We start from the raw sequence: 55037 nt of genomic DNA, 5'->3' as shown, positions 1-55037 counted from the left end.
TAAACCCTTGTTTTTCAACAAGTTTTAATCAACATCACCGCCGATGGATGTGCATTCTACAGCATTCCTCCCCCAATGCAACCTCTTTTTTCAATATTTTAGAATTTTTTTAAATTGTGTGTATTGAGTGGATATTTAATAATCAAATTCACATCATTCAGTATGATATTGATAAAAAATCGAACACTTTAACTTTATTAAAATTAGATTAGAATAGTCACTATTATTTAACTGACTAGAACTATGTTACTAAATGGCTATATTTAAAATCAAAAAAGCCGTATTGATCTCCCTACTGCTTTTGATGTGCAGCTTTAGCCATGCCAATTCCAACCAGAACATTTATCAAATGACTCTATCTATTTTGAGCTATGCCAAAATTTCATCTCCACAACCAGATTTATGTCTAATTGATAACACTGTGGCATTAGCAGAGTTTAATCAAACCATTCAAAAGCAAAATTCAAATATCAAAGCACAAAATATTCATGATTATGAATTAAACAAGACCAATTGCGATGTTATATTTTTCTCTAAATCTTCTCCAACAGTCGAACAAAAGCTCATCCGAGAATCACTAAATAAGTCAATTCTCTCATTTTCAACAAATAATGAAGATTGTGAAGTGGGCAGTGTGTTCTGTCTTTATAGCAAGAAAACAGGTATTACAAAATTCAAAGTTAATTTAGACAGTCTTGCAAAAACCAAAATCCACGTTGATCCTCGTGTATTACTTCTTGCACAGAATATGGAGTAATTCAGATGATTGATAAATTTTTTGGATTAACTTCACTCCAATCACTATTTAGAAGATCACAATTTTTAATTTTTGCGATTACTTTTTTGATCTGCACTTTAATTTTTGCAACGATTTCAATTTTTACGGTGAAATCATACGCCAATCAAAACTTAACCTTAGTGAGTCGCACTATTGCGGAACGCATTCAACCTGCTCTTGTTTTCCAAGATAAATACACTTTAGACAATATTTTACACGAGTACACACAACAACACTCAATTCGCCTTATCCAAGTATTGGATAGCAATAAAGTTAAAATCACTGAAAGCAGCAAACTGATAGATCGCCATTCAGAACTTCAAACTTGGTTTGATGGATTATTTTTTTCTAAGCCGATTCAAATTGAAGTTACCCACAATGGACAATTGGTCGGTGAGCTTCATCTATTCGGCAGTTCTCAAGATATCATTTTATTCATTATCAAGATTTGCTTAGCCTTGATTTTAGGTATGCTTTTTATGATTTTCGCCTTATGGTGGTCGGTTAATGCAACCTATCGTCATATTATGAATTCTATATCACCAATTATTCATACAGCACAATTAGTGAGTCAACAAAAAGCATATAATCTCCGCTTTCCAAAAAATGATATTCAAGAATTTCATCATCTAAACTCAGTATTTAATCAACTATTAGAAGAAATTCAATCTTGGCACAATCAGTTACAGTCTGAAAATACTCAGCTTAATTATCAAGTACAACATGATGAATTAACACAATTACCAAACCGACATTACTTTTATAAAGTTTTGTGTAGCCTTTTCGATCAGCCTGATAAACGTGAAAATACTGTTTTGATTTTTATAGATAACAATAAATTTAAGTCTATTAACGATCAATATGGTCATTTAGTAGGGGATGAAGTGTTGAAAGAGATGGCTAAACGATTAAAACAAAACACTCGTCAAAATGATTTTGTCGCAAGATTAAGCGGTGATGAATTTGCAATTATCCTAAGTCCTGTCAGTCAGGTGGATCACTTAATTTCGATCGCCGAAAATCTTATAAAATGTTCTGATGAGCCCTTAAAATATAACGGACAATCAATTCATTTTAGTTTTAGTCTTGGTATTGCTTTGGCTAAAGAAGCTCATACCCCTGAGGACTTAATTTCTCAAGCAGACCAAGCGATGTACAAAGCGAAGAATCTAAAACATCATTGGCACATATTTCAACAATAGAGTTTTTACTGAGGATTAATACCTATGCTCAATCGTAGTTTCAAACTTTTTATCATGAGCATTCTTTGTATAGGATTAAGTGCATGCTTGGGTATGGGATCTTTAAGCTATAAACAAGTAAAAATGTTAAAACAACAAGGTTTCGTCCTCACAGAGGAAGGTTGGAGTTTGGGACTCCCCGAACGACTTCTTTTCGATTTCGATCAGGCTGAAATCTCTAAAAAAAATCGTGAACAGATTCAACATCTCGCAGCACAACTACAAAAGTACAATTTAAAGAAAGTCCGTATCGTCGGTCATACCGATCTTATTGGCAATCCAGATTATAATTTTAAACTTTCTGAAAGCCGTGCCCGAAGCGTAAGCACTATTTTTATTGAGGAGGGTTTTAACCCAGCTCATATCCAAACCATTGGTCGCGGTTCAACCCAACCTATTAATACTGCAAATACTGACGCTGCCCATGCAGAAAATAGACGCGTTGCTGTTATTATCGTACCTTAAACACTCAACAAAAAAAGATCCTGATAGGATCTTTTTTTAACAGCAAAAATCAGACATAAAAAAACCGCTTAACGCGGTATCTTTTATCTGACCATTTATAATGAAATAAATGGTCGGAGCAGTAGGATTCGAACCTACGACCCCCTGGTCCCAAACCAGGTGCACTACCAGGCTGTGCTATACTCCGATTACATCGGTTTGTGTTGGGGTGAATGACGGGATTCGAACCCGCGACAACCGGAATCACAATCCGGGGCTCTACCAACTGAGCTACATCCACCATCACAAAATTTGGTTCTATAAAATCAAGCGACCAATGGCGCGCCTGACAGGATTCGAACCTGTGACCATCCGCTTAGAAGGCGGATGCTCTATCCAACTGAGCTACAGGCGCATTACCCATGATTGCGAGATCATTGGAAAACCTTTGCCTTGAAGAATTGGTCGGAGCAGTAGGATTCGAACCTACGACCCCCTGGTCCCAAACCAGGTGCACTACCAGGCTGTGCTATACTCCGATTCATCTCAGCTTTTGTACCGTTCAACTTATCGTTTGATGTATCGTTCGGTACGGTGTGCATTCTAGGCGTGACGCTGGATAACGTCAACACCTATCTTCAAAAAAATTCAAAAAAACACTTCAAATGTATATTTATCAAGCATTTTGACTAATATTAACGCTTTAATGACGCACTAAAGTTTAACATTCGATCTAATGGTAATTTAGCGCGCTCTGCTAAAGCGGGATCAACATGCACTTCCTGATCACCATGTCGTAAAACATGCAAAATGCCATCCAATTCATTCATTGCCATCCATGGACAGTGTGCACAAGAACGACAAGTCGCTCCCTCACCTGCCGTAGGAGCCTCTATCAAAGTCTTATTCGGCACCATTTGTTGCATCTTATAAAAAATACCGCGATCGGTCGCGACAATCATTGTTTCATGCGGTAGTTCTTTTGCAGCCTTAATCAATTGTGAGGTACTTCCTACTGCGTCAGCAATATCAATAACTGATTCTGGTGATTCAGGATGTACTAAAACTGCAGCATCAGGATAAATGGCTTTCATCTGAGCGATGCCACGTGCTCTAAATTCCTCATGTACGATACAAGAACCATCCCAGAGCAACATATCCGCTCCAGTTTTCTTTTGAATGTAACGCCCTAAATGCTGATCAGGTGCCCAAATAATTTTTTCACCTAAACTATCTAAATGCTCAACAATTTCGACAGCACAACTTGATGTCACTACCCAATCTGCACGTGCTTTTACCGCAGCTGAGGTATTTGCATAAACCACAACAGTATGATCAGGATGAGCATCACAGAACTTGGTAAACTCATCTACAGGACAACCTAGATCTAGCGAACAAGTTGCCTCTAAGGTAGGCATTAAAATGGTTTTGTTAGGTGATAAAATTTTAGAAGTTTCACCCATAAACTTCACACCAGCCACAACGAGTGTTGTCGCATCATGGTCACGCCCAAAACGTGCCATTTCAAGTGAATCTGAAACACAACCACCAGTCAGCTCCGCAAGCTCCTGTACGACTGGATCACAATAATAATGAGCAACCAATACCGCATTACGCTTTTCCAATTCGGCTTGGATCTCAGCAAATTTTTGCTGCTTTAACTCTGGTGTTAAATCTTGATTGTTAGATTCACCAATCAGGTCTAAATGAGCTTGAACAATTGCTTTCGCATCATTTGCAATTAAATTGGTTGCATCATTCATTATTTGCATCTCTATCCATAGCGCTTATCGATATAAGCAATTACACACCGATTGGATTTGACCAATCATTAAAATTTGATAAATAAAAAGCCTCAACAGGAGGCTTAATTTATTTAAGAACGATAATCTGCGTTGATCTTGACATAATCATATGACAAATCACAGGTGTAAACCGTATCTTTGGCAGAACCACGGCCCAAATCAACGCGGATAGTAATTTCTGATTGATTCATTACTTTAGCACCAGCCTCTTCTGTGTAATCTGCCGCTGCACCACCATCTTTACAGATCTGGACATCATCTAACCATACTTGGATTTTGTCGACATTTAAATCTGGGACACCAGCATAACCAATTGCAGCCAAGATACGTCCCCAGTTAGGGTCAGAAGCAAAGAACGCTGTTTTTACCAAAGGTGAATGTGCAATGCTGTAAGCGATGTCACAACACTCTTGCGTATTTGCACCACCTTCAACTGAAACAGTTATAAATTTGGTAGCACCTTCACCATCTCGAACGATCAACTGAGCCAAGCGCTTCATGACACGTGTAAGTACATCTAAAACAACAGAGTAACGAGCATCTTCTTCAGATGTAATTTCAGCACCACCTGCTTGACCAGTTGCTGCAAAAATACAAGAGTCATTAGTAGATGTATCACCATCAATCGTGATGCGATTAAATGATTGTTCAACCGTGGTTTTTAATAGTTTTTGAACCAATTCACGAGCAATAGGCGCGTCTGTCGCTACGAAGGACAACATTGTTGCCATATTAGGACGTATCATTCCTGCACCTTTTGAAATCCCCGTCATTGTATAAACAACCCCGTCAATTTCAAATTGTTCAGAAGCGCCCTTAGGCAAAGTATCGGTCGTCATAATACCTGATGCTGCCTGAGGCCATACATCATCTTCTAGACTCTCAAATGCTGGTTTTAACCCAGCAATCAAACGCTCCATTGGTAATTGTTCACCAATTACGCCTGTTGAGAATGGCAAAACCTCGTTCTCATTTACACCAGCAATTTTGGCAAATTCAGCACAAGTGTCCTTTGCATTTTTCATACCTGTAGGACCAGTACCTGCATTCGCATTGCCTGTATTAATTACAAGGTAACGTGGATTTGTTTGAGACAAATGCAGTTTTGAAATATGTACTGGCGCTGCGCAAAAAGCATTTTGGGTAAATACACCTGCAACTTGAGTGCCTTGTGCGAATTCAAATACAACCAAGTCACGTCGATTTGGGTAACGTACATACGCTTCTGCTGAGCCAATTTTCACACCCTTTACCACATGCATTTGTGGCATTGATACGTCACCCACCGCCATTTTTGATTGTCCGAATTAAAAAAAATGATGGCTAAGCTTATTAGAAATTAGAAAAAAAATCGAGTGAATAAGGCATTAGGGTTGATTGAAATGAATGATTTGAAATAAATATCGATCCCTAAAAACAATAAAGCCAGTCAAAGACTGGCTTGTGTACGAAATTCTAAAATTAATTAGAGACAGTTTGTTCCAATAAGGCTTGTTTTGCTTTTTCTTGACTTGAACTTGAAAGAGCTGGATTTGATGCAACAATACGATTTGCTGTAGCTGGAGTTGCTGGTGCTATTGCAGCTGTTTGAAGAATGATTGGTCGACCAGCTGTATTACCAAGTGTGTAACGAATACCAGTGCGAGGACTTATCACCGTTGTGGAGTCATTTTTAACTTCAGTTTGTGCTTGAGTAACACCCGCAGCTGCTTGAACTTTCGCTAGAGGTACAGTTTTTGTATCAGTATTGGCAAATGCAAAAGCTGGTAAAGCAAAAACTGCAAATAGAGCCGGTTTTAGTATTTTTTTCATTGTCGCTTCCATATATTCAATCATGCAAAATTAAATAGCATTAACTGAGAAAATTGGCAATGCTTATTCACATGAACTGACCAAGCACTATAATATAATAAAAAAAGCAGAACCTAAGTTCTGCTTCATGAAATTTAGATTTTACCGTGACACTGCTTGTATTTTAAACCAGAACCACATGGACAAGGTGCATTACGGCTTTGAGGTGGCGTAATCTCAACTTCATTCTGATCCAATTCTTGAGTATTAACTGTTTGCTCACCTGTTAAACCATCAACTTCAGCATGAGAAAGTGAAAGTTGCATCGCTTCAGCTTGAGCTTGCTGCTGTGCTTCCATTTCTGCCAGCTCTTCAGGCGTTGGTAAACGTACTAATGAAAGATCTGTCACAACATCAGACTTAATGACTGCTAACATATTTACAAACAGATTGTATGCTTCTTTCTTATATTCCTGCTCAGGATTCTTTTGCGCATAACCGCGTAAATGAATACCTTGACGTAAATAATCCATCGCTGCTAAATGATCTTTCCAGTGGCGATCTAAAGAACTTAACATAAAGTTTCGTTCTAACACTGCTGCAGATTCAGCACCCATTTGTTCACGACGCGCACGATAGCGTTGTAAAACCTCATCAGTAATACGACGTGCTAATGCTTCTTCATCTAATCGACGATCTTGATCCAACCATTGCTGCACAGGAAGATCAATATTAAAGTCTGAGCGTAATGCAGATTCAAGACCTGGGACATCCCACTGATCATGAATTGATTCAGGTGGGATATACGTTTCAATCACCCCTTTCATCACTTCTTCATGCATTGACTCGATGTATTCTTGCAATGTACTTTCTGCCAGAATTTCATCACGCTGTGAGTATATAATTTTACGTTGTTCGTTATTTACATCATCATACTTCAACAGGTTCTTACGAATATCGAAGTTACGTGCTTCAACCTTACGTTGGGCGTTTTCAATCGAACGAGATACCATTTTATGTTCAATGGCTTCATTTTCTTGCAGACCCATTGCACGCATCATTGCGACGACACGATCACCCGCAAAGATACGCATCAAATCATCTTCTAACGATAAGAAGAAACGCGAAACACCTGGATCACCTTGACGACCTGAACGACCACGTAATTGATTATCAATACGACGAGATTCATGACGTTCAGAACCAATAATATGTAAACCACCAGAATTCAGCACCAGTTGGTTATTTTGTTCCCATTCTGCTTTTAAACGTGCTTCATCTTCAGGAGTTGGATTTTCAATTTTCGCCAGTTTCGCTTTCCAGTTACCACCGAGCAAGATATCCGTACCACGCCCTGCCATGTTGGTTGCAATAGTCACAGCACGTGGAGAGCCGGCTTGTGCAATAATATCCGCTTCACGCTCATGCTGTTTGGCATTCAGTACTTCGTGTGCGATACCCGCTTCTTTCAGTTTATCCGATAAGATTTCAGAAGCTTCAATTGTTGCCGTACCAATCAAAATCGGTGCAACACCAGCTTCATGAATTTTCTTAATTTCTTCAATAATCGCATTGTATTTACCATTACGATTCAAATAAATTAAGTCATTCAGATCTTTACGAATCATTGGACGATGGGTTGGAATCAACACCACATCTAAGCCATAAATTTCTTTCATTTCAGCAGCTTCAGTATCTGCTGTACCTGTCATACCTGAAAGTTTACGGTATAAACGGAAATAGTTTTGGAATGTGGTCGTTGCAAGCGTTTGGTTTTCAGGTTGAATCTCTAAACCTTCTTTTGCTTCTACCGCTTGATGCAAACCTTCAGACCAACGACGACCAGGCATCGTACGACCTGTATTTTCATCGACAATAATCACTTCACCGTCATGGACGATATAATGCACGTTACGATGATACAAGTAATGTGCACGAATAGAAGCTGTGACATGATGAACAAGATTTAAGTTGGCTGCAGAATATAGACTTTCACCCTCTGCCAATAAACCCATCGCAATAAGTTCACTTTCAATGGCTTCAAAACCAGCTTCTGTAATTTCGACTGAACGTTGTTTTTCATCGATCCAGAAGTGTCCACCATCTGCAACTTTTTCTTCTTTTTGAGCATGTAACTTTGGCGGAATCGCATTCATTGCCGCGTAAAGTTGTGAGGAATCTTCGCTTTGACCCGAAATAATAAGTGGAGTACGTGCTTCGTCAATTAAGATTGAGTCAACTTCATCGATAATCGCATAGGCAAGACCACGTTGTTTTTTCTCGGCTAACGAGAACACCATATTGTCACGAAGATAGTCGAAACCAAATTCGTTGTTTGTACCGTAGGTAATGTCTGCTCGATAAGCTTCTGCTTTTTCGACAGGATTCTGCATGGAGTAAATCACCCCAACAGATAATCCCAAAAATTCATAAAGTGGACGGTTTAACTCAGCATCACGTTGCGCCAGATAATCATTGACAGTAATAACGTGAACACCTTGTTCACTAATTGCATTTAAATATACAGCCAAAGTACCCATTAGGGTTTTACCTTCACCTGTACGCATTTCTGCAATTTTACCTTCATGTAGGGTAATACCACCAATCAACTGTACGTCATAATGACGCATACCCATAATACGCTTACCAGCTTCACGACATACTGCGAAAGCTTCTGGTAACAAGCGATCAAGACTTTCGCCGTTTTTATAACGTTGTTTGAATTCTTCTGTTTTTGCAGATAAGTCTGCATCACTTAACACAGATATCGTCGGCTCGAGCGCATTGATCTTCTCGACAATTTTACGCATACGCTTCAATTCGCGCTCGTTTTTAGTACCGAAGATTCCTCCGATCAGACTTGCCAACATATAGACTCTCTAAAACTTACTTATCAAAATGATTTTTCTCAAACGTTATTATGGTGCTAGAAATTTGAAGTACAAGGGTTTTAAACAAATGCAATCAAAAAATTTCTGGATTATTTTCCATGACGCATGAGCAACGGCGAGTTAATGTAGCAAATTTGATCAGAAATATATATCGTTCAAATTCAAATTTATGAACGTTTATTTGCCTTCAGACATTCAAATAAATCTGTTTTTTTCATAACTAAATAAAAAAACACTATTTTTAATTATAAAGAGTTTCCGCCATATTAATTTCAGCACATTAAGGTTTTGATAAGAATAGAGGTATATATGGCATTACGTTTAGGTGACACCGCTCCAGACTTTGAACAGCAATCAAGTGAAGGAGTAATTAATTTTTATGATTTTCTAGGAGATAATTGGGGAGTTTTATTTTCACACCCTGCCGACTACACTCCCGTATGTACGACGGAATTAGGTTTTACAGCAAAACTAAAAGACGAGTTTGAAAAACGTAATGTTAAAGCGATTGCTCTCTCTGTAGATGATGTTGAATCACATCATGGTTGGATTAAAGATATCAATGAAACTCAGTCTACCACGGTAAATTTCCCAATCATTGCTGATCAGGATCGTAAAGTTTCGACTTTATATGATTTCATCCATCCCAATGCCAGCGAGACCCTAACCGTCCGATCTCTTGTTATCATTGATCCAAATAAAAAAGTACGCTTGATTATTACGTATCCAGCGTCAACTGGTCGCAATTTCCATGAAATTTTACGTGTTATAGATTCATTACAGTTAACAGATAACTATAAAGTGGCAACCCCTGCAAACTGGCAACATGGTGAAGATGTTGTGATTGTTCCCTCTATTAAAGACGAAAATGAAATTCAACAACACTTCCCTAAAGGGTACAAGGCAGTGACACCTTATCTACGTTTAACACCTCAACCTGATCTTGATTAATTTTGACGAGCCATCAAGTTTCAGCGTTCAGCCTATCCTCAGATAGGCTTTTTTTGATTATGGCTTATAATCTTTAACGCATTGATTTAAAAAGGATTTAAATTATGGTTTGAATCCTTTTTTCTAAAACAAAGTAAGAAACTATTGACGCTTATCCAGTGGTACCCAATCAATCACCCATGCTGATTTCATATTTAAACTTGCATCACTGTTAATTTTCTTACGTAACGCATCTGCCGAATCACGATCTTTAGATGGACCAACCATAATTCGAATACCTTTCGACGTTGGACTCTTCGTTACCTTATATCCTTTGGCACGAAGCTTAGCCGCAAGCGCATCTGCATTCGCCTCATTCGCAGCCAATGCCACTTGAACCATCCATTGACGATCTCCATTTTCCAGCAGATCACGAGCTTTTTCTGCCTCAGCTTTTTTCTTCGCTTCTTCAGCAGCTTTGCGTTTTTTCTCTTCTGCAGCTTTTTTATCAGCTTCAGCTTTCTTCTTCGCTTCTTCTGCTTTACGTTTTTCCTCAGCAGCTTTTTGCTCTGCTGCTTTCTTTTCAGCTGCACGTTTTTCTGCTTCGGCTTTACGCTTTTGTTCTTCTGAGGATTTCGCCTGTTGTTCTTTTTGCTCAGCTAAACGCTTCTGTTCAGCTATGCGATTTTCTTCAGCCAAACGCTTTTTCTTTTCAGCTTCATCCTCAACCAATTCAGGAGGAATATTGTCTGAACTTTGCTGAGCAGCGTTTCGACGAGCATTCATTGCAGCATATTCTTCAGCAGCGCGACGTGCAGCTTCAGCTTCGGCCTCTTGTTGCATTCTTAAATATTCAGCAGCACGAGCCTCTTGCTCTGCCACAGCTTTCTCACGAGCACGTCGTTGCTCTTCAAGTAAACGCTTTTCAGTTTCCACATCAACTGTGAGAGGTTGAAGTTGTACTGCTTCAGGTTCATTATTTTTTTGTTGAACAGCTTCAACCGGTTGTTCAACATTATTTTGGTGGATCTCTTCTTTGCCTTTTAGAAGTAATGCTGCCAATAAAACACCACCACCCAATAAAACAACACCACCCATCCAGCGTTGTTTGTTATTCATTGACATTCTCTAAATACTCCCAGACCGCTTCTAAGGTATGAAACGAACCACACACCAAAATCAGCTGATTATTTTTTGTTTCTTCAAGTGCTGATTTAAATGCGACCTGTACATTTGAATACTGTTGTACTGTCTCACCTTGAAGCGCTGACTCTAATTGTTTTAATGGTGCTGCACGAGGCACATCCATCGGCGCAATTTTCCACATAAATACCGTGTTTTTCAATAAATTAACGACTGAATCTATATCTTTATCCGCTAACATCGAAAACACAGCGATAACTTCTGTGTACTGTTTATTGTATTCTAAATAATTTCGCAATTGCTTTAACAAAAATTCTACACCATGCGGATTATGTCCCGCATCGAAAATCACTGTTTTTCCTGCGATTTCCCTTATTTCAAATCGACCTGGTAAATGTGCTTGAATAATGCCTTGCTCTAGTGCAGTTTGAGAAATTTTCAATCCACTGACCAATAATGCAGCCACGGCAGTAGAAACATTATCTAGGGCCAACTGACCACATGGTAATTTTAAGGTCAGTGCTGAACTTGAAAATGTCCAAGTTTTACCATCACCATTTGCTTGATAAAAATAATCCTGATTTAGACATGACAGCGTCGCATTACATGCAATGACTTTATCCTGAATTGATGTTGGAAGTATTTGTTGCCCACCAAAAATGACTGGAATATCTGGACGAATAATACCCGCTTTCTCAAAAGCAATTTTTTCAATGGTGTCACCCAGCCAATCTGTGTGATCCAATCCAATATTGGTAATGACAGCAACATTTGGATTAACGACATTCACAACATCCAAACGTCCCCCAAGTCCAACTTCCAACACCCAAACATCACATTTCTGTTGTTTGAAGATGACAAAAGCTGCGAGGGTTGTTGCTTCAAAAAAAGATAAACTTAAATCACATTCACGTCGTGCTTGATCAACTTGAACAAATGCTTCGATCAGAAGCTCATCTGAAACTTCCTGACCTGCGAGTTTTACACGCTCATTGAAACGATAGATATGCGGAGATTGATACAAACCGACTTGATATCCTTGAGCATTCAGAATAGAAGCTAAGGTTGTGGTTGTTGAACCCTTACCATTCGTACCAGCGACAGTAATGACTTTCGCTTGCGGGTGTGTAACGCCCAATTTTTCAGCCACAGGAATGACGCGTTCAAGCCCTAAATCAATTCCTGTAACGTGAACATGGCTCCAATAATCGAGCCATGTTTGTAAATTATCTGTACTGAGTGGAGCAGTGAGGTTCAAGGCAAATTCATCAATTTCGCTACGATACGATAAACTGTATCACGTAATGCGTGACGATGAACAATTTGATCGACTACACCATGATCAAGCAAGAATTCAGCACGTTGAAACGGCTCTTCTAACTTTTCGCGTACAGTCTGTTCAATGACACGTTTACCAGCGAAACCAATCATTGCTTTAGGCTCAGCGATATGCACATCACCCAACATGGCTAAAGATGCGGTCACACCACCATATACTGGATGAGTTAATACAACAATGTACGGAATACGAGCATCTTTCATTTTTTGAATCGCAGCTGACGTACGTGCCATTTGCATTAAAGATAACATTCCTTCTTGCATACGAGCACCACCAGAGGCAGCAAAACAAATCATTGGCTGTTTGGTTTCAATCGCACGCTCTGCTGCTTGTACAAATCGATCACCAACTACAGTTCCCATCGAACCGCCCATGAAATCAAATTCAAATGCACAAGCGATTAATGATAAACCTTTGATTTGTCCTTCCATCACCACGAGTGCTTCAGTTTCGCCAGTTTTCTCTTGTGCTTCTTTCATACGCACAGGATAAGCTTTACTATCCACAAACTTGAGTGGGTCTTTTGCAACAAACTCTTGACCTAATTCTTTTGCGGTTTGATCAAAGAACCAATTTAAGCGGTCACGTGCTTTCATTTTTAAATGCTCATCACATTGAGGACAAACATAAGCATTGAAAGACATCGCCGTACGAGTCACCAGAGCATGACATTCTGGACATTCAATCGTAGGCTCAGTAAACGTCGCTTTTAACGATTGCTGTTGATCAGGGATTTGAATACCTGGTACTGAACGATCTGTCCAAGGTGTTGCAGGTGCTAAAGTTTTCCCTGATTTAACTTCTTGATTCATACTAACTCATCGAGCGCTGCTCGAAGCTCCTTGACTTTATTGACCGCCTGTTCAACTGCTTGATCAGGAGTTGTCTGTGCAAATGGTTTAACAAAAGCACTACCAACAATGACCGCATCCGCTGCGCTTCCGATTGCTTTTGCAGAGGCTGCATCACTAATACCAAAACCTACACCAACAGGTACATCCGTCATCGACTTAATTTTTTCGATGCGTTGAGCAGCTTCATTCACATCTAAAGTCGCTGCACCTGTTACACCCTTCAAAGACACGTAATAAATAAAACCACTCGCTTGATTAGCGACATGTTGAATACGTTGATCTGTAGATGTTGGCGCCAACAAGAAGATCTGATCCATATCAAACTTTTTCAAGACAACATCGAGCGCTTGTGCTTCTTCAGGTGGTAAGTCCACCAACAGAATACCGTCCACACCACAGTCATGAGCAGTTGATACAAATTTTTCATATCCAATGACTTCTACAGGATTCAAATAACCCATCAACACCACTGGTGTATCTGTGTCTTTTTCACGGAATTGCTTGACCATTTCCAATGCATCCAATGTATTTGTACCGGCTGCCAATGCACGCTCAGCCGCAAGTGCAATCACTGGACCATCGGCCATTGGATCTGAAAATGGTAAGCCAAGTTCAATTACATCCACACCTGCTTCCACCATTTGATGTAACAAAGGAACCGTTACGTGTGGATGAGGGTCACCTGCCATGACATAAGAAACTAGAGCCTTACGCTGTTGAGATTTAAGCTGTGCAAATCGTGTGGCTAAACGTGACATAGGGATGTACTTTCCTTGAATTGTATAGAATTGAGGAGTTGGTTTTGTAAAATACAAGACGGCCCATTGTAACGCTATTTTTTACTCATTGAACAGAGTGTGATGAAAAGCACCAAACACTCTTTTCAGTTAAGTATTCCAAGTGCATATTTATCAATGTTTTGATTTTTTTAACAATGATCAAAAAGCTCGATTTTTTCTGTTTTTTCTAAATCATGAATATTTATATGAACTTATGTTTATTGATTAAAAATGTTTAAAAACAAATAGCTTAGCACTTACATTTTAACTTTTCTGAATTAGCCAAAGCTGTTCTATACTATACATGCTTACTCTTTTATTTCTTATGTTATGACCACAATCTCCCCAGGCAAAGCTTCTTCGCGAGCGCTTGCCCTTCTACCGCTTATTGTGTTTTTAGCCATTTTTTTGGGCAGCGGTATTTATCACACTCTGATTGGCACTGAGTTTGCCTTCTACCAAATTAAAGCACCCATTGCTGCTATCCCTGCCCTCATTCTTGCGGTATTACTTTATCGTGGCAAATTAAATACAGGTATAGATGAGTTTCTCCGTGGGGCAAGCCATCCTAATCTTATTTTAATGTTTATGGTATTTATGCTGGCAGGTGCTTTTGCCAGTATTAGTAGTGCCATTGGTAGTGTTGGTGCAACAGTACAATTAGGTTTATCTCTCATTCCTTCGGCTTTTGTCCTGCCAATGCTCTTTGTTATTTCAGCGTTTATTGCTACTGCGATGGGCACCTCGATGGGTACTATCGCTGCTTGTGCGCCGATCGCATTTGGCTTCACTCAAGTCACTGATATAAATCCTGTTGTTGCGATTGGCGCTGTGGTTGGAGGAGCCATGTTTGGTGATAACTTGTCGATGATTTCAGATACCACTATCGCCGCAACTCGTAGCCAACGTGTAGAACTAAAAGATAAATTTAAAGTCAATGTATGGATTGCAGTACCAGCAGCACTTTTCACGATTTTGATTTATTTTGTGATGAGTCGTGATACGCAACAAATTTCTTTCAATGACTATAATTTTTGGCTGATTTTGCCTTATTTAGCTGTATTTGCTTTGGCTTTTACCCGATTACATGTGTTGGCTGTACTTATGCTGGGCATTGTTATGTCTGGACTCGTCGGTCTGATTCAAGCCCCCGACTTTAACCTACTTAAATTAAATATTGCGATTTACGATGGCTTTTTGGGCATGTTTGAAGTCGCATTGCTTTCAATGTTACTCGGTGGTATTTCTGCCCTTATGCGAAAAGAAGGTGGCTTAGAGTGGCTAATACAACGCATTTATCAACTTACGCGTTTATTCAAAGTGGGAACGCAAAGAGCTGGTGAAATCGGAATCTGCCTTCTGGTAATCTTGTCTAATTTCTTTGTGGCAAATAATACGGTTGCCATTATTCTATCTGGCGATATGGCACGTGAAGTTGCTAAAGAATATGGTGTTGACCCAAAACGCTCGGCTGCTTTGTTGGATATTTTTTCTTGTGTTGTTCAAGGCTTAATTCCGTTTGGCGCACAATTATTATTGGCGTGTTCAATTGCAAAATTATCGCCAATGGAAATGATCCAAAACGTTTTTTACTGCTGGATCTTAGCGGTGATTGCTATACTCTCCATTGCTTTTAGATATCCCAAAATACAGATGAATCAATTTTAGACTGGCATAAAAATTAAGTCTTTAAAGGTAAGCTACATGCTTACCTTTTTTATTTCCATAATCTAACTTAGATTATGGTGGTGAGTTGGTCGTTGTTTAAGTTGTTTTTTAAACTGCAACAGCGTTATTCCATTATACATTTTAAATGCTCTAGCAAGCGCAGACTGATCTGAGTAACCGAGTTGCACTGCGATATCCGTTAACTCTAGCCCCTGATTTAATAGGCGCTCACATTGTGACATCCGCTCTTGCTCAAGTATGCGTTTAAATGATGTTCCACGATCTTTTAATTGTCGTTGCAAAGTCCTCACCGACAAACATAATTCTGTCGCAATATCTTCAATCTTTGGCGCTTCGTGACGAATACGCAAATACTCAGCAATAATTAAGTGGAGTTGCCGATCAAGACTCGATTGCACGGGTTTTGATGCAATCGCCTCTTCCGCTTGTTGAACCAACAATTGCATAAGTGAAGGATCTGCTTGTTGGGGTTTTAGCTGCAACCCCTGCGTGCGAATTTGAAACTGATATTCAACTTGGCTGAACTCTACCTGACAACCATAGAACTTTTGATATTCATACAATGGTGCGATAGCTTCATGCGCCATGATCACTTTATACAGTGGAAAGGTATCATGCACTAATATTTGCTTTGCCAATGAAACCATCATGGCATTCGTCAACTCATTGATAAAATTATAGTCATCACAAATAAACGGCCAGCTTAAAATCAGTATTTCACCGTTCTGGTGAATCTGCATGGGAGTAATCTCTTCACCATCAATCACCAAGCGGCTAAATCTTAAAATATAGTTCAGTGCTTCCGCCACCGTCTCACTTCGTGTCGCCATATATCCAAGCACACCAAAATGCTCAGGTTTCACATATTGAGCCATTTCAAAAATATAATTGGCGCGATTCAAATAAACCTGTGTGAGAGAGTTAAGTTTTAAGAAAAAAGAATAAGATGATTGCATGGCAATCGGTGCTGCCAAAATCTTATTCAGCGTATCAACATCCTGATTTAACGCAGTCTTTATCTCTTTATCGAGCTGTTTCACTTGAATAAATGTTTGCCATAAATGGAAATATCCATTGGGTATTTGAATATCTTTCACGATGCACTATTCCTTTAGGCAAATTTGACTTTATTCATTTTCATTTGTCGTAAAATGTATAAAAAATGGCAAGTACTGTCAAAACAATCAGACCAATGCCATACATACTTAAACGATCTAAAGCGGATGAATGAAAATAAGATGAACGCATTGGTAAAATATCAGGTCGATCCTGTCGTACGCATGAATCTCAATTTCAAGCTCTCAGAAATTCCTCGTTTTTGGTTTGGTGGAGATCCATTCAAAACCCGTATGTTTGATGCATTGAGTCTAACTTTCCCAGACGGAGAGCGCTACTTCATTGAATCAGTTCGATTATTTAGAGATAAAATCAAAGACCCTGAATTACAAAAACGCGTCGCAGATTTTATTCGACAAGAAGCACAGCATGGAATTGCGCATGACAAGATGAATAAGGTCATGAAAGATCAAGGTATGCCTGTCGATCAATTTATTAAGGTTCTTAACAAAATTTTTAAATTCGAACTGACACGTCGTTCACCTCAATACAATATTGCCATGACTGCTGCAGCCGAACACTTAACTGCATTAATGGCTGATACTTTTTATAGTCAAAAAGCAACCCTTGAAGATGCTCACCCCTATGTGCGCGCGCTTTTAGCATGGCATGCTATCGAAGAGATGGAGCATCGTGATGTGGCTTTTGATGTCATGAAACAAGTCGGTGATGTTCCAGAACTTACTCGACAATTTGCTTTGGCATTTACAACTTTTATGATGCTTGGATTTACAACTTATCGTGCCAATATCATGTTGAAGTATGACGGATTTAGTCGTTTAGACCGTTTCAAAATGACCGTCAAAGGACTTCCATGGTTTATCGGTCGAAATGGCATGTTAACGAGAATGAAAGGTCCATACTTAGATTGGTTTAAAAAAGACTTTCATCCAAGCCAACATCCTGTGATTGCCCAATATGATGTCTGGGTAAAAACATTAGCCGAGACCAATGATCCAATTCAAGCTGGTGAAGCATTCTGGCAAGCAGCTCGATAATATTCCTATCGCCGGCTAAATCATTTTTATTCGGATGATTTAGCCGACATTACTTACAGTTTTAATCTCCTTCTCTCTTCTTTTGTCCTGTAGAGATAATGACCTCAATGTGATTTTTTTACATACTTGTTCTTTCTGCATAAGTGATAAAAATAAAATGAATGCAATTACCACATACCATCCAGTGATTCGTAAGCACCTTGATTTCCGACTTAACGAAGTACCACGATTTTGGTTTAACAACGATCCTTTTAAAACACGTGTATTTGATGCTTTGAGTTTGACATTTCCAGATGGAGAACGATATTTCATACAGTGTGTCCGACTATTTCAACCGCATATTCAAGATCCTGTCTTAGCCAAACGTGCGAAAGACTTTATTCAACAAGAAGCGCAACACGGTATTGCCCATGACAAAATGAATAAAATTTTAATTGAGCAAGGTATGCCAATTGAAAAATATATTCATCAAGTCAATCAACGTTTCAAACATGCGTTAAAAAGGTATCCTGATCGTTTTAATATTGCGATCACCGCTTCATGCGAACACTTAACCGCTTTAATGGCAACGACCTTTTTCAGTCATAAAAGTACGATGGCCCATGCACATCCTTTTGTCCGTGGTTTATTTGCATGGCATAGTATTGAAGAAATGGAACATCGCGATGTAGCTTATGATGTCATGATCGAGGTAGCGCAGACTTCAAACCTTACACGTTATACCGCCTTGGTTTTAGTTACGCTTATGATGTTTGGATTTACCATGCAAAGAACACATGGACTTCTCAAACAAGATGGCTTTACTCGAATTGAAAGGTTAAAAATGTTTGCTCAAGGCTTGAAATGGTTGCTTGGAAAAGATGGCATTTTAACGGCAAAAAAACGAGAATATTTAGACTGGTTTAAACCTGATTTCCACCCAAACCAACACCCTATTATTCATCAATACCAAGTTTGGGTTGATACGCTCGCTGAAACTCAAGATCCAATTCAAGCAGGTGAAGCTTTTTGGCAAGCTGCGATATAAAAAAGAATGTAAAAAAAAGTCCGATCAATCGGACTTTTTTGTTGTTATGACGCCATTACCATTTAGCGTAATGTTGCTCTAATAGTCCATACTCTTGATTAAGCTCAATATGCTGACCATCATCTGAAATAATAAAACCCGTAATTTTAGATTGCCACTGACTGAACTGGCTGCCTACCATTCTAAGATTAAGATTTTCATAACGGCGCCAACCTGTTTCAATGGTCAATTGTAATTTGTCATCCATAGATCGTATGGTCCACATCTGATCATTTTGCATTTCAAAAAGAACATCCGTCAACGCATAAAGGCGCCCATTAATCCACAAACAATTTTCATTCCCAAAACTTTCATTCACACCAGAGGCAAGATTCAAACCCACACGGTTTCCTTGCGCATCCCAAAAATTTGAAGATAGCCAAAACCAAGCCGTTTCAGGTCTTAGAAAACCGCAAGTATCATCAAGCGAAGCAAAAGTTCGTGAGTTAAATTCGATTCTTTCTTTTTGTTTATTAATGAAATACCCCTCAACGGCCAATGTAGTTAGTTTCTGAGTATAGGTCCAACCATTAATCCCAGTAGGACTGCACATCGACAAAGGATCTGTTCCAGCACAAAAGATTCGTGCAGACAGTTTTTCTTCACCATGTTTGATCACTTTGATATAACGAACACCATTGGCGTGTTGAATATCGAGTTGGATTTTTCCATGTTGAAAATGGCTATGATTAAATAGTGGCTGTTCATCTAGAACCGTACTGTGTGCCAATACATTAATCGCATTCCACTCGACGACTTGTCCGGTGTTATGGTCATAAATATAGATGAAACCATGTCCCGCCCAAGCGATATCGACGATAGCCATCCCAATGCTGTAATGCTCATGTTGGATACTACAAAACTTAAATTTCTTATATTTAAGTTTTTTTCTCCACCCTTTGAGCACTTTGCCATATGGCGTTTTATAAATATATTTTGAAACAGAAATTGCACTTGGCAATTCTGTAAAACGCCCATAGCGCGGTTGACCATTTACTTGAATTAAATCCATTGGGACTCAGCCTAATTTCATTCCATGACAATTATAGACTTTAGTCTAAAGTATTTCATTTACTGTGTGACAGCATAAATTAAAGAACCGATAAAGATCGGTTCTTTTTTCTCATATATTCAATACTTTGACTACCAGTTCCCTTCACCCAGTGTTTGGCCGATATAATGATACTGTGCCTTGGATCTTGAAAATTTAATTGGACAAGCCAACTGTTTTTCTACCTCATTTGCATCTTTCCTTAGAGGTACATCTACTGTCCAAGCACGTTGTTGAGCCAAATCTGACGTCAGAGCTTCATCTAGATTTAACACAGGTTCTACACATACGTCTAATTCAGAAAATGTTTTACGCCATACATCAAAACTTTTTTCCTTGATTTTATCAGCGATCGCAGCCTTGACTGCTTTTCGATCTTCAACATCAAATGAAGTTCCTTTTTCCAATAAGATAGGCAGTTCTAATATAGTTGCCAGACCTGTCATAAATTGAGGCTCTAGACTCCCAATTGAGATATAGCGCCCGTCTTGCGTTTGATAGTAGTCATAAAATGTCCCCCCGTTCAGATGTTCATTTTCAGGGTACTGATTCTGTCCACCTGCAAGTACAGCTGCCGCAGCCATATTGTTTAAGGTCACCGCACAATCCGTCATAGAGATATCAATATATTGACCTAAACCACTCCGTTGCCTTTCAATCACGGCTGTTAAAATGCCAATCACTGCGTGTAAAGAACCTCCTGCGACATCAGCAATTTGAATCCCCATCGGTGGTGGTCCACTTTTCTGCCGACCTGAATGCCCAGCAATCCCTGAGAGCGATACATAATTAATGTCATGTCCCGCTTTATCTTTATAAGGACCTGTTTGCCCATATCCTGTTATTGAACAATAAATCAGACGTGGGTTTATTTCAGATAAAGTTTGATAGTCGAGTCCTAAACGTCGCATCACTTCAGGACGGAACTGCTCAATGACGATATCGTATTCTGAAATTTTTGATTTAATGAGTTCAATACTCTGACTATCTTTTAAATCTAGGGCAATCGACTGCTTGTTGCGATTCAAATAACTGTGCGCTGTGGCTTGACCATTTGCATAAGGTGGCAACAATCTGACAAGGTCTGGTCGATTTGGTGACTCTATATGGACTACCTCTGCCCCTAGATCTGCTAAGTACAAAGTCGCAAAAGGTCCGGGTAATAATGTGGAAAAATCTAAAACTTTCAATCCCTTTAATGCAGCTGTCATTGTTATTTTCACCAAGAATATGTTGATTTTTCACCCATAATAGAAATATAAAACAAGATTAACAATGTCATGTTCAGCCATTTACCTTGATCATTTCGGCAATTTATGATGTAAAAGAGCAATTACTCTAGTGATAATTGCCAATTAAATTATTTTTTGTGTCATTTAGGTCAAGTAGCAGTGAACATCAAAGAGACTGAAGGATTTAACATGAGTCGCGATACGATAAGTATCCATTTTGTGAATGCAGCCCTGACTGGGGTAAAACGTCTAGGGATGGATGTTGACACTTTACTTTCACATGTCGGCATTGAAGCTGAACTACTCCGCCAACCTAAAGCACGTATTTCTCCTGAGCAGTACACACGCTTTGTTAAAATGCTGTGGATGGTCACCCAAGATGAACACGTTGGTTTTGATATCCAGCCACGTCGCTTAGGGACCTTTGCGATCATGTGTCAATTGATCATACATGCCAAAACTTTAGGTGATGCGCTTGAGTTATCATCACAGTTCTACAAGTTATTTGGTGATGAGTGGTCTGTGACTTTAGAGCGCGATAAGCATGAAGCACGCTTAGTTCCACTCATTCCAAAAACAATGGATCCTGACCATTTCATTACTGAAAGTATGCTCATGATCTGGCATGGTTTGGCATCGTGGCTCATTGAGCGTCGCATCCCCTTAGAGCGTGTACATTTTTCATATCCACGCCCACAACATGCAGATGAATATGATGCGTTATTTTTTGCGCCAGTAATCCAATTTGATTCAGCTCGTACTGAAATCACATTTGCTGCAGACTACTTAGATCTTCCAATTCGCCAAGATGAAAACACCTTGGAAGAATTTCTAAAAGGTGCTCCAGCGAAACTGTTGGTGAAATTCAAAAATACCAATTCGCTCACATCACGTATTCGTGAAGTATTGAAGAGCCAAATTGGTGAAGAAATGCCAACATTAAATGATGTTGCAGCCATGCTTTATTTATCACCACAGACGCTTCGCCGTCGCTTAGCTGCTGAAGGTAAGAGCTATCAAGGTGTGAAAGATGCTTTGCGTCGAGACGCCGCAATTCACTTACTGTTAAACCCATCTTTAACTTTAGAAGATGTGGCACAACAAGTCGGCTTTAGTGAAACCAGTACCTTCCACCGAGCATTTAAAAAGTGGACAGGTGTCACACCAGGCTTATACCGTCAATTACATGGTTATCATTAATTTAGTCAAACATAAAAAAGTCTGACATTGTTCAGGCTTTTTTTTACATATGGATTTAAGTGCTTATTGATTTTGCAAAAATATTCAAGTTGAAATTAAACTATTCGGAATATTTAAAGGAATAATAAGATGACACTTACTGCAATCCTGAAATCAATTTTGATTGGAATAACAATTTATTTTTAAAGTGTAAAATCACACAGTTATGGACCTAAAGTTGATATACGGTACACTTATAATATTGTCGGAGAAAATGCATATCAATAAAACTTACTCAAAATAGCTGGTCAAAAAAAAGCTGTATCTAAATTTCATGAATGTACTGCTCATGTTCTGTCAGAACCATTTAACCAATACGATTCAAATGCGATCAAAGTTGAAATCAACGGATTAACAGTTGCCTATTTAAGAAAATTAGAAGCTGAAAAACTGAAAGGGCAGATTATCAATAAAAAAGTGCCCGCTGTAATTAACGGTGGTTGGTATGTTGATGAAGATGATGAAGGTTCTTATGGTGTAAAGCTTGCCATATCAAACGCCAAAGATTTGATATAGCAAAATTATAATCAAAGCATTCGCAATACAAATTTGTTTTTTAATTCGTCAAAAACTTTCATTTCACAATCTAAAACATTTAATTTTTCAGTGACCAAAAATATCAAACGACTCATCCGTTCTCGTCATTGCACAATCACATAGATCATCTACACTCAAAACACCATAACAATTTCAACCTATAAAAAAGGAACTATTATGAGCGAGGCTTACATCATCGATGCCATTCGCACACCACGCGGAAAAGGAAAAAAAGATGGTTCTTTACATGAAGTAAAACCAATCACATTACTCACAACGCTGTTAAATGAACTTCAAACTCGCCATCAACTCGATACTTCTAAAGTCGATGACATCGTACTGGGTTGTGTAACTCCAATTGGTGATCAAGGCGGTGATATCGCTAAAACTGCTGCAATTGCAGCAGGCTGGAATGATGATGTAGCAGGCGTTCAAATCAACCGTTTTTGTGCTTCAGGACTAGAAGCTGTCAATCTTGCTGCACAGAAAGTTCGTTCAGGCTGGGAAGATGTTGTCGTTGCAGGTGGTGTAGAGTCAATGTCGCGTATTCCAATGGGCTCCGATGGTGGGCCATGGGCACTCGATCCAGAAACAAACCTGAAATCTACCTTTGTTCCACAAGGGATTGGTGCTGATTTAATCGCAACTTTAGATGGATACTCTCGTGCTGATGTAGATGCTTTTGCTGCAGATTCACAAAAGAAAGCAGCAGCGGCTCAAGCGAATGGTTACTTCAATAAATCAGTTGTACCAGTAAAAGATAAAGCTGGTGTTGTCGTTTTAGATAAAGATGAATTCATCAAACCAACGACTACCGTTGAAGGCTTAGCCAAATTAAATCCAAGCTTTGAAATGATGGGCGGTATGGGATTTGATGCAGTCGCATTACAAAAATATCCAGAAGCTCAGAAGATTAATCACGTTCACCATGCAGGAAACTCTTCAGGCATTGTAGACGGCGCTGCTGTTGTTCTACTTGCATCTGAAAAAGCGGTTCAAGAACAAGGCTTAAAACCACGTGCCAAAGTATTAGCAACTGCGCTTGTCGGAACTGATCCAACAATCATGTTAACTGGTCCAGCACCTGCGGCACGCAAAGCTTTGGAAAAAGCTGGCTTAACCATTGATGATATCGATTTATTTGAAGTGAACGAGGCGTTTGCGGCTGTAGTAATGCGCTTTATTAATGAACTGAATGTCGATCCTGCAAAAGTCAATGTAAATGGTGGTGCAATTGCAATGGGTCATCCACTCGGTGCGACAGGTGCCATGATTTTAGGTACGTTGCTCGATGAACTTGAGCGTCAAGGTAAAAAACGTGGCTTGGCTACACTGTGTGTAGGTGGTGGTATGGGTATCGCAACGATCATTGAATTGGTATAAGGAGAAGAATAATGAGTGCAATTCAATTTGAAAAAAATGCTGATGGCATTGTTATTCTCACCTTAGACTCACCTAATCAGTCTGCCAATACCATGAATGCAGATTTCCGAGTTGCTTTGGAAGAGACTGTAGCAAAACTGAAAGCCGAATCTGGCATTACAGGTATCATTTTTAAATCTGCAAAGAAAACCTTTTTTGCAGGCGGTGATTTGGATGAGTTGATTCAAGCTCAGCCAGAACACGCCACTGAATTCTTTGGCATGATCCAAAAAATGAAAGCGGAATTCCGCTATATTGAAACCTTGGGTGTACCTGTTGTCGCTGCATTAAATGGAACAGCTCTCGGTGGCGGTTGGGAAATCGCATTAGGCTGTCATGCTCGTATTGCATTGAATGATCCTAAAGCGAAATTTGGTCTGCCTGAAGTTACCTTAGGTTTGTTACCAGGTGGCGGTGGTATCGTGCGTATGGTACGACTGCTCGGCTTACAGAATGCTTTTCCTTTCCTGATGGAAGGTAAACAATTTGGTGTAGAAAAAGCAAAATCTCTAGGCTTAATTCAAGATACGGCTGATTCTGAACAAGAGCTCATGGATAAAGCGATTGCTTGGATTAAAGCAAATCCAAAATCTCAACAACCATTTGATGTTAAAGGATACAAAATTCCAGGTGGTACGCCATCATCACCTCAAGTGGCTCAAGTCCTTGCAATTGCACCAGCGATGCTGCGTGATAAAACAAAAGGTTGCTATCCAGCCCCTGAAGCCATTATGGCTGCTGCCGTTGAAGGTGCTCAGGTAGATGTTGATACTGCATTAACTATTGAGTCTCGCTATTTTACGTATCTGGCAACTGGTCAAGTTGCGAAAAACATGATTGGAACTTTCTGGCATGGACTGAATGCAATCAAATCAGGTGAAAGCCGCCCTAAAGAGCCTACAAAGTGGCAAGCGACCAAAGTAGGCGTTTTAGGCGCTGGAATGATGGGGGCTGGCATTGCCTACTCGACAGCGATTAAGGGGATTCAAGTCGTCCTTAAAGATGTATCGATTGAAAATGCGGAAAAAGGTAAGGCATATAGTCAAAAACTGTTAGATAAACGTGTTTCACAAGGTCGAATGACTGCTGAAAAGCGCGAACAAATTTTATCTCTCATTACCCCTACAGCGAATGCAGCCGATTTACAAGGCTGTGATTTAATCATTGAAGCTGTATTCGAAAATCAAGAACTCAAAGCCAAAGTAACTCAAGAAGCTGAGCAATATTTGGTTGACGGCGGTGTGATGGCTTCTAATACGTCAACCTTACCGATCACAGGTCTTGCAACAGCAAGTAAAGATGCGAAAAACTTTATTGGACTGCATTTCTTTAGCCCTGTTGATAAAATGCAGTTGGTTGAAATTATTAAAGGTAAAGAGACTTCAGCTGAGACACTAGCTAAAGCCTATGATTATGTTCAACAAATTGGAAAAACACCTATCGTTGTGAATGATAGTCGTGGTTTCTTCACCAGCCGCGTATTTGGTACTTTTGTCAACGAAGGTTTGCGTTTACTGGCTGAGGGAGTACATCCAGCCAAAATTGAAATGGCTGCTTTAAAAGCAGGTATGCCAGTCGGTCCATTAGCAATCCAAGATGAAGTCGCATTAACCTTGTCTGAGCATGTGACCAACGAAACGCGTAAAGCGCTTCAGGCTGAAGGCAAAGATTTACCACACTCCCCTGCTGAAGATGTTTTAAAGCAAATGATCCATGAATTTGGGCGTAAAGGGAAAGCTGCTGGTGCTGGTTTTTATGAATATCCAGAAAGTGGTAAAAAATACCTTTGGGATGGTTTAAACCATTGGACGAAAGAAACAGATATTTCTGAACAAGAAATGATTGATCGCTTCCTATTTGTTCAATCCTTGGATACGCTGCGCTGTTTGGAGGAGGGAGTTTTAGAGTCTGTCATTGATGGAAATATCGGTTCTATTTTTGGCATAGGATTCGCCCCTTGGACTGGCGGCGCTTTACAGTTCCTCAATCAATATGGACTCGCACAAGCGCTTGAGCGCGCGAATCAGCTTGAAGCGAAGTATGGTGAGCGTTTTAAAGCACCTCAACTCCTCAAGGACAAAGTTCAGTCTGGTCAATCAATCTGATTGATATAAATTAAAAACCTCTCTTCGGAGAGGTTTTTTTCGGTCTTGTCGATAAATATGTGTTATAAAGTAACATATTTTCTCAGATTCATTTTACCCAACTTGGTATAGCATTATGACTGATCATTCTTCACCAGAAAAATCTCCTTGGGGTTGGAAAGCGCTAATTATCGCGATCATTTTAAGTATTATATTTATGGTGATTTTCTATGTAGCCATTGAAAATGAACCTGACTATATGCCAAGTAAACAACGAACAGAAACCAGTGAACATCATGCATTCAAAGCATCACCTGTGATGTCTGAAGAAGCAGCAGCAAAAATCGAAGCCAACAAAGCTGCTCAAGCTAGTGCAACTGAACACAATATGACTGAAGAAGAACACGCAGCAATGGGCGAACACAGTCATACACATGATGATCAATCAGGTTCACATAGTCATTGATATTTGTGATGAAAAAACGGAGCATTGGCTCCGTTTTTTTATTCAAGTTGCATCGTCATATAAACATGAGGAATACCACAATCTAAGTATTCCTTACCTTGGGGCTCAAACCCTAAACGTTCATAAAATGGTAATGCATGAACTTGAGCAGAAAGATTCAAGGTTGGTCGCTTTTCCCTTTGAGCAAACTGAATTATAAATTTCATGAGCTCAACCCCAAAACCTTTTCCTCGATAAGCCTTTATGACTGCTACCCTTCCAATACTATGATTTTGAAGTAGTCGAGCCGTGGCGATTGCCTCACCTTCATGGAAAACAACGAAATGAATCGATGTCTCATCTTCCATATCCCATTCGTCTTCAGGTGAAATTTGTTGTTCCAGAATAAATACTTGCTCTCGTATCTGCATCGCGTAGCACTTTAATTGCGACCATGAACCTACTTGAACATCGAAGACATTACTCATGTGTTAATTCCCAAAGGTGTGTTAGCACTTTTCACCAATATTTTGTTGCTCCCACTCTCCTTTTAGAAGCAACTCTAATGAGTGCTTTTGAATACCATACATATTTTTTAATGCAATTATTTGATCTAACACTTGCTGATCTGGTGCGTTAAAGTCTTTGCGCTTGGTGGCTAAAATCATTTTATTTTTACTGGTATGCTCCAAAGCCACAAATTCAAAAACTTTTGTCTCGTAACCATAGGCTTTTAACAATAGCGCTCGAATTGTATCTGTCAGCATTTCAGCTTGTTGCCCCTCATGAATACCAAACTGCAACATTGGTTTTAGTACAGAGGGACTTTGTATTTGAGGTCTCAACTCTTTGTGGCAGCACGGCGCGCACATAATCATTTGCGCATTCAATCGAATACCGGTATGAATCGCAAAATCAGTTGCTACATCACAGGCATGCAACGCAATCATGACATCGAGTTTTTCAGGCGAGTAAGTTCGTACATCTCCTTGGAAAAAATCTAAATGCTTAAAATCTGATTTACGGGCAACATCTTGACAGAATTGAACCATTTTCTCGTTCAGTTCCACACCTGTAACATAAGGATTGTAATCATTTTTTTGTAAGTAATCATACAGTGCAAAGGTGAGATAACCTTTACCTGAGCCAAAATCGACAACGTTGAGCTGCTGATCAACTTGAATTTGGTTTAATGCGCCTGAGCAAATCTCAACAAATTTATTAATCTGTTTCCACTTACGCGCCATGCTTGGAATAATTTGTTCTTTTTGATCCGTAATACCCAACGGTTGAAGAAAATAACTTTCTTGCTCAACAAAACGGTGTTTTTGACGGTCGTGTGATTTTTCAATGATCTTGGAGACTGAAGCCTTTTTACTTTGAGTTAAGATGGCTTTTTTCTTATTTTTCTTGAGCTGTAACTCGCTGTCCAATGTAAAAAGATTGGCTTGTTTGCATTCACTGACTAATTTACTCACCAACGAATCAGCTTCATCAATTGGAAAATTTTTGGTCACATCTTGAGTTTTAAAGCGATACAGAACATTCAGCATCCATTCATCTTGTAGTCGAATCATGCGTAAAGTCATCTTTTCTAAAGCTTCGATCTCACCTTGATATTGGCTCAGAATCATACGATCAAAACGCTGAGAAGCTAATGCTTGATGAAATGCTTCAAGAAATTGTTGCTCTTGCGGGGTGGAAGATGCCGAAACGGTCATAAACAGTGCCAAAAAAAGAAATGCTATTAAATTTTAATGCGTCTTACGCGAAAAGCAAAATTCAATTACGATACAGATGTATAATTAAATGTGTAAGTGAACAATGAAAGCATCTCCTGCTTCGTATGATCCATTAGAAGAAAAAATTAATTTCATCAGTCATGCCATTGGTGCTGTATTGGCCGTCATCGGTGCCATTTTATTGATTATAAAAGGTGCTGCTTATCCTATGGCACAATGGATCGGGCTTTGGGTCTATGGACTTAGTTTAGTTCTACTCTTTACGGCGTCTAGTCTTTATCATTTTGCGGAAACACCTGAGCGTCGGGGTTGGTTTAAAAAATTGGACCACACGGCTATTTATTATCTCATCGCAGGAACATACACTCCTTTTCTATCTATAGCTTTACCAACGCAAAAAGCTCACTATTTATTAATTGCGCTTTGGGTAATTGCGGCGATTGGCACTTTGTTCAAATTGGTATTTATTCACCATTTTCAAAAAATATCGCTTTTAGCCTATCTCGCAATGGGATGGTTAGCATTACTTGTGATTGATGATATGCGCACATATTTATCTGATCAAAGTTTAACCCTCCTTATTGTTGGTGGCCTTGCTTACACCATAGGCGCATTGTTTTATGCTTTAAAAAAGGTAAGATACACTCACGCTATCTGGCATATTTTTGTATTGATAGGTGCAGGATCACATTTCCTGTCTATTTATCTTTACGTGCTATAACCACTTTAACTACATCGTCTAGCAACCCTAACACCGTAGAGCAAGCTGGTATTTCGTATTTTTTTAAGAAATTACGCCTTTTTTAAAAAGATTACGCTATTAAATCTAAGTTTTTTATTTTTAGTAAGTGTAAGGTCTCTCATGGCGTCTAATACAGCATCACAACAAGCTCAGCCCGCAAACTCTAAAACTCGGGTATTAACTGCAAGCCTCGTTGGTACAACCATCGAGTTCTTCGATTTTTATATTTACGCAACAGCTGCGGTCATAATTTTCCCCTACTTGTTCTTTCCAACAAGCACAGATCCTATGACAGCAACGATTCAATCATTAGCAACTTTTGCAATCGCATTCATCGCACGTCCTATCGGCGCCGCACTATTCGGTCATTTGGGAGATCGAATCGGTCGTAAAGCAACCTTAGTGGCAGCCTTGCTAACCATGGGACTTTCTACCGTTGCGATTGGTTTACTTCCAACCTATGCGCAAATTGGCATTGTGGCACCCTTACTTTTAGCTTTGTGCCGATTAGGTCAGGGCTTAGGTTTAGGTGGCGAATGGTCAGGTGCAGTTCTACTCGCAACTGAAAATGCGCCAGAAGGCAAACGTGCTTGGTACGGTATGTTCCCTCAACTTGGTGCACCAATCGGCTTCATCCTTGCCACAGGCTCTTTCCTTACGCTTGGGGCATTCATGAGTGAAGAAGCATTCATGTCATGGGGATGGCGTATTCCATTTATTTCAAGTGCCTTATTGGTGATTGTAGGCTTGTGGATTCGCTTAAAGTTGCATGAAACGCCAGCATTCCAAAACGTGCTTGATAAACAAAAAGAAGTGAATGTTCCTTTTGTACAAGTTTTTAAAAAGCATTCAAAAATGCTTGTACTCGGAACGATTGCAGCCATTTGTACTTTCGTAGTTTTTTACTTAACCACTGTATTTGCTTTGCAATGGGGTACAAAACAATTAGGTTACTCTCGTGAAGAGTTCCTACAACTTCAGTTGGTTGCAACGCTTTGTTTTGCAGCATTTATTCCCCTTTCTGCAATTTTTGCGGAAAAGTTCGGTCGTAAAACCACTTCGATCGCGGTGTGTGTAATTTCTGCTATTTTTGGTATTTTCTTTGCGGACATGTTGGAGTCAGGAAGTACACTGATTGTGTTCTTATTCTTATGTATTGGTCTTGCGATTATGGGCTTAACCTATGGTCCAATCGGTACAGTACTTTCAGAAATCTTCCCGACATCGGTGCGTTATACTGGTTCGGCGTTAACATTTAACCTTGCTGGTATTTTTGGTGCATCTTTCGCACCTTTGATTGCAACGAAATTGGCAACTGAATATGGTTTGTCTGCAGTAGGCTATTATTTGACGGCTGCATCAATCCTTTCGCTGATTGCTTTCCTCATGATTCGCGAAACGAAACATGATGATGTGAATAATCAAATTTGATGCTTTCAGCTAATAAAAAAACCGGCTTAAGCCGGTTTTTTTATTAGCTGAGCTCAATGATATCAATCATCGGTGGTACTCTGAATCTGAATGGGACACCTACCATACCAGTACCTACGGACACATAAACATTGGCATGTTCATGCTTATATAAACCACGTTTATGACCCAAGATAGATACTTTTTTCATGATGTAATCTGTCAACCACGGAAGCTCCACTTGTCCCCCATGAGTATGCCCTGACAACATCAACGGATGAGTTGGCAATTTTGGCACCATATCCACCGTATCCGGATTATGTGACAGAATTAACCACGGCTTATCTTGTGGTAAATCAGGCATATCCCGCATGTCAGCCTTACCTGCCCACAAATCCCCCACACCAATCAATCTAAACTCATCAAACTCAACAATCTTACCTTCAATATCCATCACCTGATTTGAAGCTAGCGCATCTTTTAATAATGCCTGAATCGGTGGACCTGGATATTGCTCATCATGATTACCATTCACAGAATAGACAGGCGCTTGAATTTCTCTTAATACTCGGAGCTCTTCTGCCAGCTTATTTTCTGGTTCATAGGTCCAATCACCTGCCACAACCACTAAATCTGGTTGAGCTTGATTAATCTTATTCACGATAATTTTCAGTTGTCTTTCATGCCCAGAAAACAATCCAATATGTAAGTCTGCAATTAATGCCACTTTAATCGGATGTTTAAAGGGTTGCGCCGAACTTAACTTGTAACTCAGGTTATTCACTACTACACGATGTGGCTCAATGAAACGTGCATAAATCAATACACTGCTCAACAAGAAAATAAACACACCTTCATGCAATGAAAATATACCTTGCCAAGTAGCAAAAATACTAAAAAACCACAACGGAACAAGTAAATACGAAAGATAAAATGCCAAGAGATGAACAAAGGCTTTAAATGGATGTATGGTTTCAGTTCGAGATTGGCTCATCCATGCTTGCGTGACTCCCCAAATAGCGAAGAGCGAGAAAATAATATAGAACGCAGCAAGGATGTTATTTGTTGTCCACATATTCAATCTCTTTCATTAAATCAGACGAATAATCTGAGTGGTTCATTTATCTTTTAAATGGTGCTCTTTATACTTTAGCACATTGAGTTCAAAGAATAGATTATGCAAGCAAATCACATGGAAAAGAATCAATCTCAACAATTGAATCGCCAAAAGAAAACATCTTTTAAAATGCGCTTCATCATGAGTTCATGTTTGATTCTTGCTTTACCCGCATGCTCAACTTTACCCACTCAACAAGCTGTTGCACCTCAATATGCGTATGACATCGACACTCATGACACTTCATTGGCGCAAATTGTCGAACCTTTGAAAATTAAGAATCCTGAATTAACAGGTTTTCATGTTTTATATGATCCAATCGAAGCGATAGCTGCACGTTTTCAATTAATTGAGAAAGCCGAAAAAACACTCGACCTTCAATATTACATTTGGGATAACGACCGTGTAGGTGCATTGGCTCTTTATAAAATCATTCAAGCTGCTGATCGTGGTGTAAAAGTCAGATTGTTAATGGATGACAATAACGCTAAGACGATGGAAAGTATTTATCTCGCGCTGGATCAACATCAAAACATTGACGTAAAGTTATTCAATCCTTATAAATTCCGACGCCTTAGACCCGTTGATATGATTTTGGATCTGAAACGTATCAATCGACGGATGCACAACAAAACGTTTACAGCTGACAATCAAATTACCCTGATTGGCGGCCGAAATATGAGTAATCAATACTACAATGTCAGTGACCGATATCAATTTTCAGATGTTGATGTCATGCTTGTCGGTCATGCAGTAAGTGATATTACACACTCATTTGATGAGTACTGGAATCATGAATATGCCTATCCAGTTAAAAATATTGTCAATCATCAACAATATACATTGCGCTATGAAGGTTTAAAACAGCAACTGCAAGAGCACTTTGATGATGGTGCTGTACGTAGTTATGTTGAAATTACTCGTGAATCTCATGATTTTGATCGTTGGCTCAATCAAGAAATTAAGCTGGATTGGGTGAAAGCAGAAGTCATCAAAGATTCTCCTGAAAAAATCAAAGCGAAAGCTAAGAAAGAAGAACATCTCAACTTTCAACTGGTTGAACGCTTAGAGAAACCAGAAAAAAGTGTCGATATCATTTCCGCTTACTTCGTTCCTGAACGCAAGGGTGAGCAACGCTTAAGTGCGATCGCACAAGATGGCGTTAAAGTTCGCGTACTGACCAACTCTTTTAAAGCCAATGATGTTGCGCTTGTACATGCATTTTATGCGAAATATCGTCAGGATTTACTGCAAAACGGCGTAGAGTTATATGAGTTCCTCCCTGCTTTGCCAGAAGAATTCCAAAATAAAAATAATATTGAAATTTCTAAGCAGTCCAAAGTGAGCCTTAAAGGGCTGAGTCGCTCAAGCCTGCATGCAAAAATGATGGCTTTGGATGATAAGCAAGTATTTATCGGATCATTTAATTTTGATCCACGTTCAGCCAATTTAAATACTGAAATTGGCGTCATTTTAAACAGCCAGCCCCTAGCGCAAGCTGTACATAAAACCATGGATCAGAACCTAAAAAAATATGCCTATAAATTAGTTCTAGATTCACAAAATAATATTAATTGGAAACAAGCGAATCCTGATGGTATTAAAATCTATACCAAAGAACCAAAAATGAAATGGTGGCAAAAAGCAAGTTTGAAAGTTATCTCATGGTTACCAATCGAAGGATTCATGTAAAAACAGGGATCATCATGATCCCTGCTTTGCTTCTACTGATTAAGCTTTGAGTACTTTTTGATGTAATGCTTCCAATCCTTCCTGCATTCTGAGTTGCACTTCTCTCGTTAAGCTTTCAACTGTATGTCCAGTAACATCAATCGTGGGCAAAGCTGTTAAATGTGCAACGACTTGAGGCATTTCCAATACCGCTTTGAGATGCGCTGTAAATCCAATATTTCCAATAAAGGGAGCAACCTGATCTAACTCCCCCTCTTGATTAACATAACAGATTAAACAAACTTGCACTGGTTTTTGAGCCTCGATAGCTGCAGCTAAAAGTCTTCCATGCACTTTTTTGACTTTAGTTCCATCAGTCGTGGTTGCTTCTGGAAAAAATAAGACAGGGATATTTTGCTTCAAAAATTCCGTGATTTGCTCTTTAATACGGACCGAATCTCCTGAACCTCGTTTAATGAACAGTGTTCCACCACCCTTGGCAAGTTTCCCAAAAATCGGCCAATTTTCAATTTCTGCTTTTGCTAAGAAAAATACACGCGCACTCGAACCCAATACAGGAATATCTAACCAAGAGATATGATTGCTCACCCATAATGCGGGTTCACGAGGAATGTTGCCATGCACTTGTAAATCGATATTAAAAACTTTGCATAAGCGACGGCAAAAATGTTGTACATAGCGAGTATTGTTTGGATTATTCGGATTTTTATACATTTGATGCCTAAAAATTAAATAAAACCCTTCAGTGACAGCAGCAGTACCTGAGATGATTTTTTGGCTATATAGCGCTGTTTTTGAAAATAAATTGAGTTTTTTAGGCGTTAATGTTGTCATAAATTATTTCACTAAATAATAACAGGCGTTATCCACTATAGCTCCATTCTATACTGAGCTCACCAGAGATGCATTGATTATAAAAACCGTATACATAGATTTGAAAATTCAATTTCAATTCAAACACTCAATAAAATACAATTTTTAAATCGAATTTATAGATTGAAAAATTATGCAAACTCCAACTCAATCATCATCAAATCAAGTCCTTCCCATCTGGTCGGCACTCTTCTCATTGGCATCAATTGTCGGTGGCGTCTTTTTATTTATGCTGGCGTTTATACTCATGTTCAAAACTGCTTTAGGTTAATTTAAATCTATTTCCCTCAATTGTTCAATTTCCTCTACACTAGAGTTTTGATGTGGAGTGTTAGCTGAGTGGAAGTTACTGGACAAAATCAAGCAAATGAACGAGCGGTCTTGGTGAGTGTTAATGTCCAAATATTAGAAGATCTTGATCAAGAAGAATTTCGTTTATTGGCCAAATCTGCTGGTGCAGAGATTCTTGAACATATACAAGCTCAACGTATTAAACCGGATCCTAAATTTTTTATTGGTTCGGGTAAAGCTGAAGAAATCGCCGAATTTGTTGCAGCGGTAGAAGCTGATATTGTCATTTTCGATCATTCCCTCACACCATCTCAAGAACGTAATCTCGAGCGTGTTATTCAATGTCGTGTTATCGATCGTACTCGCCTGATCTTAGATATTTTTGCACAACGCGCACGAACACATGAAGGTAAACTACAAGTTGAATTGGCTCAGTTAGATCATCTCGCTTCGCGTTTAGTGGGTGGTCGCATGGGCTTAGATGGTCAAAAAGGTGGTATTGGTCTACGTGGTCCAGGTGAAACACAATTAGAAACAGACCGTCGTTTACTCCGCCTCCGCATAAACCAGCTTAAAGACAAACTTGAAAAAGTCCGCCAGACACGAATCCAAGGTCGTGCAGCGCGTCAAAAAGCGTCTATTCCAACAGTGTCTCTTGTCGGTTATACCAACGCAGGAAAATCCACCCTATTTAATATTCTTGCTGAAAGTGATGTGTATGCAGCAGATCAATTGTTCGCAACTCTTGACCCAACTTTAAGAAGATTAAATTGGGATGGCATTGGAACATTGGTCTTGGCTGACACAGTGGGATTCGTTCGCAATCTTGCACACTCCTTAGTAGAGTCATTCAAAGCAACACTTGAAGAAACACTTGAGGCGACTTTGCTTTTGCATGTTATCGATTCAAATAGTCCAGAAAAGCTTGAGCAAATTGATGCTGTTGAAAAAGTCCTGAAAGAAATTGGGGCTCAGGTGCCAATTTTACGCGTATACAATAAAATTGATCAAACGGGTGAAGAGCCGAAAATCATTTATGCTTCTCCCAATTTGCCCGATCGAGTCTATGTTTCAGCACATTCAAATCAAGGTTTAGATTTACTGCGACAAGCCGTTCAAGAATGTTTAATGGGGCAAATTCAACAATTTGAACTCACACTCAGACCTGAATATGGCAAATTACGCAATCAACTGTATGAATTAAATGTGATTCAGTCTGAACATTATGATGATCTAGGTCATTTGATTTTAAATATTCAAATTGCGCCACATAAATTAGAGCAACTTATAAAACAAGCACATTTACCAATTGATCAAATTCTTGGTGATAAGGCGCAACAATTTAAAAGACCTTTAGAAGAGTTTGAAATCAAATCATAAATCAGTTAAAACGTGATAAATAATGTTAAAAGTATAATCATGATGCAGTGGATGAAAACGATAGATTGGCCAGCATGGATTGGCACCCTAGTGCTTATTATTGGCTTCCGAGAAGGTTCAGTTTGGCTTACGACTCAATTGAATCATCCCGAACTGGGCAATCTTGTCGGGTTGCTTTCCTTACTACTTGTACTGTTTGCTTGGCGTAGATTTGGCACTCTTCCAACCAGAGTTGTCGATGTAAATAATAAAATCATGAAAGAAAGTGCTTTCGCATTTTTACCAATTAGTGCTGGGGCATTGGTTATGTTGGTTCATATGGGTAAAGAAATTCCTCTTTTTTTACTCGTACTCACGTTAAGTACACTTATTCCACTTTGGGTTTACGCCAAAATGGCAAAACGCTGGTTATAGGAGAGAAATATGCTCGCAATTTTAATCGGCTTTGCTATTACGTTATTCGCCTATTTAATTTCAAAACCCTGTAACCGTGTCGTACCACAGATTCCTGTCATTGTATTCGGGATGTTCTTTGTGATCGTCATCTTACTGATTGTTGGTATTCCTTATGATCACTATATGAAAGATGTCAATCCGATTTTTGATCATTTATTAGGATACGTCACGGTGGCTCTCGCGATCCCACTTGCAGCAATGCGTTATGACGATTTACCACTAAAAGGCATTTTAGGAATATTAGTGTTTGCCAGTGTCAGTGCAGTCGCATTGCCTATGGGCTTAGCCTATTTACTGCATATGGCGGATTCGACCATTATGGCTTTCGCTACACGTGCAGTGACGACACCAATCGCAATTAATATTGCGACCTTACTCCATGCACCAATTAGCTTAGCCATTTTAATCGTCATTTTATCTGGTGTTATCGGCGCAGCTTTTTCACCACTCATACTACGTCATATTAATGATGAGCGTGCCTCAGGCTTAGCACTCGGCTTAGCGGCTCATGCGATTGGGACAGCTCAAGCTTGGCAACGAGGTAGTGTAGCTGGTCGTTATGCTGCATTTGGTATGGCGGTAAATGCAACGTTTACAGCCGTTTGGCTTCCCACTTTTATTCACTTTTTAAAAGCGACCTCTTGATATACCCACGACTGAAAATAAAAAAGCCACTGATGAGTGGCTTTTTTATTAGACGAAATGATCTAAAGTAGATTCTATGCAAACATAGGATTATCGACAGCAAACATTTGCTGATCTTCAAGACGATACGCCATTAATTGATTACCCCAGACACAACCACCGTCAACATTCTGGATATGCGCAGATATTGTTTTGCCCTGTAAGGCAGCCCAATGTCCAAAAATGACTTGATGAGTTTGAGCAGCTTTTGACTTATATTCAAACCATGGCTGATAGCCAGCTGGCATCGGCTCATCTAAAGCGTCTTTAAAACTAAATTCAAGTCGACCCTCTGGATCAGTCAAACGCATACGGGTTAGATAATTCACGATACATCGTAAGCGCTCATATCCTGTTAAATCATCTGACCATAATGTAGGTTCTTTACCATACATTTCTTTCAAAAATGCATCCAGAACATCAAAATCATCATGTGCAATAACCGCTTCAACCTCTTGAGCAAACTGTTTCACTTGCTCTACTGTCCAAATATGTGGAATACCCGCATGTGTAATGACAATATTTTCATTTGGACATAAACATAAAGGTTGTTTGCGTAACCAGTCGATTAAATCATCACTGTCAATCGCATCAATCACATCACGAGTATTGTCTTTCTCTTTAATCTCTTTAATGCCCCTTGCGCCCGCTAACAAGGTCAAATCATGATTACCCAAGACTGTCGCAGCAACGCCTCGATCGACCAGTTTCTTGATAAAACGTAAAGCGCCAATCGAGTTTTCACCACGTGCGACTAAATCACCCGCAAACCATAAAAAATCCTGATCAGGATCAAATTTGATTTCCTTGAGTAACATTTTCAAAGCTTCAAAACAGCCCTGAACATCACCAATCACGTAATTATATCGAATGTTTTCACCAGCCATTTATGCATCTACCATTTGATCTGCAAGTGCAACAAATTGAGCAAGTGTTAATGTTTCTGGACGCGCCATTGGATCAACACCAGCTTTTTCAAATCCTTCCTCTTGCAACATACCTTTTAAACTGTTGCGAAGTGTCTTACGGCGTTGTGTAAATACATGGGAGACTAAACGTGCCAAGGCTTTTTCATTCTTCGCCACTATTGGTTTTACATCATACGGCTCTAAGCGAAATACCGCAGAAGTTACTTTGGGTGGTGGGTTGAACGAACCAGGTGGCACTTCAAACAAGAATGTTGGTTTACAGTAATACTGAATCATGACTGATAAACGACCATATTCTTTGGTATTTGGTGATGCCGTAATACGATCGACCACTTCTTTTTGCAACATGAAGTGCATGTCTTTGACCTTGTCACCAAACTCTAAGAGATGAAATAACAAAGGCGTAGAAATGTTATAAGGTAAGTTACCGACAACACGCAACGGACGACCATCAAACAATTCAGTGAAGTCGTAGCGTAAAGCATCAGTTTCCACAATAGTTAAACGTTCAGGATGCGGTACACGACCCGGTAATCCAGCTGCTAAATCACGGTCTAATTCAATGACAGTCAAAGCATCACATTCACCAATTAAAGGCGATGTTAAAGCAGCAAGACCTGGACCAATTTCAACAATATTGTCACCAGTACGCGGGTTCACCGAACGCACAATTTTGGCAATGACACGTTGGTCATGTAAGAAGTTTTGACCAAAACGCTTACGCGTGTGATGCCCTTCATCTTTCGGGTTTAAGGCATTAATCTGATACATAAAGATTTCCAACGTGTAATTAAGACAAGATCACTGACGCGCTAAATCGAGCGCTAAGTCCACAGCCACATGTAAGCTCGAGCTTTTCGCAAGTCCAGTACCTGCGAGGGAGAGTGCTGTGCCATGATCGACAGAGGTGCGAATAAACGGCAAGCCCAAAGTAATATTAATGGCTTCACCAAATCCTTGAGATTTTAACACAGGTAATCCCTGATCGTGATACATGGCTAAAACTGCATCGGCATCTTTTAAATTTTCTGGCGTAAATAAAGTATCTGCAGGCAGACATAAGCTCATGTCTATCCCTTGCGCACGATAGCGTTCAAGTACAGGATTAATCACTTCGATCTCCTCCACCCCTAAATAACCATCTTCACCTGCATGAGGATTTAAACCGCACACCAAAATTTTGGGAGATTCGATTTTAAATTTAGATTTTAAATCATGAATCAGAATGTCGATGACCTGATGCAAGCGCTCAGCTGTAATCGCATCCGCAACCGCACGAAGGGGTAAATGCGTGGTTGCAAGTGCAACACGTAAGGTTTTGGTTGCCAGCATCATGACCACGCGTAATACACCAGCAAATTCTTGGTAAAACTCAGTGTGACCACTGAAATGAATACCTGCCTCATTGATCACTGACTTTTGTACAGGTGCTGTCGCCACGCCAACGCTTTTACCTGACATCGCATAGTCTGCAGAACGGCGGAGTTGCTCTAAGACATAACTCGCATTTTGAGCATTTAACTCACCCAGTACTACACTTTCATTTAAAGGAATATGTTCCACATAAAGCTGATCCACTTTTGATGATGTTTGTTGCCCTTGATACTCAATCACTTCAACTTCAAGATGAAGTGTTTCTGCACGTTGCTTGAGCATTTGTATATCAGCAAGCACGACGAGTGGACGCTCATCCAAACGTTGCGCAAGGCTTAAACAGATATCAGGACCAATTCCAGCAGGCTCACCGCTGGTGACATACAAAGGAAGCATAACGATCATCATTCAAGGATTTTTATTATTTTAATACAGATCGAATGTACGATGTTCAACAATCCCAAAATGGTAAAATCTTAGCCCTCTGATTTTTTAATCGTTCTTTTGAGTCTTTTAGCGCCAATCCATACGAAATCTTGTATCTAATAGACCAACAGCATGAGCGACTTCGGATACACATACAATCACGATGACGAGGAGCAAACCCAACAAAAGAATCCGTCCAATCGTTGAACGCATTGAATAAAACGCTGAATCTTTAATGCACAAGAAACCAAAGCCACCGATTGAATAAATAACCCAAGGGAAAATCATAAAATGTGCATACATTGAATATATAAGAATGACACTCAAAACATCGATTCCATAAATAGCGCCAAACACCACACCTAACGCTAAATATATTCCGAGAAAAATAAATAAAAATCCGGTCAAAAATTTCGTCACCTTGCTCACTTTGATTTGATCATGGCGTGAAGATAAATCTGAATGATGAACAGGAGGAGAGAAACGATCATTATTATTTTGTGAACTCATCAAAACTCCGAGCTATTATTATGATTATTTCCTCATTCTAAAAGAAATTGATTAAATAAACCGCTATACTTTTCAATCTAAATTAAATAGAATATGCCCCTCGAAATCTTAATATTTTGATTGTGGTTCTAGTGTTTTTCCGCTAGAATTCGCTCTCCTTTTTGTTTGGACAGATTCCACCGTCCAAACCAACTATAATAGGTAGTGGTTAATGAAAACTCTCAGCGCTAAGCCAGCTGAAGTTCAACACGACTGGTACGTTGTTGATGCTTCTGGCAAAACTTTAGGTCGTCTTGCGACTGAAATCGCACGTCGTTTACGCGGTAAGCACAAAACTTCTTATACTCCTCACGTTGACACTGGTGATTACATCGTAATTATCAATGCTGAGCAAGTTCAAGTAACTGGTAACAAGTCACTTGATAAGAAATACTATCGCCACACTGGTTTCCCTGGTGGTATCCGTGAAACTAACTTTGAAAAATTAGTTGCTCACAAGCCAGAAGAAATCTTCCAACGCGCTGTAAAAGGCATGTTGCCAAAAGGTCCTCTTGGTTATGCTATGATCAAGAAAATGAAAGTGTATGCTGGTGCTGAGCATCCTCACACAGCTCAACAGCCACAAGTTTTGGACATCTAAGGGATACAGCACATGGCTACTAACTATGGTACAGGTCGCCGTAAGACCGCAACTGCACGTGTTTTCCTATCTGCTGGTACTGGTAAACTCGTTATTAACAACCGTTCTTTAGAACAATACTTCGGTCGTGAAACTGCTCGTATGGTTGTACGTCAACCACTTGAGCTTTTAGATGCTACTGAGAAATATGACCTTTACATCACTGTTGCTGGTGGTGGTATCGGTGGTCAAGCTGGCGCAATCCGTCACGGTATTACTCGTGCATTGATCGCTGCTGACGAAACTTTAAAACCTGCTCTTCGTCAAGCTGGTTTCGTTACTCGTGATGCTCGTGAAGTTGAACGTAAGAAACTTGGTTTACGTAAAGCTCGTAAACGTCCACAATTCTCTAAACGTTAATTCGTTTTCCGAATTCGGACAAAAAAACCTTGGCTTATGCCAAGGTTTTTTTTCATCTTTATATTTTCCCTTACTCATGAAAATCAGTCGTACACGATGCTTTAAAATGAATATTAAACGCTGATATCAATAAAAAGACGCTAGTTTTTATTGCTCTATTTTGACTGACTTAAACAAACATATGCTTAATCATCTATCCCAATTTGAGGATTGTTAACTTTTTACAACTTCATTAAAAAATACTTTCATGCAGTTTTTTAAATTAAGGGGATAAAAATGTTAAATAGGGAAATATGTTTATCATTCGCCGTAGCCGCTACAATATTAGGTACATCCAATATTGCACAAGCAAATAACTCACAATCAATAGATGCTTTAGCCGTGTGCTGGCAATCCAATACGGGTAAGCATGTTTGTGATGGACCCATACAAAGATTAATGTCTTCATATGAAAACATAAATAAAGCATTAGAGTTAGTTGGATGCTCAGATGGATACCCTGTACAAAATAACAGTCTGGTACATCGATCTTTAGGTCAAAAATTCTCAGTGGTTTACAAGTGTGGCTATAAACTTAGACCAGGCGACACAAGTGCATTAACTAACAATCGCGACGTCCGTCAATGGTGGAGTGGAATCATACATTAGTACACAAGGCCGATTCAAAGATCGGCTTTTTACATCGCTTTGGATAAAAAAGTTAAAGATTGAATTTCAACAATGCAAGGATAGAATTTAATAAAAAACGTTCCAGACATAAATACGAATCAATATAAAATCCAAGTGTTTTAATATGCATCGCTCATTAAACGATGATTTTAGCGTGCATTTTTAGTATCCTTATCTATTCATTAATACTTTGATTGGAATATGTCAGTCGAAACCACCCCATTACAAGGCATCACCGTTTATAGTCATGCAGATGACTTTCGATCGCATTGGATTCGCTTCTTACTGGCAGAAAAACAAATTAAACACAATTTATTTATTGTCGACGAAGACAACGAGGATCTTGCGAGTTTAAACCCATACAATCAACTCCCAATGATGGTTGAAAATGAGTTAAAACTTTTCAATACATCCATCATTTCTGAATATTTAGATGATCGCTATCGTCAGAATAAATTATATGCAGATGCTCCTGCTCCACGTGCAGAACAACGCCAATATATATGGCGTTTTGAAAATGACTGGTTAAAACTTGCAGATGATATGTTGCGCCACCCAGACACCCTTGATGTTGACGCACAAAAGGCAGCTCAAAAAAAGTTAAAAGATACTCTTATCTCGCTGACACCTTTGTTTCAGCACTATCCTTATTTCATGTCTGAACAATTTACAATTTTAGATTGCATGTTGGCACCGATTTTTATACGGTTAAGAACGATGGGTATTGAGCTTCCAAAGCAACAATGCCGCCCGTTTTATTTATATTGCCAGCGTGTTTTCAGTCGTCCAGCCTTCCTTAAGTCCATGACGGTTCAGGAAAAAAATCGTTATAGTCCTGAATTAAAATCCGCTTAAAAAAGCAAAAGAGTGAGTCACATGTCTGATCAAGAAATCAAATTAAGTCCAACTCGCCCGTATTTAGCACGTGCGATTTATGAATGGATTTGCGATAACAATCTCACCCCATATCTACTGGTAGATGCCACACAACCTTATACCGATGTACCTACACAGTTCGTTCAAGACGGTCAGATTGTTTTAAATATCGTGCCACATGCTGTACATCAACTACACATGAGCAATGAAGCGATTACTTTTTCTGCACGTTTTGGTGGTGTCTCCAAAGATATTTATGTGCCAATCAATGCTGTACTCGGGTTATATGCAAAAGAAAATGGTCAAGGATTATTCTTTGATCCTGATGAATATGCCAATGCACAAACGGATGAAAATCCGATAGAATCTAAACAGCAACAAAATCAAGAAAATGAAGCACCAAAGAAAAAACCAAGTTTAAGAATTTTGGATTAAAAACTTACAGGAGAGTTGAATGGCTTTTGATTTAGTACAATATTTTGTTGAGCAGACCAAAATTCAAAAGCCTCAGCTGTTGAAACAGTATCCAGCTGAACAACGGCATGAATATCTCAATGAATTAAATATCTTAGCTTTAGGCAAACTCATCAGCCTATGGCGTAAAGACAAAAAAAAAATATACCAAGAAATTCATGCCGCTGACCAACTTTATATTCAAGAAGTCGCACGGCATTTGACGACATCTCAACATAATCAGTCTACGCTGTCTCATCAAGAACTTGAAACTGCGACATCAGAGATTTTGACCTTACAGCTTAATGAACTTAAACAACTTGATGTAACAGGTCATTATCAACTACAAGGCATGAATGAATTACTTCAGGGTCAAGTTGAACATCTCTCTGGTAAAGCAAAAGATTGGGTTTGGCTAACAAATAACCTAAATGAGTTGATTGGTTCTCAACCTGTCATTCAAGAAGATATATCATTAGACCAAACGATGAAGGAGTTTCATGATATGGTCAATCAAGTTCAACATGATCACCACGATGTTGCTGAGCCAGAAGTAGTGGCTACACCAACTTGGGCAAAAGTTTTAGAACCTGTAGTTGCGATTGCAATTCTTTGGGTGCTTTACTGTGCCCTACAAACAGTATTTGCATAAATCCTGTGATAAAAAAAGCCATCTAACGATGGCTTTTTTTTTATTGCTTATTCAGCATCAACCTCAATATTCATCAAGATTTGACGTTTTTTCACTTGCTGGCCAACTTGTCCTACGATTTCACCCACAACACCGTCCACATCTGACTTAATTTGCTGTTGGATTTTCATCGCTTCAAGAATCAATAATGTTTGCCCTTTAGTTACACGCTCTCCAGGTTGAGCAATGACATTTATAATTGCACCATCCATTGGGGCACGAATTTTACCATCCCCTGCCACATCGGCAGTCTCAGGTGGTAAATAGGTAATATTTTCCACCATGACGTTGCCATTCGCGCGATCTAAATAAACGAAATTACCATCAAGAACATAGTCGATTCGACGTCGAATTCCATTAATGCTATAAATCAATTGCTGTGTATTTTGCGCTACAACCTCAATTGACTGGCTTTCACCACAGGTTTCAACACTCACTGAACGACCATCACGATGCACAATGAGATCTAACTTTTGATCATCATATCGAAGTTTCAGTGGCAATGCTGAAGAAACCCCTGTATTCCAATCTGTTTGCGCAGATGCATTTGTCAACAACGCTGCAACCAATGCTAAGCTTTCTAAATTTAGACTCTGCTTATTCAAACTCACATCACTTTGGAAATGCTGTTGAATAAAACCAGTATTAACATCACCTTCCACCACAAGTGGATGACGTAATAAGTTAACTAAAAACTCCTTATTACTGTTTACACCTAACAGTACAGAATCATTTACGGCACGAGCAAGTAAACGGATCGCATCAGTACGTGTTTTGCCATGTACGATGATTTTAGCCACCATTGGATCGTAGAATGGGCTAACTTCATCAGTTGGCATCATACCGTGGTCGATACGTACGCCTTCTAAATCCGAAGGTTGCCAGCGTAAGACTTTACCTGTTTGTGGTAAGAAGTCTTGGCGTGGGTCTTCTGCATATAAACGCACTTCAATGGCATGACCATTCATGGTCAATTCTTCTTGTTTCAGCGGTAAAGTTTCACCGTTTGCCACACGAAGCTGCCACTCAACAAGATCTAGACCTGTAATCATCTCTGTCACAGGATGTTCTACTTGCAGACGTGTATTCATTTCTAAGAAATAGAACTCACCCGATTGGTCTAGCAAGAATTCAACTGTACCCGCACCGACATAATCACACGCTTTGGCTGCGGCAACTGCGGCATTCCCCATCGCTTGACGTGTTTCTTGTGTCAATACTGGACATGGTGCTTCTTCAACCACTTTTTGGTGACGACGTTGAATCGAGCAATCACGTTCAAATAAATACACATAGTTACCATGCGTATCACCAAACACTTGGATTTCCACGTGGCGAGGTGCAATCACCGCTTTCTCGATAATCAACTCACCCGAACCAAAGGCATTTTCTGCTTCAGAACGTGCAGTTTTTAAAGCTTCAAGTAAATCCGCTTCTTGGTGAACAAGACGCATACCACGTCCACCACCACCTGCTGATGCTTTTACCATCAATGGAAAACCTACTTTTTTCGCTTGATCTGCTAAAAAGTCGATGTCTTGTTGGTCACCTTCATAACCCGGTACACATGGTACGCCTGCTTCAATCATGGCGATTTTAGACAAACGCTTGCTACCCATGAGCTCAATCGCACCTGCTGGTGGACCAATTAAGGTAATGCCATTTTCTGCACACGCTGCAGCAAAATCAGTATTTTCTGATAAGAAACCATAACCCGGATGCACGGCATCTGCGCCTGTTTTCTTACATGCTTCGATGATATTTGGAATCGATAAATAAGATTCTGATACTTTAGAAGGACCAATATAAACCGCTTCATCAGCCACTTGTACATGACGCGCATTTTTGTCCGCATCAGAGTACACAGCAACGGTTTCGTAACCTAAAGCTTTTGCTGTGCGCATTACACGAGCAGCAATTTCACCACGGTTTGCAACTAATACTTTTGTAAACGCCATAGTTCCACCAATTTTTTAGGCTCCTCTTATTTTGAGGAGCGTATCCTTTTTAATTCACATTCATACAGGCGTTGGAATGTGGTTTATTCTGCCCAGCTTGGTTGGCGTTTTTGAATAAACGCCATTGTGCCTTCCATCCCTTCTGCGCTTGCCACGGCATCTGCAAATTGACGTGCTGCATCATCAAGTAACGGCCCCAATTCTTCTTTGGTGGTACGATGTAATAATGCTTTTGTTGCACGCGATGCCAATGGTGCACAACGTTTAATTTGGGTAATGGTTTCCTCAAGTGCAGATGCAAGTTCAACTTCATCTGCAACCACTTGATGCACAATTCCCACCTCTAAAGCGGTTTGACCTTTAAAGCGCATACCTAATAATGCTAAGCGACGTGCTTGAGTTAAACCAACACGCGTCACTACAAATGGTGCAATTTGTGCAGGTAAAATCCCTAGACCAGTTTCTGGTAAGCCAAATTGTGCTTCTGCATGCGCAATTGCCACATCAGACACACATGCCAAACCAAAACCACCACCGAGTACAGCACCTTCAAGTAAAGCCACAACAGTTTGTGGTGCTTGATCGACTTGCTCAATCAACGCACCAAAGGTACGGTTAAATTCGGTATATGGTGTGTTGTTGCCCACTTCCATTGCTTTAGCACGAATCGCTGCCATATCTTTGATGTTTCCACCTGCACAGAAATGACCACCTTTACCACGTAAAATTACAGCACGTACAGACACATCATCTTTAATTGCTGTAAATACAGCCTGAATGGATTCCACCATTTTTAGGCTCATGGCATTACGGCTTTCAGGATGGTTTAACCATAACGTTAAAATGCCACCGTCTTGCTCTAGGATGATGCTGCCATCAACCTCTAAATTGGCAATTGAACTTGATAATGTCATATCAGATCTCCTGTTTATTTTTTCTTACCAGGAAGGATGTCCATCATCTTACAGATAATGCCAAGCATGATTTCGTCCGCACCACCACCGATCGATACTAAACGACCATCACGGTAGAATTGTGCTGCTGGGTTATCTGCCATAAAGCCATTACCACCCCAGAACTGTAAGCAGCTATCCGCAACTTCACGCGTTAAACGACCTGCTTTCAGTTTTGCCATAGACGCCATTTGCGTTACGTTTTCGCCTTCGATATGTAATTGGCAAGCACGATAGGTTAATGCTTTCAGCGCTTCGATCTCAGTCATTAATTCAGCAAAACGGAAATGGATATATTGGTTATCAATTAATGGCTGACCAAATGTCGTACGCTCTTTAGTGTACTGAATTGTTTTTTCGATACATTGCAACATACCACCCATGGCGTTAGCAGCACCCCACATACGCTCTTCTTGGAACTGAAGCATTTGCATCATAAAGCCCATGCCTTCTTGACCCACTAAGTTACGCTGTGGCACACGTACGTTGTCAAAGAACACCTGTGCAGTGGTACTTGAACGCATACCTAACTTGTCTAATGGCTCAGAGAATGTAATACCCGGTGTATTTGCAGGAACCACAATCATTGACTTATTAAAGTGTGGTTTACCATCAGAAGTATTCGCTAACAAACAGAAGAAGTCTGCTTGTAGAGAGTTTGTAATCCACATTTTGTGACCATTGATGATGTAATCATCACCATCTTTAGTTGCTGTGGTTTTTAGTGCTGCAACGTCAGAACCTGCTTGAACCTCAGATACTGCAATCGCTGCAACTTTTTCACCTGCAACTGCTGGCGTTAAAAACTCATCACGTAACTCTTTAGAACCAAAACGTGCAATCGCAGGCGTTGCCATATCGGTTTGTACACCCATCGCAAGTGCAACACCACCAACATTGATACGACCTAATTCTTCTGCAACCACCAAGTTATAAGAATAATCGAGTGCCAAACCGCCGTTTTCTTCAGGTTTACAGATACCCAATAAACCCAAATCACCCATTTTTTTGAATACTTCGTGGATTGGGAAACGACCTGCTTTTTCCCATTCTGCTGTAAATGGGTTGATTTCGTTTTCTACAAATTGACGTGTTGTACGGCGTAGCGCTTCATGTTCTTCAGTAAATTTCATTTTTGTCTTCCTTAAAATTTCAATATTTTTTTTAATCTTTAATCTCCCTTGCGAAGCCATGCTTCTCACCACTTTAAAAAGAGGGGGAATTCCTCACTTTTCACAGGGATGAGGAATATATTCCGCAAGAGGGATTTATTAGAATCTTGGTACACCAAAACGTGTTGGATTTAGTTCACGTGCTTGTGATTCATTAATCGTTTGCAATAAGAAAATCAGCAATTTACGTGTATCACGTGGGTCGATAATGCCATCATCATGCAACATTGCAGTATTAAATAGCGCTGTAGATTGTGACTCTAATTTCATCGCTGTTGATTGTTCTAAGAAGTCCAACATTTGCTCATTTGGCTCCATGCCAGATTCACGTTGTTTCGCCTCTGCAACAATACGAAGTACCTTACCAGCTTGCGCACCACCCATTACCGCAACACGAGAGTTCGGCCATGAGAAGATAAATTGTGGGCCAAGTGGACGACCACACATTGCATAGTTACCAGCACCGTATGAACCATGTGCAATGATCGAAATCTTCGGCACTGTACAATTCGCAACAGCTTGGATCAGTTTAGAACCATGTTTAATGATGCCGTTTTGTTCTGCATCTGTACCCACCATAAAACCTGTGGTGTTATGCAGGAATAAAATTGGGCGTTTGGTTTGTTCACATAATTGAATAAACTGTGCTGCTTTTGCTGCACCTTGTGGCGTAATCGGGCCATTATTAGTAATGATACCTAAGTGCATACCACCAATTTGCGACCAACCACATACCGTATGTGAATCATACTCATTTTTAAATTCGAAGAAATCAGAATCATCAACAATACGTGCAATGATTTCTTTCATATCCAATGGTTGTTTTGGATCTGATGGAATGATGCCAAGTAATTCTTCTGCTGAATAACGTGGCTCTTTATATTCTGGTGTTTCAAGCTTAACTTGCTCTTTCCAGTTTAAATGCTTAAAGATTTCACGTGCGATACGGATACCATCAGCATCATTTTCTGCTAAGTATTCTGCTGTACCGGCCACTTGTGCATGCATTTCTGCACCACCCAATTCTTCAGCAGTTGCCACTTCCCCTGTTGCTGCCAATAACAATGGCGGTCCTGCAAGCAACATTTCAGTTTGCTTACGTACCGTAATCACATAATCAGAAAGACCCGGTTGGTATGCACCACCTGCTGTGGCATTACCATGGACTACAGAGACTTGTGGAATCCCTTTTGCAGATAAACGTGCTTGGTTGGCAAAGGTTGTACCACCAGCAGTAAATACTTCTGCTGCGTAGTTTAAGTTTGCACCACCACTTTCTGCTAAAGTAATGATTGGTAATTTTTGCTCTAACGCAATTTGGTGTAAACGAAGGCTTTTGTGTACACCCATTGGAGCAATCGTACCGCCTTTGATCGCACTATTATTGGCAGCCACCATACAACGTGTACCGTTTACAAAACCAATCCCTGCAATGATCCCGCCACCTGCTTCTGAACCATCTTTATCATCATGCATCTTGTAACCCACAAGACCACACAACTCTACAAATGGAGAATCTGCATCGAGCAACATACGCACACGCTCATGCGGTAAAATCTTTCCTTTTTTATCAAACTTAGGCTTAGCTTTATAAGAACGATCTAGCGCACTTTTTTGAATCGCTCGAATCTCTTCGATTTGCTCGAGCAATTTCGCTTTATTCTGTTCAAATACTTCGCTTCCTACTGCAACTTCGGACTGAATCACTGCCATTCCGTTTCCTCCTTGTTCCTTATAATCTGGATTAATTCTTTTCGTCTTTTTTCTTTAGTACATCTGGAATAAATGCACGGTGGAAGCCGTTATAAGACTCACTATTTTCTGCAGATGATAATGGGAATACGCGTGTACCTTGTGAAGCCGCACCATCGATACGTACTGTCATCCCTGAAACAAAGTTGGCCGCTTCAGAAAGTAAATACACAATCGCTGAAGACACTTCCGATTCTGTTCCCATACGTTGTAAAGGCACATTGCCTGAAAGGTTTGGGATAATGAATTCTGCGACAGGGCCTGAATAGGTATCCATCCCTGATGAGATAATCCAACCCGGTGCCACACAGTTTACCCGCACACCTGATTTACCCCATTCCACCGCAGCCGTTTTGGTCAGGTTATCCACACCCGAACGTGCTGCACCTGAGTGCCCCATACCCGGCATACCGCCCCACATATCTGCTGCCATATTGACGATGGCACCACCATTTTTTGCCATCCACTGGTTATAGGCTTCACGCATAAGATAGAAGGTCGAATGTAAGTTATTACGGATGACCGCATCAAAACCATTGGCAGAAATACTTTCTAATGTTGATGGGAACTGACCACCTGCGTTATTCACTAAACCATCAATACGACCGAACTTTTCGATCACCTCCGCAATCATGTTTTTCACTTGTTCTTCTTCGCGGTTATCACACACGATGCCATGTGCATGACCACCATCTTCAGTGATTTCAGCAATCACATTTTCAAGTTTTTCGATCTTACGACCTGTAATCACCACTTGCGCACCAAGTGATGCAAGCTCATGTGCCGTACAACGACCAATCCCCGAACCACCACCTGTCACAATCACGACTTTGCCAGCGAATGCATCATTTCTAAAAATTGATTGATAACCCATTGCGCATACTTCCATTTTTATTTGATGTAAATTTTTCTGGATTGGGCATCATGGCGATGCCCAAAGCTGTGCTTACAATAAATTTGCAGGCACTTTCACTGGCATATCTAACAATTGTTGTGCAAAGGCTTTACCTTGTGGGTCAATACGTAAACTCGCAACACCACCACCACCAAGCGCATCAATCAATAAGAAGTTCATGGCATTTAAACCCGGTAATTCATAGCGAAGAACTTCGCCACCCTCACCGCCTTCAAATACATGCTTCATATATTCAGCAACATTGGCTTCAGTTAAAGATGCACGAATCCAAGGTAAGAATTCTGGTTTACGTGCAAGTACACCGATGTTGCTGTAGTTACCTTTATCACCACTACGTGCATGTGCAACTTCAACCAATGGCACTTCGATTTCATTACCTGTTAAAGTTGCCACTTCACCTGTAGGAATCGTTGGAATCTCTGCAAGCGGCTCACCCTGTTGTACATCAACTTTATGACGCTCACCATTGATATCCACTTCAACATTGAGTTGAGATTTCTCTACCAAGAACGAGAATAATTTAATCACTGGAGATGGTTTTGGACGACCACCCACAATCCCTGTTAATGCAGGTGCCATACCTGTTGAAGCTTGCGCAATCTCAGATGCAAAGAACATACATGCTTCTTTAAACATATGTTTAACGGCAATTTTCACCACAACTTCACGAGGTTTTTGCACACGACGATTTGCGCCATACGTTGTTTCTGTACCTAAAATCTCAATTGATTTTTCAGTAAATGGTGGAATCGAACGAAGCGCCATCACACGCTCAACTTTATTTAAAATTGCATTAGAAACGGCATAAGCTTTTTCTTCTGCATCTTGGCCTGCAAGTAAGAAACTCACTAACACACGGTTACCATCAGGATAGGTTGTGCTTACTTTGTAATGTTGTGTCGGTGCTGTACCTTTTGCACCTGTCACCAATACACGGTGCTCGCCTACTTGCTCAAGTTTGACTTGGCTAAAGTCAGCAGTTACATCAGGCAATAAATAAGCTTGTGGATGACCAATTTCATACACAATTTGCTCGCCCACAGTACCTGTAGAAACTAAACCACCTGTGCCATTTGGCTTAGTCACCACAAATGATGAATCTGCTTTCACTTCAACAATTGGGAAGCCCATATTGTCAAAGCCTTCAACCAAACGCCAATCTGTGAAGTTACCGCCAGTACATTGTGCACCACACTCAATCACATGACCTGCAAGTGCCGCCTGTGCCAATTTATCGTAATCGTTTAAATCCCATTTGTATTCATGCAATAAAGGCCCAATCACCACAGCCGAATCCACAACACGACCTGTAATTACAATATCTGCACCTAAATCTAAAGCATCACGAATACCTACGGCACCCAAATAAGCATTGCTACTTGCAACATGTGCAGGCAAAGGTTCACCTGTGAACATTTCTTTGGTGCCTTGCTTTTGCAATTCACCTTGCTTATCCATTAAATCGTCACCAAGTACCACCGCTACTTTCAAATCTAATCCAGCATTGGCAATCACTTGTTGAAGTGCATCACGGCATGCCAATGGATTTACACCGCCAGCATTACTTACAACTTTGATTTTCTTGTCCGCAATTTTTTTGATGAGTGGTGTCATGACACGACTAACAAAGTCCAATGCATATCCATGAGAAGGATCTTTCATTTTGGCTTTTGCCATGATAGACATGGTGATTTCTGAAAGATAATCAAATACTAAATAGTTAATATCCGACATATGTACTAATTGAAATGCAGCTGTGTTGGTATCTCCCCAGAAACCTGAAGCACATCCAATTTTTACAATTTTTTGTTCATCCTGAATATTTGTCATAACCATCTCATTATTCTGTTTAGAATTTAAGCTTAATCTACCAAGCAAGCGCTTGGTTTGTAAAGTGCAAAATGTTATTATTATTTGCAAATCTGCTTATTGCGCTAAAATTTGCATGGAAGCAACGCGTTTAGAAAACAAAATAGGATAAAATAACAAGATGATCGCGACCTCTATTGACCAAATTCAACCGATAGCCTGCTTTGACGATACACCACGTGGTCGTTTACTTTTGGGGGCAGCTTATTTATTCCATAAACAAGGTTATGCCAAAACCACTGTTCGTGAACTCGCACAGTTTATTGGTATCCAATCTGGAAGCTTATTTCATCATTTCAAAACCAAAGACGATATTTTGGCGCATGTGATGGAACAAACCATCATTTACAATCACGCTTGCCTTGAAAGTGCCATATCCACTTCAGACCATCCAGAGCAACAACTCAAGGCTCTGATTAAAGCTGAACTCGATGCGATCTCTGGGGATACAGGTTCCGCCATGGCTGTATTGGTCTATGAATGGTTTTCACTTTCTGAGGAAAATCAGAAGAAACTATTAAAATTAAGAAATGATTATGAAGGGATATGGCTGAGTGTCATCAAGGTATTACATGACAAAGGCAAAATTAAGCACGATCCTTTTATCTGGCGAAGACTGATTGGTGGGTCAATCGCTTGGACCGTAACTTGGTACAATCCAGAAGGGAAAATGTCACTTGATGAGTTAACCAATATCGTCTGGGATATGGCAATGAATGCTTAACTTTATATCTGATCAATTAAAAAAGGTGGCTTAAGCCACCTTTTTATTTCTTTTAGAAGCCCAGCTGTCGGCTTGCCAAATCTTTCATAATTTCCTCAGCTCCACCGCCTATCATATTCACTTTAACTTCGCGATATATACGTTCAGATTTCATCCCACGCATAAAGCCCATGCCACCTAGTGTTTGAACGGCTGCATCAGCACAGAATTGCATAGTTTGCGTTGCTACGTTTTTGAGCATACAAATTTGTGCAATCATTTCATTCCCCTGAAGTTCAGGACGACCCATTTTATATGCCGTATCTTCAAGTAAAGCACGAGTCGTTTGTAAACGTGTTGCCATATCTACCAATTTATGACGAACCACTTGGTGATCAACCAAGCGCTTACCAAAAGTACGTCGCTGTTGAGCCCAATCTAAAGCTTCTTCATAACAAACTTTTGCATAACCATAACTGCTCGCAGCCAAGAAGAAGCGTTCCATATTGAAGTTATTCATGATGACAAAGAAGCCCATATTCTCAGGACCAATCAAATTTTTTGCAGGCACTTTAACTTGATCGAAGTGCAAATGAGCTGTATCAGATGCCCACCATCCCATTTTATCTAACTTTGTTTTTGTAATACCTGGCGTATGGGCATCAATCAGTAGCATTGAGATACCATTGGGCCCTTTTCCTTCAGGATCAGTTCGAACGGCAACAGTATAGTAATCAGCACGAATACCAGAAGTAATAAATGTTTTTTCACCACTGACTACATAGTAATCGCCTTCTTTCACTGCTTTTGTTTTAAGTGCTGCAACATCAGAACCTCCTCCCGGTTCTGTTATTGCTAAAGCAGAAATCTTCTCACCTGATAAGATTTGTGGCAAAACCTCTGCTTTGACTTCTTCACTTGCAAAACTATTAATTGGTGGTGCACCGATCATATGTGAAAGTAATGAAGCGATTAACCCACCTGATGCCGCCTTTGCCAACTCCACACAACCTAATAAAGTATAGAATGCATCTGTATCTGGGATACCACCGTATTTTTCATCAAAACCTGATGCCATCAATCCAACTTCTGCAGCTTTTTTGTAGAGTTCCCGTGGAAAAGTCTCAGCTTCATCCCACTCATTTACATAGGGAATAATTTCTTTTTCTACAAATTTTTTTACTGCATCTGCAAATGCAAAATGTTCATCTTTGTAATAAATCGGATTGTATTGCATCAACTATGTCCCTGAAATTATTTAAATCCTCATAGGCATACTGACATTTATTGTTGTTTTTTTAATTGCAAGAATCATCAATCTTTTGGCATAAATTAACTGAATGGAGCCTCTTATTTAATTAAAAGCATTTAATTATTTTGAAATTCAATTTTTTGATATAAAAAAACACCCCCTTCTATTGAAGGGGGTGTTTAGAATAATGAGCTGGCGATGACTTACTCTCACATGGGTAACCCCACACTACCA

The 55037-nt window shown here is 39.8% G+C and carries 50 protein-coding genes and 4 tRNA genes; 24 read left to right on the top strand and 30 right to left on the bottom strand.

What is annotated here, in order from left to right:
- Positions 1 to 253: 253 nt before the first annotated feature.
- From yfiR to yfiB, 3 genes are read left to right on the top strand one after another with little or no spacing between them, the layout of a single operon-like run.
- Complete coding sequence (gene yfiR / locus AC1M9C_RS14000) at positions 254 to 757, top strand: regulatory sequestration protein YfiR (protein ID WP_481953921.1); 504 nt, start codon at positions 254 to 256, stop codon at positions 755 to 757.
- Positions 758 to 762: 5 nt separating this feature from the next.
- Positions 763 to 1980 (top strand): diguanylate cyclase DgcN/YfiN, encoded by a 1218-nt coding sequence (gene dgcN / locus AC1M9C_RS13995; RefSeq protein WP_180028615.1) that lies wholly within the window; start codon positions 763 to 765, stop codon positions 1978 to 1980.
- 24 nt (positions 1981 to 2004) lie between these two features.
- Complete coding sequence (gene yfiB, locus AC1M9C_RS13990) at positions 2005 to 2484, top strand: outer membrane lipoprotein YfiB (RefSeq protein WP_035267906.1); 480 nt, start codon at positions 2005 to 2007, stop codon at positions 2482 to 2484.
- Positions 2485 to 2594: 110 nt separating this feature from the next.
- Here yfiB and AC1M9C_RS13985 read toward each other — a convergent pair.
- The 8 genes from AC1M9C_RS13985 to secA form a co-directional block, all read right to left on the bottom strand.
- A tRNA-Pro gene (locus AC1M9C_RS13985) sits at positions 2595 to 2671 on the bottom strand.
- Between the two features lie 17 nt (positions 2672 to 2688).
- Positions 2689 to 2764, bottom strand: a tRNA-His gene (locus tag AC1M9C_RS13980).
- 37 nt (positions 2765 to 2801) lie between these two features.
- A tRNA-Arg gene (locus AC1M9C_RS13975) sits at positions 2802 to 2878 on the bottom strand.
- 47 nt (positions 2879 to 2925) lie between these two features.
- Positions 2926 to 3002 (bottom strand) — tRNA-Pro (locus AC1M9C_RS13970).
- A gap of 156 nt (positions 3003 to 3158) precedes the next feature.
- Complete coding sequence (nadA, locus tag AC1M9C_RS13965) at positions 3159 to 4226, bottom strand: quinolinate synthase NadA (RefSeq protein ID WP_481953923.1); 1068 nt, start codon at positions 4224 to 4226, stop codon at positions 3159 to 3161.
- 113 nt (positions 4227 to 4339) lie between these two features.
- Entirely contained in the window at positions 4340 to 5560 is a 1221-nt protein-coding gene (gene argJ / locus AC1M9C_RS13960; RefSeq protein WP_481610405.1) for a bifunctional glutamate N-acetyltransferase/amino-acid acetyltransferase ArgJ, read from the bottom strand.
- Positions 5561 to 5729: 169 nt separating this feature from the next.
- Positions 5730 to 6080, bottom strand: coding sequence for a hypothetical protein (locus AC1M9C_RS13955; RefSeq protein ID WP_092768561.1), 351 nt, complete (start codon positions 6078 to 6080; stop codon positions 5730 to 5732).
- Positions 6081 to 6214: 134 nt separating this feature from the next.
- Entirely contained in the window at positions 6215 to 8929 is a 2715-nt protein-coding gene (gene secA / locus AC1M9C_RS13950) for a preprotein translocase subunit SecA (protein ID WP_481953920.1), read from the bottom strand.
- A 330-nt stretch (positions 8930 to 9259) separates the two neighbouring features.
- Here secA and AC1M9C_RS13945 point away from each other — a divergent pair, with 330 nt between their 5' ends.
- Positions 9260 to 9901: a peroxiredoxin gene (locus AC1M9C_RS13945; protein WP_481953919.1), complete on the top strand. Its 642-nt coding sequence runs from the start codon at positions 9260 to 9262 to the stop codon at positions 9899 to 9901.
- Positions 9902 to 10042: 141 nt separating this feature from the next.
- Here AC1M9C_RS13945 and AC1M9C_RS13940 read toward each other — a convergent pair whose 3' ends face one another.
- From AC1M9C_RS13940 to trpA, 4 genes are read right to left on the bottom strand one after another with little or no spacing between them, the layout of a single operon-like run.
- On the bottom strand, positions 10043 to 11005 hold the full coding sequence (locus AC1M9C_RS13940; protein ID WP_481953918.1) for an SPOR domain-containing protein: 963 nt from the start codon (positions 11003 to 11005) through the stop codon (positions 10043 to 10045).
- A complete protein-coding gene (gene folC / locus AC1M9C_RS13935) occupies positions 10992 to 12281 on the bottom strand; it encodes a bifunctional tetrahydrofolate synthase/dihydrofolate synthase (RefSeq protein WP_481598014.1) in 1290 nt (429 codons plus the stop codon). The genes AC1M9C_RS13940 and folC overlap by 14 nt, the downstream gene beginning before the upstream one ends.
- Entirely contained in the window at positions 12278 to 13174 is an 897-nt protein-coding gene (gene accD, locus AC1M9C_RS13930) for an acetyl-CoA carboxylase, carboxyltransferase subunit beta (RefSeq protein WP_035267924.1), read from the bottom strand. Before accD ends, folC begins: the two co-directional genes overlap by 4 nt.
- The gene (gene trpA / locus AC1M9C_RS13925; RefSeq protein WP_035267926.1) at positions 13171 to 13974 is read right to left on the bottom strand and encodes a tryptophan synthase subunit alpha; all 804 of its coding nucleotides are present in this window, start codon (positions 13972 to 13974) and stop codon (positions 13171 to 13173) included. The genes accD and trpA overlap by 4 nt, the downstream gene beginning before the upstream one ends.
- 351 nt (positions 13975 to 14325) lie before the next feature.
- Between trpA and AC1M9C_RS13920 the strand changes: the two genes are divergently transcribed.
- Complete coding sequence (locus AC1M9C_RS13920; RefSeq protein WP_481953917.1) at positions 14326 to 15663, top strand: Na+/H+ antiporter NhaC family protein; 1338 nt, start codon at positions 14326 to 14328, stop codon at positions 15661 to 15663.
- A gap of 62 nt (positions 15664 to 15725) precedes the next feature.
- On the opposite strand, the gene AC1M9C_RS13915 is transcribed toward AC1M9C_RS13920, so the two are convergent.
- Complete coding sequence (locus AC1M9C_RS13915) at positions 15726 to 16781, bottom strand: AraC family transcriptional regulator (protein ID WP_481590896.1); 1056 nt, start codon at positions 16779 to 16781, stop codon at positions 15726 to 15728.
- 141 nt (positions 16782 to 16922) lie between these two features.
- Here AC1M9C_RS13915 and AC1M9C_RS13910 point away from each other — a divergent pair, with 141 nt between their 5' ends.
- On the top strand, positions 16923 to 17798 hold the full coding sequence (locus tag AC1M9C_RS13910) for a metal-dependent hydrolase (RefSeq protein ID WP_481587988.1): 876 nt from the start codon (positions 16923 to 16925) through the stop codon (positions 17796 to 17798).
- Positions 17799 to 17955: 157 nt separating this feature from the next.
- Positions 17956 to 18825, top strand: a complete 870-nt coding sequence (locus tag AC1M9C_RS13905; RefSeq protein ID WP_481587989.1) for a metal-dependent hydrolase — start codon at positions 17956 to 17958, stop codon at positions 18823 to 18825.
- A gap of 55 nt (positions 18826 to 18880) precedes the next feature.
- On the opposite strand, the gene AC1M9C_RS13900 is transcribed toward AC1M9C_RS13905, so the two are convergent.
- Positions 18881 to 19876, bottom strand: a complete 996-nt coding sequence (locus AC1M9C_RS13900; RefSeq protein WP_481587990.1) for a DUF2804 domain-containing protein — start codon at positions 19874 to 19876, stop codon at positions 18881 to 18883.
- A 131-nt stretch (positions 19877 to 20007) separates the two neighbouring features.
- The gene (locus AC1M9C_RS13895) at positions 20008 to 21126 is read right to left on the bottom strand and encodes a CaiB/BaiF CoA transferase family protein (protein ID WP_481587991.1); all 1119 of its coding nucleotides are present in this window, start codon (positions 21124 to 21126) and stop codon (positions 20008 to 20010) included.
- Between the two features lie 210 nt (positions 21127 to 21336).
- Here AC1M9C_RS13895 and AC1M9C_RS13890 point away from each other — a divergent pair, with 210 nt between their 5' ends.
- The 4 genes from AC1M9C_RS13890 to AC1M9C_RS13875 all read left to right on the top strand — a co-directional run bounded on the left by AC1M9C_RS13890 (position 21337) and on the right by AC1M9C_RS13875 (position 26895).
- Positions 21337 to 22347, top strand: coding sequence for an AraC family transcriptional regulator (locus AC1M9C_RS13890; RefSeq protein ID WP_092768523.1), 1011 nt, complete (start codon positions 21337 to 21339; stop codon positions 22345 to 22347).
- 753 nt (positions 22348 to 23100) lie between these two features.
- Complete coding sequence (locus AC1M9C_RS13885) at positions 23101 to 24306, top strand: acetyl-CoA C-acetyltransferase (RefSeq protein WP_035267939.1); 1206 nt, start codon at positions 23101 to 23103, stop codon at positions 24304 to 24306.
- A gap of 11 nt (positions 24307 to 24317) precedes the next feature.
- Positions 24318 to 26450: a 3-hydroxyacyl-CoA dehydrogenase NAD-binding domain-containing protein gene (locus AC1M9C_RS13880; protein ID WP_481587992.1), complete on the top strand. Its 2133-nt coding sequence runs from the start codon at positions 24318 to 24320 to the stop codon at positions 26448 to 26450.
- A 115-nt stretch (positions 26451 to 26565) separates the two neighbouring features.
- The gene (locus tag AC1M9C_RS13875) at positions 26566 to 26895 is read left to right on the top strand and encodes a hypothetical protein (protein WP_035267942.1); all 330 of its coding nucleotides are present in this window, start codon (positions 26566 to 26568) and stop codon (positions 26893 to 26895) included.
- A gap of 38 nt (positions 26896 to 26933) precedes the next feature.
- On the opposite strand, the gene AC1M9C_RS13870 is transcribed toward AC1M9C_RS13875, so the two are convergent.
- Together AC1M9C_RS13870 and AC1M9C_RS13865 are read right to left on the bottom strand one after the other, a co-directional pair.
- A complete protein-coding gene (locus AC1M9C_RS13870) occupies positions 26934 to 27362 on the bottom strand; it encodes a GNAT family N-acetyltransferase (RefSeq protein WP_481953916.1) in 429 nt (142 codons plus the stop codon).
- 21 nt (positions 27363 to 27383) lie between these two features.
- A complete protein-coding gene (locus AC1M9C_RS13865; RefSeq protein ID WP_035267945.1) occupies positions 27384 to 28595 on the bottom strand; it encodes a class I SAM-dependent methyltransferase in 1212 nt (403 codons plus the stop codon).
- Positions 28596 to 28698: 103 nt separating this feature from the next.
- On the opposite strand from AC1M9C_RS13865, the gene trhA reads away from it, so the two are divergent.
- Both trhA and AC1M9C_RS13855 read left to right on the top strand, forming a co-directional pair.
- Positions 28699 to 29337 carry a PAQR family membrane homeostasis protein TrhA gene (gene trhA, locus AC1M9C_RS13860; protein ID WP_035267946.1) on the top strand — a complete coding sequence of 213 codons (639 nt, stop codon included), beginning with the start codon at positions 28699 to 28701 and terminating at the stop codon, positions 29335 to 29337.
- Positions 29338 to 29478: 141 nt separating this feature from the next.
- Complete coding sequence (locus tag AC1M9C_RS13855; protein ID WP_035267948.1) at positions 29479 to 30789, top strand: MFS transporter; 1311 nt, start codon at positions 29479 to 29481, stop codon at positions 30787 to 30789.
- Between the two features lie 43 nt (positions 30790 to 30832).
- Here the strand turns inward: AC1M9C_RS13855 and AC1M9C_RS13850 are convergent, their stop codons facing one another.
- Positions 30833 to 31843 (bottom strand): metallophosphoesterase, encoded by a 1011-nt coding sequence (locus AC1M9C_RS13850; RefSeq protein ID WP_035270000.1) that lies wholly within the window; start codon positions 31841 to 31843, stop codon positions 30833 to 30835.
- Positions 31844 to 32014: 171 nt separating this feature from the next.
- Here AC1M9C_RS13850 and AC1M9C_RS13845 point away from each other — a divergent pair, with 171 nt between their 5' ends.
- Positions 32015 to 33577, top strand: a complete 1563-nt coding sequence (locus AC1M9C_RS13845; RefSeq protein ID WP_481953922.1) for a phospholipase D family protein — start codon at positions 32015 to 32017, stop codon at positions 33575 to 33577.
- Positions 33578 to 33616: 39 nt separating this feature from the next.
- Here the strand turns inward: AC1M9C_RS13845 and AC1M9C_RS13840 are convergent, their stop codons facing one another.
- The gene (locus AC1M9C_RS13840) at positions 33617 to 34411 is read right to left on the bottom strand and encodes a lysophospholipid acyltransferase family protein (RefSeq protein WP_481610395.1); all 795 of its coding nucleotides are present in this window, start codon (positions 34409 to 34411) and stop codon (positions 33617 to 33619) included.
- 172 nt (positions 34412 to 34583) lie between these two features.
- On the opposite strand from AC1M9C_RS13840, the gene AC1M9C_RS13835 reads away from it, so the two are divergent.
- The 4 genes from AC1M9C_RS13835 to AC1M9C_RS13820 all read left to right on the top strand — a co-directional run bounded on the left by AC1M9C_RS13835 (position 34584) and on the right by AC1M9C_RS13820 (position 37222).
- Positions 34584 to 34721: a hypothetical protein gene (locus tag AC1M9C_RS13835; RefSeq protein WP_481610394.1), complete on the top strand. Its 138-nt coding sequence runs from the start codon at positions 34584 to 34586 to the stop codon at positions 34719 to 34721.
- A 68-nt stretch (positions 34722 to 34789) separates the two neighbouring features.
- Positions 34790 to 36121, top strand: coding sequence for a ribosome rescue GTPase HflX (hflX, locus tag AC1M9C_RS13830; RefSeq protein ID WP_481953915.1), 1332 nt, complete (start codon positions 34790 to 34792; stop codon positions 36119 to 36121).
- A 42-nt stretch (positions 36122 to 36163) separates the two neighbouring features.
- Positions 36164 to 36535 (top strand): hypothetical protein, encoded by a 372-nt coding sequence (locus tag AC1M9C_RS13825; RefSeq protein ID WP_481588016.1) that lies wholly within the window; start codon positions 36164 to 36166, stop codon positions 36533 to 36535.
- Between the two features lie 9 nt (positions 36536 to 36544).
- Positions 36545 to 37222, top strand: coding sequence for an LrgB family protein (locus AC1M9C_RS13820; RefSeq protein ID WP_481588001.1), 678 nt, complete (start codon positions 36545 to 36547; stop codon positions 37220 to 37222).
- Between the two features lie 74 nt (positions 37223 to 37296).
- On the opposite strand, the gene AC1M9C_RS13815 is transcribed toward AC1M9C_RS13820, so the two are convergent.
- From AC1M9C_RS13815 to AC1M9C_RS13800, 4 genes are all read right to left on the bottom strand, one after another.
- Positions 37297 to 38148 carry a symmetrical bis(5'-nucleosyl)-tetraphosphatase gene (locus AC1M9C_RS13815; protein ID WP_481953914.1) on the bottom strand — a complete coding sequence of 284 codons (852 nt, stop codon included), beginning with the start codon at positions 38146 to 38148 and terminating at the stop codon, positions 37297 to 37299.
- A complete protein-coding gene (gene rsmA, locus AC1M9C_RS13810; protein WP_035270009.1) occupies positions 38149 to 38961 on the bottom strand; it encodes a 16S rRNA (adenine(1518)-N(6)/adenine(1519)-N(6))-dimethyltransferase RsmA in 813 nt (270 codons plus the stop codon). It abuts the gene before it with no gap.
- A 30-nt stretch (positions 38962 to 38991) separates the two neighbouring features.
- Positions 38992 to 39972, bottom strand: coding sequence for a 4-hydroxythreonine-4-phosphate dehydrogenase PdxA (pdxA, locus tag AC1M9C_RS13805; protein ID WP_481588003.1), 981 nt, complete (start codon positions 39970 to 39972; stop codon positions 38992 to 38994).
- A gap of 105 nt (positions 39973 to 40077) precedes the next feature.
- On the bottom strand, positions 40078 to 40500 hold the full coding sequence (locus tag AC1M9C_RS13800; RefSeq protein WP_481588004.1) for a hypothetical protein: 423 nt from the start codon (positions 40498 to 40500) through the stop codon (positions 40078 to 40080).
- A 211-nt stretch (positions 40501 to 40711) separates the two neighbouring features.
- On the opposite strand from AC1M9C_RS13800, the gene rplM reads away from it, so the two are divergent.
- From rplM to AC1M9C_RS13775, 5 genes are all read left to right on the top strand, one after another.
- Positions 40712 to 41140, top strand: a complete 429-nt coding sequence (gene rplM / locus AC1M9C_RS13795) for a 50S ribosomal protein L13 (protein ID WP_035270016.1) — start codon at positions 40712 to 40714, stop codon at positions 41138 to 41140.
- A gap of 12 nt (positions 41141 to 41152) precedes the next feature.
- On the top strand, positions 41153 to 41539 hold the full coding sequence (gene rpsI / locus AC1M9C_RS13790) for a 30S ribosomal protein S9 (RefSeq protein WP_035270019.1): 387 nt from the start codon (positions 41153 to 41155) through the stop codon (positions 41537 to 41539).
- An 870-nt stretch (positions 41540 to 42409) separates the two neighbouring features.
- Complete coding sequence (locus AC1M9C_RS13785) at positions 42410 to 43063, top strand: glutathione S-transferase N-terminal domain-containing protein (RefSeq protein ID WP_481588005.1); 654 nt, start codon at positions 42410 to 42412, stop codon at positions 43061 to 43063.
- Between the two features lie 21 nt (positions 43064 to 43084).
- Complete coding sequence (locus AC1M9C_RS13780; RefSeq protein WP_035269488.1) at positions 43085 to 43519, top strand: ClpXP protease specificity-enhancing factor; 435 nt, start codon at positions 43085 to 43087, stop codon at positions 43517 to 43519.
- Between the two features lie 19 nt (positions 43520 to 43538).
- Entirely contained in the window at positions 43539 to 44189 is a 651-nt protein-coding gene (locus AC1M9C_RS13775; RefSeq protein WP_481588006.1) for a hypothetical protein, read from the top strand.
- Between the two features lie 47 nt (positions 44190 to 44236).
- Here AC1M9C_RS13775 and AC1M9C_RS13770 read toward each other — a convergent pair whose 3' ends face one another.
- From AC1M9C_RS13770 to AC1M9C_RS13745, 6 genes are all read right to left on the bottom strand, one after another.
- On the bottom strand, positions 44237 to 46186 hold the full coding sequence (locus AC1M9C_RS13770) for an acetyl/propionyl/methylcrotonyl-CoA carboxylase subunit alpha (RefSeq protein WP_481953913.1): 1950 nt from the start codon (positions 46184 to 46186) through the stop codon (positions 44237 to 44239).
- 83 nt (positions 46187 to 46269) lie between these two features.
- Positions 46270 to 47100, bottom strand: coding sequence for an enoyl-CoA hydratase/isomerase family protein (locus AC1M9C_RS13765; RefSeq protein ID WP_481953912.1), 831 nt, complete (start codon positions 47098 to 47100; stop codon positions 46270 to 46272).
- Positions 47101 to 47114: 14 nt separating this feature from the next.
- Positions 47115 to 48272 (bottom strand): acyl-CoA dehydrogenase family protein, encoded by a 1158-nt coding sequence (locus AC1M9C_RS13760; protein ID WP_481592318.1) that lies wholly within the window; start codon positions 48270 to 48272, stop codon positions 47115 to 47117.
- A 138-nt stretch (positions 48273 to 48410) separates the two neighbouring features.
- Positions 48411 to 50024 carry an acyl-CoA carboxylase subunit beta gene (locus tag AC1M9C_RS13755; protein ID WP_481592317.1) on the bottom strand — a complete coding sequence of 538 codons (1614 nt, stop codon included), beginning with the start codon at positions 50022 to 50024 and terminating at the stop codon, positions 48411 to 48413.
- Positions 50025 to 50055: 31 nt separating this feature from the next.
- Positions 50056 to 50937: an SDR family oxidoreductase gene (locus tag AC1M9C_RS13750; RefSeq protein ID WP_481953911.1), complete on the bottom strand. Its 882-nt coding sequence runs from the start codon at positions 50935 to 50937 to the stop codon at positions 50056 to 50058.
- Between the two features lie 72 nt (positions 50938 to 51009).
- Positions 51010 to 52809, bottom strand: coding sequence for an acyclic terpene utilization AtuA family protein (locus AC1M9C_RS13745; protein WP_481588012.1), 1800 nt, complete (start codon positions 52807 to 52809; stop codon positions 51010 to 51012).
- 160 nt (positions 52810 to 52969) lie between these two features.
- On the opposite strand from AC1M9C_RS13745, the gene AC1M9C_RS13740 reads away from it, so the two are divergent.
- Positions 52970 to 53572, top strand: a complete 603-nt coding sequence (locus tag AC1M9C_RS13740) for a TetR/AcrR family transcriptional regulator (RefSeq protein ID WP_035269534.1) — start codon at positions 52970 to 52972, stop codon at positions 53570 to 53572.
- 52 nt (positions 53573 to 53624) lie between these two features.
- Here AC1M9C_RS13740 and AC1M9C_RS13735 read toward each other — a convergent pair whose 3' ends face one another.
- Complete coding sequence (locus AC1M9C_RS13735) at positions 53625 to 54788, bottom strand: acyl-CoA dehydrogenase family protein (RefSeq protein WP_481588013.1); 1164 nt, start codon at positions 54786 to 54788, stop codon at positions 53625 to 53627.
- Positions 54789 to 55037: the final 249 nt, after the last annotated feature.

The organism is Acinetobacter sp. 24-47-39, from assembly GCF_056783825.1.
The sequence above is the reverse complement of the archived record's forward strand: the minus strand, read 5'-3'. Positions and strand labels throughout refer to the sequence as shown.

What these genes read in the sequence shown, in the direction of transcription:
- AC1M9C_RS13920 (WP_481953917.1), top strand. Translation starts at nt 14,326, where the DNA reads ATGACCACAATCTCCCCAGGCAAAGCTTCTTCGCGAGCGCTTGCCCTT.
- pdxA (WP_481588003.1), bottom strand. Translation starts at nt 39,972, where the DNA reads ATGATGATCGTTATGCTTCCTTTGTATGTCACCAGCGGTGAGCCTGCT.
- AC1M9C_RS13870 (WP_481953916.1), bottom strand. Translation starts at nt 27,362, where the DNA reads ATGAGTAATGTCTTCGATGTTCAAGTAGGTTCATGGTCGCAATTAAAG.
- AC1M9C_RS13750 (WP_481953911.1), bottom strand. Translation starts at nt 50,937, where the DNA reads ATGGGTTATCAATCAATTTTTAGAAATGATGCATTCGCTGGCAAAGTC.
- AC1M9C_RS13900 (WP_481587990.1), bottom strand. Translation starts at nt 19,876, where the DNA reads ATGGATTTAATTCAAGTAAATGGTCAACCGCGCTATGGGCGTTTTACA.
- AC1M9C_RS13955 (WP_092768561.1), bottom strand. Translation starts at nt 6,080, where the DNA reads ATGAAAAAAATACTAAAACCGGCTCTATTTGCAGTTTTTGCTTTACCA.
- AC1M9C_RS13740 (WP_035269534.1), top strand. Translation starts at nt 52,970, where the DNA reads ATGATCGCGACCTCTATTGACCAAATTCAACCGATAGCCTGCTTTGAC.
- argJ (WP_481610405.1), bottom strand. Translation starts at nt 5,560, where the DNA reads ATGGCGGTGGGTGACGTATCAATGCCACAAATGCATGTGGTAAAGGGT.
- AC1M9C_RS13745 (WP_481588012.1), bottom strand. Translation starts at nt 52,809, where the DNA reads ATGACAAATATTCAGGATGAACAAAAAATTGTAAAAATTGGATGTGCT.
- AC1M9C_RS13780 (WP_035269488.1), top strand. Translation starts at nt 43,085, where the DNA reads ATGTCTGATCAAGAAATCAAATTAAGTCCAACTCGCCCGTATTTAGCA.
- AC1M9C_RS13775 (WP_481588006.1), top strand. Translation starts at nt 43,539, where the DNA reads ATGGCTTTTGATTTAGTACAATATTTTGTTGAGCAGACCAAAATTCAA.
- AC1M9C_RS13875 (WP_035267942.1), top strand. Translation starts at nt 26,566, where the DNA reads ATGACTGATCATTCTTCACCAGAAAAATCTCCTTGGGGTTGGAAAGCG.
- AC1M9C_RS13845 (WP_481953922.1), top strand. Translation starts at nt 32,015, where the DNA reads ATGCGCTTCATCATGAGTTCATGTTTGATTCTTGCTTTACCCGCATGC.
- AC1M9C_RS13945 (WP_481953919.1), top strand. Translation starts at nt 9,260, where the DNA reads ATGGCATTACGTTTAGGTGACACCGCTCCAGACTTTGAACAGCAATCA.
- AC1M9C_RS13785 (WP_481588005.1), top strand. Translation starts at nt 42,410, where the DNA reads ATGTCAGTCGAAACCACCCCATTACAAGGCATCACCGTTTATAGTCAT.
- yfiB (WP_035267906.1), top strand. Translation starts at nt 2,005, where the DNA reads ATGCTCAATCGTAGTTTCAAACTTTTTATCATGAGCATTCTTTGTATA.
- trpA (WP_035267926.1), bottom strand. Translation starts at nt 13,974, where the DNA reads ATGTCACGTTTAGCCACACGATTTGCACAGCTTAAATCTCAACAGCGT.
- trhA (WP_035267946.1), top strand. Translation starts at nt 28,699, where the DNA reads ATGAAAGCATCTCCTGCTTCGTATGATCCATTAGAAGAAAAAATTAAT.
- yfiR (WP_481953921.1), top strand. Translation starts at nt 254, where the DNA reads ATGGCTATATTTAAAATCAAAAAAGCCGTATTGATCTCCCTACTGCTT.
- AC1M9C_RS13755 (WP_481592317.1), bottom strand. Translation starts at nt 50,024, where the DNA reads ATGGCAGTGATTCAGTCCGAAGTTGCAGTAGGAAGCGAAGTATTTGAA.
- AC1M9C_RS13885 (WP_035267939.1), top strand. Translation starts at nt 23,101, where the DNA reads ATGAGCGAGGCTTACATCATCGATGCCATTCGCACACCACGCGGAAAA.
- AC1M9C_RS13895 (WP_481587991.1), bottom strand. Translation starts at nt 21,126, where the DNA reads ATGACAGCTGCATTAAAGGGATTGAAAGTTTTAGATTTTTCCACATTA.
- dgcN (WP_180028615.1), top strand. Translation starts at nt 763, where the DNA reads ATGATTGATAAATTTTTTGGATTAACTTCACTCCAATCACTATTTAGA.
- AC1M9C_RS13855 (WP_035267948.1), top strand. Translation starts at nt 29,479, where the DNA reads ATGGCGTCTAATACAGCATCACAACAAGCTCAGCCCGCAAACTCTAAA.
- AC1M9C_RS13940 (WP_481953918.1), bottom strand. Translation starts at nt 11,005, where the DNA reads ATGTCAATGAATAACAAACAACGCTGGATGGGTGGTGTTGTTTTATTG.
- AC1M9C_RS13735 (WP_481588013.1), bottom strand. Translation starts at nt 54,788, where the DNA reads ATGCAATACAATCCGATTTATTACAAAGATGAACATTTTGCATTTGCA.
- AC1M9C_RS13910 (WP_481587988.1), top strand. Translation starts at nt 16,923, where the DNA reads ATGAACGCATTGGTAAAATATCAGGTCGATCCTGTCGTACGCATGAAT.
- AC1M9C_RS13760 (WP_481592318.1), bottom strand. Translation starts at nt 48,272, where the DNA reads ATGAAATTTACTGAAGAACATGAAGCGCTACGCCGTACAACACGTCAA.
- AC1M9C_RS13815 (WP_481953914.1), bottom strand. Translation starts at nt 38,148, where the DNA reads ATGGCTGGTGAAAACATTCGATATAATTACGTGATTGGTGATGTTCAG.
- accD (WP_035267924.1), bottom strand. Translation starts at nt 13,174, where the DNA reads ATGAATCAAGAAGTTAAATCAGGGAAAACTTTAGCACCTGCAACACCT.
- AC1M9C_RS13770 (WP_481953913.1), bottom strand. Translation starts at nt 46,186, where the DNA reads ATGGCGTTTACAAAAGTATTAGTTGCAAACCGTGGTGAAATTGCTGCT.
- rplM (WP_035270016.1), top strand. Translation starts at nt 40,712, where the DNA reads ATGAAAACTCTCAGCGCTAAGCCAGCTGAAGTTCAACACGACTGGTAC.
- secA (WP_481953920.1), bottom strand. Translation starts at nt 8,929, where the DNA reads ATGTTGGCAAGTCTGATCGGAGGAATCTTCGGTACTAAAAACGAGCGC.
- AC1M9C_RS13840 (WP_481610395.1), bottom strand. Translation starts at nt 34,411, where the DNA reads ATGACAACATTAACGCCTAAAAAACTCAATTTATTTTCAAAAACAGCG.
- nadA (WP_481953923.1), bottom strand. Translation starts at nt 4,226, where the DNA reads ATGAATGATGCAACCAATTTAATTGCAAATGATGCGAAAGCAATTGTT.
- AC1M9C_RS13825 (WP_481588016.1), top strand. Translation starts at nt 36,164, where the DNA reads ATGCAGTGGATGAAAACGATAGATTGGCCAGCATGGATTGGCACCCTA.
- rsmA (WP_035270009.1), bottom strand. Translation starts at nt 38,961, where the DNA reads ATGTATCAGATTAATGCCTTAAACCCGAAAGATGAAGGGCATCACACG.
- AC1M9C_RS13880 (WP_481587992.1), top strand. Translation starts at nt 24,318, where the DNA reads ATGAGTGCAATTCAATTTGAAAAAAATGCTGATGGCATTGTTATTCTC.
- AC1M9C_RS13820 (WP_481588001.1), top strand. Translation starts at nt 36,545, where the DNA reads ATGCTCGCAATTTTAATCGGCTTTGCTATTACGTTATTCGCCTATTTA.
- AC1M9C_RS13865 (WP_035267945.1), bottom strand. Translation starts at nt 28,595, where the DNA reads ATGACCGTTTCGGCATCTTCCACCCCGCAAGAGCAACAATTTCTTGAA.
- AC1M9C_RS13890 (WP_092768523.1), top strand. Translation starts at nt 21,337, where the DNA reads ATGAGTCGCGATACGATAAGTATCCATTTTGTGAATGCAGCCCTGACT.
- AC1M9C_RS13905 (WP_481587989.1), top strand. Translation starts at nt 17,956, where the DNA reads ATGAATGCAATTACCACATACCATCCAGTGATTCGTAAGCACCTTGAT.
- AC1M9C_RS13850 (WP_035270000.1), bottom strand. Translation starts at nt 31,843, where the DNA reads ATGTGGACAACAAATAACATCCTTGCTGCGTTCTATATTATTTTCTCG.
- AC1M9C_RS13765 (WP_481953912.1), bottom strand. Translation starts at nt 47,100, where the DNA reads ATGACATTATCAAGTTCAATTGCCAATTTAGAGGTTGATGGCAGCATC.
- rpsI (WP_035270019.1), top strand. Translation starts at nt 41,153, where the DNA reads ATGGCTACTAACTATGGTACAGGTCGCCGTAAGACCGCAACTGCACGT.
- AC1M9C_RS13835 (WP_481610394.1), top strand. Translation starts at nt 34,584, where the DNA reads ATGCAAACTCCAACTCAATCATCATCAAATCAAGTCCTTCCCATCTGG.
- AC1M9C_RS13800 (WP_481588004.1), bottom strand. Translation starts at nt 40,500, where the DNA reads ATGAGTTCACAAAATAATAATGATCGTTTCTCTCCTCCTGTTCATCAT.